At 35.5% G+C, this 57671-nt stretch carries 59 protein-coding genes and 2 pseudogenes (2 of these 61 running past the window's edge); 7 read left to right on the forward strand and 54 right to left on the reverse strand.

Annotated features, from left to right (window positions below; genetic code table 11):
• The 19 genes from NFR27_RS03250 to NFR27_RS03340 all read right to left on the reverse strand — a co-directional run.
• A protein-coding gene (locus NFR27_RS03250; protein WP_251454100.1) for a PIN/TRAM domain-containing protein crosses the window boundary here: on the reverse strand, nt 1-1087 show its 5' portion. The gene continues 71 nt to the left of window position 1, outside the view; 1087 of the gene's 1158 nt are visible here — the first part of the coding sequence; its start codon is at nt 1085-1087; its stop codon lies off the left edge, out of view.
• A 161-nt stretch (nt 1088-1248) separates the two neighbouring features.
• Complete coding sequence (gene radA / locus NFR27_RS03255; protein ID WP_251454102.1) at nt 1249-2625, reverse strand: DNA repair protein RadA; 1377 nt, start codon at nt 2623-2625, stop codon at nt 1249-1251.
• Nucleotides 2626-2853: 228 nt separating this feature from the next.
• Complete coding sequence (locus NFR27_RS03260) at nt 2854-5313, reverse strand: ATP-dependent Clp protease ATP-binding subunit (RefSeq protein ID WP_251454104.1); 2460 nt, start codon at nt 5311-5313, stop codon at nt 2854-2856.
• A 95-nt stretch (nt 5314-5408) separates the two neighbouring features.
• A complete protein-coding gene (locus NFR27_RS03265) occupies nt 5409-6479 on the reverse strand; it encodes a protein arginine kinase (protein ID WP_251454106.1) in 1071 nt (356 codons plus the stop codon).
• 11 nt (nt 6480-6490) lie between these two features.
• Nucleotides 6491-7033 carry a UvrB/UvrC motif-containing protein gene (locus tag NFR27_RS03270; protein WP_251440048.1) on the reverse strand — a complete coding sequence of 181 codons (543 nt, stop codon included), beginning with the start codon at nt 7031-7033 and terminating at the stop codon, nt 6491-6493.
• A gap of 5 nt (nt 7034-7038) precedes the next feature.
• The gene (locus NFR27_RS03275; protein ID WP_251440044.1) at nt 7039-7515 is read right to left on the reverse strand and encodes a CtsR family transcriptional regulator; all 477 of its coding nucleotides are present in this window, start codon (nt 7513-7515) and stop codon (nt 7039-7041) included.
• A gap of 347 nt (nt 7516-7862) precedes the next feature.
• Entirely contained in the window at nt 7863-8351 is a 489-nt protein-coding gene (locus NFR27_RS03280; protein WP_251440042.1) for a ferritin, read from the reverse strand.
• A gap of 375 nt (nt 8352-8726) precedes the next feature.
• On the reverse strand, nt 8727-9503 hold the full coding sequence (locus tag NFR27_RS03285; RefSeq protein WP_251454107.1) for an ABC transporter ATP-binding protein: 777 nt from the start codon (nt 9501-9503) through the stop codon (nt 8727-8729).
• Nucleotides 9497-10336: an ABC transporter ATP-binding protein gene (locus tag NFR27_RS03290; RefSeq protein ID WP_251440038.1), complete on the reverse strand. Its 840-nt coding sequence runs from the start codon at nt 10334-10336 to the stop codon at nt 9497-9499. The genes NFR27_RS03285 and NFR27_RS03290 overlap by 7 nt, the downstream gene beginning before the upstream one ends.
• Nucleotides 10333-11157, reverse strand: coding sequence for a nickel/cobalt ABC transporter permease (gene opp1C, locus NFR27_RS03295; RefSeq protein ID WP_251454111.1), 825 nt, complete (start codon nt 11155-11157; stop codon nt 10333-10335). The genes NFR27_RS03290 and opp1C overlap by 4 nt, the downstream gene beginning before the upstream one ends.
• Nucleotides 11154-12098: a nickel/cobalt ABC transporter permease gene (opp1B, locus tag NFR27_RS03300; RefSeq protein WP_251440034.1), complete on the reverse strand. Its 945-nt coding sequence runs from the start codon at nt 12096-12098 to the stop codon at nt 11154-11156. Before opp1B ends, opp1C begins: the two co-directional genes overlap by 4 nt.
• A gap of 105 nt (nt 12099-12203) precedes the next feature.
• Nucleotides 12204-13793, reverse strand: a complete 1590-nt coding sequence (nikA, locus tag NFR27_RS03305) for a nickel ABC transporter substrate-binding protein (RefSeq protein WP_251454115.1) — start codon at nt 13791-13793, stop codon at nt 12204-12206.
• A gap of 358 nt (nt 13794-14151) precedes the next feature.
• Nucleotides 14152-14475: a DMT family transporter gene (locus NFR27_RS03310; protein ID WP_251440027.1), complete on the reverse strand. Its 324-nt coding sequence runs from the start codon at nt 14473-14475 to the stop codon at nt 14152-14154.
• Nucleotides 14476-14543: 68 nt separating this feature from the next.
• On the reverse strand, nt 14544-15014 hold the full coding sequence (locus tag NFR27_RS03315) for a MarR family winged helix-turn-helix transcriptional regulator (protein ID WP_251440025.1): 471 nt from the start codon (nt 15012-15014) through the stop codon (nt 14544-14546).
• Nucleotides 15015-15261: 247 nt separating this feature from the next.
• Nucleotides 15262-15669, reverse strand: coding sequence for an arsenate reductase ArsC (locus NFR27_RS03320; protein WP_251440022.1), 408 nt, complete (start codon nt 15667-15669; stop codon nt 15262-15264).
• A 22-nt stretch (nt 15670-15691) separates the two neighbouring features.
• A complete protein-coding gene (locus NFR27_RS03325; protein ID WP_251440020.1) occupies nt 15692-16222 on the reverse strand; it encodes a cysteine hydrolase family protein in 531 nt (176 codons plus the stop codon).
• A 253-nt stretch (nt 16223-16475) separates the two neighbouring features.
• Entirely contained in the window at nt 16476-17510 is a 1035-nt protein-coding gene (gene arsB / locus NFR27_RS03330) for an ACR3 family arsenite efflux transporter (protein WP_251440017.1), read from the reverse strand.
• A gap of 94 nt (nt 17511-17604) precedes the next feature.
• Complete coding sequence (locus NFR27_RS03335; RefSeq protein WP_251440014.1) at nt 17605-17898, reverse strand: ArsR/SmtB family transcription factor; 294 nt, start codon at nt 17896-17898, stop codon at nt 17605-17607.
• Between the two features lie 158 nt (nt 17899-18056).
• Nucleotides 18057-18236, reverse strand: coding sequence for a hypothetical protein (locus NFR27_RS03340; RefSeq protein WP_251454118.1), 180 nt, complete (start codon nt 18234-18236; stop codon nt 18057-18059).
• Between the two features lie 467 nt (nt 18237-18703).
• On the opposite strand from NFR27_RS03340, the gene NFR27_RS03345 reads away from it, so the two are divergent.
• Entirely contained in the window at nt 18704-19270 is a 567-nt protein-coding gene (locus NFR27_RS03345; RefSeq protein WP_251440010.1) for a hypothetical protein, read from the forward strand.
• A 145-nt stretch (nt 19271-19415) separates the two neighbouring features.
• Here NFR27_RS03345 and NFR27_RS03350 read toward each other — a convergent pair whose 3' ends face one another.
• From NFR27_RS03350 to NFR27_RS03375, 6 genes are all read right to left on the reverse strand, one after another.
• The gene (locus NFR27_RS03350; RefSeq protein ID WP_251440009.1) at nt 19416-20102 is read right to left on the reverse strand and encodes a DsbA family oxidoreductase; all 687 of its coding nucleotides are present in this window, start codon (nt 20100-20102) and stop codon (nt 19416-19418) included.
• Between the two features lie 121 nt (nt 20103-20223).
• Nucleotides 20224-20820, reverse strand: a complete 597-nt coding sequence (locus tag NFR27_RS03355) for a TonB-dependent receptor (RefSeq protein ID WP_251440008.1) — start codon at nt 20818-20820, stop codon at nt 20224-20226.
• Nucleotides 20821-20995: 175 nt separating this feature from the next.
• Nucleotides 20996-23113 carry a heavy metal translocating P-type ATPase gene (locus tag NFR27_RS03360; RefSeq protein ID WP_251440007.1) on the reverse strand — a complete coding sequence of 706 codons (2118 nt, stop codon included), beginning with the start codon at nt 23111-23113 and terminating at the stop codon, nt 20996-20998.
• 249 nt (nt 23114-23362) lie between these two features.
• The gene (locus tag NFR27_RS03365; RefSeq protein WP_115309838.1) at nt 23363-23638 is read right to left on the reverse strand and encodes a metal-sensing transcriptional repressor; all 276 of its coding nucleotides are present in this window, start codon (nt 23636-23638) and stop codon (nt 23363-23365) included.
• Between the two features lie 611 nt (nt 23639-24249).
• Nucleotides 24250-25107 (reverse strand): MerR family transcriptional regulator, encoded by an 858-nt coding sequence (locus NFR27_RS03370; RefSeq protein WP_251454121.1) that lies wholly within the window; start codon nt 25105-25107, stop codon nt 24250-24252.
• 178 nt (nt 25108-25285) lie between these two features.
• Nucleotides 25286-25540, reverse strand: a complete 255-nt coding sequence (locus NFR27_RS03375; RefSeq protein ID WP_251454124.1) for a TonB-dependent receptor — start codon at nt 25538-25540, stop codon at nt 25286-25288.
• Nucleotides 25541-25770: 230 nt separating this feature from the next.
• On the opposite strand from NFR27_RS03375, the gene NFR27_RS03380 reads away from it, so the two are divergent.
• From NFR27_RS03380 to NFR27_RS03390, 3 genes are read left to right on the forward strand one after another with little or no spacing between them, the layout of a single operon-like run.
• Nucleotides 25771-27270, forward strand: a complete 1500-nt coding sequence (locus tag NFR27_RS03380; protein ID WP_251454127.1) for a Y-family DNA polymerase — start codon at nt 25771-25773, stop codon at nt 27268-27270.
• A gap of 53 nt (nt 27271-27323) precedes the next feature.
• Nucleotides 27324-27689 (forward strand): hypothetical protein, encoded by a 366-nt coding sequence (locus NFR27_RS03385; protein WP_251454130.1) that lies wholly within the window; start codon nt 27324-27326, stop codon nt 27687-27689.
• Nucleotides 27679-27978, forward strand: coding sequence for a DUF5960 family protein (locus NFR27_RS03390; protein WP_251454133.1), 300 nt, complete (start codon nt 27679-27681; stop codon nt 27976-27978). The genes NFR27_RS03385 and NFR27_RS03390 overlap by 11 nt, the downstream gene beginning before the upstream one ends.
• Before the next feature lie 38 nt (nt 27979-28016).
• Here the strand turns inward: NFR27_RS03390 and NFR27_RS03395 are convergent, their stop codons facing one another.
• From NFR27_RS03395 to NFR27_RS03465, 15 genes and pseudogenes are all read right to left on the reverse strand, one after another.
• Nucleotides 28017-28640 carry a phosphatase PAP2 family protein gene (locus NFR27_RS03395; protein WP_251454136.1) on the reverse strand — a complete coding sequence of 208 codons (624 nt, stop codon included), beginning with the start codon at nt 28638-28640 and terminating at the stop codon, nt 28017-28019.
• Nucleotides 28641-28764: 124 nt separating this feature from the next.
• A complete protein-coding gene (locus NFR27_RS03400; protein ID WP_251454139.1) occupies nt 28765-29460 on the reverse strand; it encodes a response regulator transcription factor in 696 nt (231 codons plus the stop codon).
• Nucleotides 29461-29539: 79 nt separating this feature from the next.
• Nucleotides 29540-30997, reverse strand: coding sequence for a sensor histidine kinase (locus tag NFR27_RS03405; RefSeq protein WP_251454142.1), 1458 nt, complete (start codon nt 30995-30997; stop codon nt 29540-29542).
• A 2-nt stretch (nt 30998-30999) separates the two neighbouring features.
• Nucleotides 31000-32349, reverse strand: a complete 1350-nt coding sequence (locus NFR27_RS03410; RefSeq protein ID WP_251439964.1) for a cation:proton antiporter domain-containing protein — start codon at nt 32347-32349, stop codon at nt 31000-31002.
• Nucleotides 32350-32367: 18 nt separating this feature from the next.
• Nucleotides 32368-32982 carry a thiamine diphosphokinase gene (locus tag NFR27_RS03415; protein WP_251439963.1) on the reverse strand — a complete coding sequence of 205 codons (615 nt, stop codon included), beginning with the start codon at nt 32980-32982 and terminating at the stop codon, nt 32368-32370.
• 170 nt (nt 32983-33152) lie between these two features.
• A complete protein-coding gene (locus NFR27_RS03420; RefSeq protein ID WP_251439961.1) occupies nt 33153-33572 on the reverse strand; it encodes a DoxX family protein in 420 nt (139 codons plus the stop codon).
• A 280-nt stretch (nt 33573-33852) separates the two neighbouring features.
• The gene (locus NFR27_RS03425) at nt 33853-34296 is read right to left on the reverse strand and encodes an Rrf2 family transcriptional regulator (RefSeq protein WP_251439959.1); all 444 of its coding nucleotides are present in this window, start codon (nt 34294-34296) and stop codon (nt 33853-33855) included.
• 322 nt (nt 34297-34618) lie between these two features.
• Nucleotides 34619-35248, reverse strand: coding sequence for an NAD(P)-dependent oxidoreductase (locus NFR27_RS03430; RefSeq protein WP_251439957.1), 630 nt, complete (start codon nt 35246-35248; stop codon nt 34619-34621).
• Between the two features lie 276 nt (nt 35249-35524).
• A complete protein-coding gene (locus tag NFR27_RS03435; protein WP_251439955.1) occupies nt 35525-36202 on the reverse strand; it encodes a TerC family protein in 678 nt (225 codons plus the stop codon).
• 70 nt (nt 36203-36272) lie between these two features.
• Complete coding sequence (locus tag NFR27_RS03440; protein ID WP_251439953.1) at nt 36273-36803, reverse strand: nitroreductase; 531 nt, start codon at nt 36801-36803, stop codon at nt 36273-36275.
• 209 nt (nt 36804-37012) lie between these two features.
• A complete protein-coding gene (locus NFR27_RS03445) occupies nt 37013-37852 on the reverse strand; it encodes a pirin family protein (protein ID WP_251439951.1) in 840 nt (279 codons plus the stop codon).
• Between the two features lie 248 nt (nt 37853-38100).
• Nucleotides 38101-38676: pseudogene (locus tag NFR27_RS03450) on the reverse strand (PhzF family phenazine biosynthesis protein); the annotation flags it as partial.
• Nucleotides 38677-38790: 114 nt separating this feature from the next.
• Nucleotides 38791-39831: an LLM class flavin-dependent oxidoreductase gene (locus NFR27_RS03455; RefSeq protein WP_251439948.1), complete on the reverse strand. Its 1041-nt coding sequence runs from the start codon at nt 39829-39831 to the stop codon at nt 38791-38793.
• A 400-nt stretch (nt 39832-40231) separates the two neighbouring features.
• A complete protein-coding gene (locus NFR27_RS03460; RefSeq protein WP_251439946.1) occupies nt 40232-41569 on the reverse strand; it encodes an FAD-dependent oxidoreductase in 1338 nt (445 codons plus the stop codon).
• Nucleotides 41570-41708: 139 nt separating this feature from the next.
• On the reverse strand, nt 41709-42404 hold the full coding sequence (locus NFR27_RS03465; protein WP_251439943.1) for an alpha/beta hydrolase-fold protein: 696 nt from the start codon (nt 42402-42404) through the stop codon (nt 41709-41711).
• 334 nt (nt 42405-42738) lie between these two features.
• Here NFR27_RS03465 and NFR27_RS03470 point away from each other — a divergent pair, with 334 nt between their 5' ends.
• A complete protein-coding gene (locus NFR27_RS03470) occupies nt 42739-43395 on the forward strand; it encodes a hypothetical protein (RefSeq protein ID WP_251439940.1) in 657 nt (218 codons plus the stop codon).
• A gap of 199 nt (nt 43396-43594) precedes the next feature.
• Nucleotides 43595-44386: an HpcH/HpaI aldolase family protein gene (locus NFR27_RS03475; protein WP_251439937.1), complete on the forward strand. Its 792-nt coding sequence runs from the start codon at nt 43595-43597 to the stop codon at nt 44384-44386.
• 497 nt (nt 44387-44883) lie between these two features.
• Here the strand turns inward: NFR27_RS03475 and NFR27_RS03480 are convergent, their stop codons facing one another.
• The 11 genes and pseudogenes from NFR27_RS03480 to NFR27_RS03530 form a co-directional block, all read right to left on the reverse strand.
• Nucleotides 44884-45717, reverse strand: a complete 834-nt coding sequence (locus NFR27_RS03480; RefSeq protein ID WP_251439933.1) for a hypothetical protein — start codon at nt 45715-45717, stop codon at nt 44884-44886.
• A 177-nt stretch (nt 45718-45894) separates the two neighbouring features.
• Nucleotides 45895-47265 carry a 23S rRNA (uracil(1939)-C(5))-methyltransferase RlmD gene (gene rlmD / locus NFR27_RS03485; protein ID WP_251439930.1) on the reverse strand — a complete coding sequence of 457 codons (1371 nt, stop codon included), beginning with the start codon at nt 47263-47265 and terminating at the stop codon, nt 45895-45897.
• Between the two features lie 251 nt (nt 47266-47516).
• Entirely contained in the window at nt 47517-48281 is a 765-nt protein-coding gene (locus tag NFR27_RS03490) for an antibiotic biosynthesis monooxygenase (protein ID WP_251439928.1), read from the reverse strand.
• A gap of 110 nt (nt 48282-48391) precedes the next feature.
• Nucleotides 48392-48904 (reverse strand): NAD(P)H-dependent oxidoreductase, encoded by a 513-nt coding sequence (locus NFR27_RS03495; protein ID WP_251439925.1) that lies wholly within the window; start codon nt 48902-48904, stop codon nt 48392-48394.
• A gap of 64 nt (nt 48905-48968) precedes the next feature.
• Nucleotides 48969-49268: a YciI family protein gene (locus NFR27_RS03500; protein ID WP_251439923.1), complete on the reverse strand. Its 300-nt coding sequence runs from the start codon at nt 49266-49268 to the stop codon at nt 48969-48971.
• 29 nt (nt 49269-49297) lie between these two features.
• Nucleotides 49298-49903 (reverse strand): cyclophilin-like fold protein, encoded by a 606-nt coding sequence (locus tag NFR27_RS03505; protein WP_251439921.1) that lies wholly within the window; start codon nt 49901-49903, stop codon nt 49298-49300.
• A gap of 57 nt (nt 49904-49960) precedes the next feature.
• Nucleotides 49961-50110: pseudogene (locus NFR27_RS10135) on the reverse strand (DapH/DapD/GlmU-related protein); the annotation flags it as partial.
• Between the two features lie 566 nt (nt 50111-50676).
• Nucleotides 50677-51564: a LysR family transcriptional regulator gene (locus NFR27_RS03515; protein ID WP_251454146.1), complete on the reverse strand. Its 888-nt coding sequence runs from the start codon at nt 51562-51564 to the stop codon at nt 50677-50679.
• Nucleotides 51565-51613: 49 nt separating this feature from the next.
• Entirely contained in the window at nt 51614-52291 is a 678-nt protein-coding gene (locus NFR27_RS03520; RefSeq protein ID WP_251454149.1) for a flavodoxin, read from the reverse strand.
• 337 nt (nt 52292-52628) lie between these two features.
• Entirely contained in the window at nt 52629-53201 is a 573-nt protein-coding gene (locus NFR27_RS03525) for a nitroreductase family protein (protein ID WP_251454152.1), read from the reverse strand.
• Nucleotides 53202-53459: 258 nt separating this feature from the next.
• Nucleotides 53460-54137 carry a TerC family protein gene (locus NFR27_RS03530; RefSeq protein WP_251439910.1) on the reverse strand — a complete coding sequence of 226 codons (678 nt, stop codon included), beginning with the start codon at nt 54135-54137 and terminating at the stop codon, nt 53460-53462.
• 268 nt (nt 54138-54405) lie between these two features.
• On the opposite strand from NFR27_RS03530, the gene NFR27_RS03535 reads away from it, so the two are divergent.
• Nucleotides 54406-55755 (forward strand): MATE family efflux transporter, encoded by a 1350-nt coding sequence (locus NFR27_RS03535; protein ID WP_251454155.1) that lies wholly within the window; start codon nt 54406-54408, stop codon nt 55753-55755.
• Nucleotides 55756-55783: 28 nt separating this feature from the next.
• Here NFR27_RS03535 and NFR27_RS03540 read toward each other — a convergent pair whose 3' ends face one another.
• From NFR27_RS03540 to NFR27_RS03550, 3 genes are all read right to left on the reverse strand, one after another.
• Nucleotides 55784-56449: an MmcQ/YjbR family DNA-binding protein gene (locus NFR27_RS03540; RefSeq protein ID WP_251454158.1), complete on the reverse strand. Its 666-nt coding sequence runs from the start codon at nt 56447-56449 to the stop codon at nt 55784-55786.
• A 164-nt stretch (nt 56450-56613) separates the two neighbouring features.
• Entirely contained in the window at nt 56614-57384 is a 771-nt protein-coding gene (gene surE / locus NFR27_RS03545) for a 5'/3'-nucleotidase SurE (RefSeq protein WP_251454161.1), read from the reverse strand.
• A gap of 213 nt (nt 57385-57597) precedes the next feature.
• Nucleotides 57598-57671, reverse strand: partial view of a glycosyltransferase family 2 protein gene (locus NFR27_RS03550; RefSeq protein ID WP_251454164.1) — the end only. It continues 1192 nt past the right edge of the window; only the last 74 of its 1266 coding nucleotides appear in the window; the start codon falls outside the window, past its right edge; its stop codon occupies nt 57598-57600.

Below are 57671 nucleotides of genomic sequence, written 5' to 3' on the forward strand. Positions count from 1 at the left end.
TTACATCAATAGAGGTATCTACATATTGAGCACCATTTTCAATAACAATCATAGTACCATCATCTAAATAGGCTACCCCTTGATTATCTTCTTTCCCTTCTTTAATTACCTGCACGCGAATCCATTCACCAGGAATCATAGCTGGTTTTAACGCATTAGCTAAATCATTAAGATTTAAAATTTCAATGCCTTGTAGACTAGCTACTTTATTTAAATTAAAATCATTTGTCACGATTTTCCATTTTTTATCTAATGCTAAGCGCATGAGCTTAGAATCAACTTCAGCAATATCTTCAAAATCATCATCAATCACTTTAATATCAATGAGATCTTTCTGCTGTAACCCTTGTAAAATATCAAGGCCACGTCGACCTCGGTTTCGTTTTAATACATCGGCAGAATCAGAAATATGCTGTAATTCCTCAAGAACAAACAAAGGAACAACTAGAGGTCCTTCTAAAAAACCAGTAGCACATAATTCAGCAATACGACCATCAATAATAACCGACGTATCAAGTAACTTAGCCACCGAAATAGATTCAAAATCAGAAACAGTAACACTTGCAGTAGTTTCAACGTCTTTAGGAACTGCTTCTTTTTTCTTTTCTTTTACTATAGACCGATTTTGAAGCCAATTAGCATATAACTCAGGCCCCTTGCGAGATGCCAAACGCATGCCAATATAACCAAAAATAGCACTTAAAATAATGGGAATATACGATCCAATCAAAGGAACGCGATAAAATGCCAAGCCAATAAGATTTGCTATTATGAGTCCAAAGAGTAATCCGGCTGTGCCGGCCATTAATTCTTGATTAGGTACCCGCGATAAAAGACGTTCCATATTTTTAGCTAAGCGTAATCCTTGACTAATCAGCGGCATAGCTATAAAAAAGCCAATAACAGCACCGATTAAACCACCAAACGCTAATGCTAATATTTTAATAATGGAAATGCCAAAGAACCCCATTGTCCAAAACTTCACATCAATAATCGGTTCCCATACTGGCATAAAACTATCTGTCAACATATATCCCATGATACCCACCAATAAGGCTATGACATAACGTAGAATTTTATATATCATCAATTTCACCTCCTTTCTTATCGTACTCTTCTATTGTACATTAAAATGATAAATAAATCATAAACTTCTGCACTTTTTTTCAATAAATTTAAAACAAATTTAATATCATTGTCTATAAAAGGAAAAAACACACCATATTTTATTGATTATGTAGCCAAAATTTAGCCAAAAACAAGCTTCATCGCTTCTTGCACCGTAGTAACACCATGGATAGTAATACCCTTGCGCGTTGTCTTTACTTGTTTACTATTACCTGCAGGCACTACAAATCGAGTAAAGCCCATCTTAGCGGCTTCAGCAATACGCTGTTCAATGCGAGGAATGCTTCGAATATTACCAGTTAACCCTACCTCACCAAGTATTACCATATCAGCAGGGACTGGCCGATTTTTTAAATTAGACACAATAGCAACGGCCACAGATAAATCACAGGCCGGTTCATTAACTTTTAAGCCACCAATAACATTTACATAAACATCTTTATTACCTAAAGTTAATCCACAACGTTTTTCTAACACAGCTAGCAAAATAATCAAGCGATTCAAATCATAGCCAATTGAGGTGCGCCTTGGCATCCCAAAAGCAGTAGTGGACACTAAACTCTGTACCTCTACTAAAATAGGACGAATCCCTTCTAAATAGGCCATAACAGCTGAACCGGTCTCTTCCTCAGTCCGCTCGGCCAATAAAGTGGCTGAAGGATTGACTAATTCAGCTAACCCTTCTTCTTCCATTACAAAAAGACCTGATTCTGAAGTTGAGCCAAAGCGATTCTTAATTCCCCGCAAAATACGGAATTGATAAGACCGTTCCCCTTCAAAATAGAGCACCACATCCACCATATGCTCTAGCATACGCGGCCCTGCAATATTACCATCCTTAGTTACATGACCAATGATAATAACTGGCACACTTTGCTCTTTGGCAAAGCGAAGAAGTCGCGCAGTACATTCTCTTACTTGCCCCACACTACCAGGTGTCGAATCTAAGGCATCAGTAAACATAGTTTGAATAGAATCAATTACTAATAAAGCTGGTTTATGCTGCGCAGCTTCTTGTAAAATAGCATCTAAATTTGTATCAGCCATAACCGCTAATTGATTGCCTTCAATGCCTAACCGTTCGGCCCTCAGTTTTAACTGCATCTGTGATTCTTCACCAGATGCATAGAGTACTTTACCGAAGCGATCAGCAACACGGCCTGAAACTTGTAATAAAATGGTAGATTTACCAATACCAGGGTCACCCCCTAATAACATTAATGCACCAGGTACAATGCCACCACCTAGTACACGATCAATTTCATCATATCCTGTAGACATGCGTGGTGAATCTTCTGTTTTAATATCAGATAAAGCCACTGGTTTAGTAGCTGAACGATCTACCGGTGCATAAGCAGCCGCACCTTTAGTTGTAGTAGATCGAACAACTTCTTCAACAAGCGTATTCCATTCCCCACATTGTGGACATTTTCCTAGCCATCTAGGCGATTCAGCCCCACAATTATTACAAAAGTAAACTGTTTTAACTTTAGCCATTATATAATCCCTTTAATAATCAAATTATTGAACTTTATTTTATATTTCCTATGGTATCAATATTGCTACATAATATAAATACCATGCCTAGATAAAAAAATCACGAACACCATCTAAATAGTATTCGTGATTTTATATGCAATATCCTTCAAACAGAAGATAAATTTTATACTTTCATGATTTTAAATAGTTCCCAGTAACCTATACAGCTCACCAAATAGAATAGAACTATACGACCATAGTAATATCTCCATCTACCACATTGGCCTTAATAACAGAACCTTCAGGAGCTTCACCTTTTAAGATTAAATCAGAGATTGGATCTTCAATCAAACGTTGAATAGCTCGTTTTAATGGACGTGCCCCATAGGTGAAATCAGATCCCTCTTTAACTAACAATTCAAGCGCTTCTGGTGTTACTTCTAAAGTCAATTCACGTTCAGCCAAGCGTTTCATAACATCCTGTAGTAAGATATTAACAATCTTATTTAAATCATCACTAGTTAATGGATGGAAAACTACCATTTCATCAATACGATTTAAGAATTCAGGACGGAAATGCTGTTTTACAGCATTTAACGTATTTTTCTTAGCTTCTGCAAATGTTTCTGCTTCATTCTTCTTAGCATCTTCTTTATTTTTAGCAGCCAAGAAGCCCATAGCCGCACTGTCTTCTTTTAAGAATTTAGACCCCAAGTTACTTGTCATAATGATAACCGTATTACGGAAATCTACAGTACGACCTTGATTATCTGTCAAACGACCATCATCTAGTACTTGAAGTAAAATATTGAAAAAGTCTGGATGTGCCTTTTCCACTTCATCAAAGAGGATTACACTATATGGTTTACGACGTACTGCATCGGTTAATTGGCCACCTTCATCATACCCAACATATCCTGGAGGCGCTCCCACTAAACGAGATACAGTATGCTTTTCCATGTATTCTGACATATCAAGGCGAATCATGGCATTTTCATCACCAAAGAGGTTCGCTGCTAACGAACGAGCCAATTCAGTTTTACCAACCCCTGTAGGCCCTAAGAATAGGAAGGAGCCAATTGGACGTTTTGGATCTTTTAAACCAGCACGAGCACGACGAACAGCTTTAGCTACTGCAACTACTGCTTCATCTTGACCAACTACACGTTCATGAAGTTCATCTTCTAAACGAAGCAAACGAGCGGATTCTTCTTCTGCAATTTTTGCTACAGGCACGCCACTCCATTCTGCGACAACAGCGGCAATATCGTCTTCTGTAACAACAAGTTTTTCTTCATCTTCTTTGCTACGTTGAGCTTGTTTTGCTTCGATTTCTTCCGTTAAACTCTTTTCTTCATCACGAAGTTTCGCTGCGTCTTCAAAGTTTTGACTTGTTACAGCCGCTTCTTTTTCTTTGCGCACATCAGCTAATCGTTTTTCCAAGTCTTTAACATCAGGTGGCGCGGTAAACACTTTCATTCGCACTTTAGAAGCCGCTTCATCCATAACGTCAATTGCTTTATCTGGTAAGAATCGATCAGAAATATAACGATTAGATAATTCAACCGCTGCTTTTAAAGCAGCATCAGTAATTTTTGCTTTGTGGAAAGCTTCATAGCGGTCACGCAAACCTTTTAAGATTTCAAGGGCATCTTCTTCATTTGGCTCACCTACAAGAACTGGCTGGAAACGACGTTCTAAGGCTGCATCTTTTTCAATATGCTTTTTATATTCATCTAAGGTAGTAGCCCCAATAACTTGGAAAGTACCACGTGCTAAAGCTGGTTTTAAAATATTAGCTGCATCCATAGCCCCTTCCGAAGCGCCTGCCCCTACTAAGGTATGAATTTCATCAATAAATATAATCATATCATCATGTTTTTGAACTTCATCAATGGCTTTTTTTAGACGTTCTTCAAATTCACCACGATATTTTGCACCTGCTAACATAGCCGTTAAGCTTAAAGAAATAATTCGTTTATCTCTCAAGATTTCTGGCACATTCTGATTAACAATACGTTGAGCTAACCCTTCAGCAATAGCTGTTTTACCAACCCCTGGTTCACCAATTAGAACTGGATTATTCTTAGTACGACGACTCAAAATTTGGATAACACGATTAATTTCTGTATCACGGCCAATAACGGGATCAATTTTACCTTGCTTAGCTAGTTCGTTTAAATCGGTAGCGAAATCTTTCAAATCACCTAAATTACTATTGCCAGCACTAGCACCATTAACAGCACCTCCGTTAGGCCCTTCACCACCAGATTGTTCTGATCCATAAATACTATTAATAGCTTTCACTACATCAGAACTACGAATACCAAATTTCTGTAATACCGCAACGGCTACACCACCACCATCTTGTAAAATACCGAGTAAAAGGTGTTCAGCCCCTACATAATTGTGTTGCATGCGATTAGCAATTTCTACCGCTAATTGCAATACTCTTTTAGTTCGTGGCGTTACATACAATTCACTACCACTGCCATTACCGCGGCCTACCGCAGCGAGTACAGCTTCTTCAGTAGCTTTGCCTTCCAAACCTAAAGCATGTAATGCTTTAGCAGCTACACTATTAGATTCTTCCAATAAACCTAAAAGCAAATGTTCAGTGCCCACATAGTCATGGCCAAACTCCTTCGCTTTTTCTTGCGCAATACCAAGAGCACGTTGTGCTCCATCTGTATAACGTTCAAACATATAATCACCTCATATCTATACGACAAATCGTAACTGTTATATTTTTAAATTTGAATTATAAACTTACATTGTAAAAATTTATGGCAGTAAATTAACTAACGGGCTAAGCGATCACGAACTACTTTAGCTCGATAACTGTCTCGTTCAGCTGCTGTCATATTTTCTTTACCTGCATATTTACTTAAAAAATTAGGTCTTGTAGTAACAACTAACTCATTAAATACGTCGGCTGAATGTTGTGGTAAAACACCTAAATCCATACCTAGTTGGACATCACTAAGAAGACCTAAGGCTTCTTCACCAGAAAGACGACGAGCATATTGCAAGGTACCAAAAGCACGCCATACTCGATCTTCAAAGGCTTCAAAATCACCATTTTTAATGGCTTCACGAGCCTTCACTTCTTCTTGTACCAATTTTTCAAGTATTTTTTGCAATTGACTAATTGTATCTTCTTCACTAATTCCCATCGTCACTTGATTAGAAATTTGATAAATATTACCAAGAGCTTGAGATCCTTCGCCATATAAACCACGCACGGAATAGCCTAATTGAGTGATACTACGAATTAAACGATTAATGCGTCCCGTCATGGCTAACGCTGGCAAATGAAGCATTACCGATGCCCGCATGCCTGTACCTACATTAGTAGGACAAGCTGTCAAATAGCCATACCGTTCATTAAATGCATAATCGCATTTACTTTCAATAGCATCGTCAATTGTTAGCGCATGATTTAAAGCTTCCTGTAAGCGAAGACCGGGCTCCATAGTTTGAATTCGAATATGATCTTCTTCATTTACCATAATAGCCACTGAAGCATCATTAGCTACTACTAAGCTACGGTATGGTAATTTCTGTCCCATCTGTGGACTCATCAAATGCTTTTCCACAAGAATTTCGCGCTCAATATCCGATAATTTATCTAAACTAATGTTGGAATACTCACGCCCATCAGCGGCTTTTAAAGTGCCTAGCACACCGCGCATTAGACTTTCAACTTCTTTTAAAGAAGCCTCGTGGTTCCGATTAGTAAATTGTAAGCCTTTAAAGTTTCGAGCTAGTCGAATACGGCTGGATAATACAATATGCGAATGTATGTCACCAATAGGATCCGTACTACGTAGCCAACTACTTAACGGTTCGTCTAAAATTTTGTCTAACATAGTGACACCTCCTATTTACTTTCTTTATTTAAGGATTCTTCTAACACTTTAATTTCATCACGTAGGCGAACAGCCTCTTCAAATTGTTCAGCCTTAATTGCTTTATCCAATTCTTGACGCAAACGCTTAATTTGGTGTTTTGTCTTGAAAACGCCGGTACCACGACTTGGCACCCGACCTTCATAAGACAAAGACCCTTGTAAACGTTTTACTAAAGGAGCTATTTGTGCTTCAAAGGTTTCATAACAATGGTCACAACCAAATTTACCAGTTTGATTAAATTCACTAAACGTCATACCACATTGACTACAACGGGCCTCCTGGCGAGTATTTAATAAACTATCTGGATACAAAGTATTAGTAAAGAAGTCGTTGGTAAAAAAATCATTATCTAATAAAGAAGGGCCAAAATTCATAAACCCTTGGCTCCCAAACCCATCACTTGGCTGTTTAGCTGCACAGACATTACATAAATGCCGTTCTGTTTTTTTACCATTAACAACTCGTGTCATATGCACAGTTGCATCATTTTGTTTACAATTATCACATAACATAAACCTTATCCCTCCTTCACCATGGCTACCACTTGTTCAAATAAGCGACGAACTTTAAGTTCCCGTGTCTTACGCTCTGGTTCCTCCATTAATAAGGCAAAGGCTTCATGTAACAAGGCCGCCTCTCGTTTATGCAGTAATTTTTGTTGCATCAACTCAAATAAAGAGTTGTCTATAATTCCCATAGTTAATGGTTTATCATTTGATTCTGTAGTATCTTGTTTATGCTTTGGCGCTTCTAATAAGGCTTTTACTGGAATACGCGTAATGCTAATAAAACCACCAAGACCACGACGAGACTCTACAATAAAGCCACGGTCATTTGAGAACCGCGTACTTAATACATAACTAATTTGTGAGGGCGCACAATTAAGCTCATCAGCTAATTCATTGCGGCGTAATACAATGCCCTCTTCTTTAGCTTGCTCTTCTAACAACTTAGCTAAAATAAATTTTTCAATACGATCTGCTAAAATACCCATAAATCATCTCTCCAAACTTTTTATATATTATCGTGTTGTCTTTCATATACTACCTTCATTCTTTATTGTACTTCGGTTCAATTTGACTTTCTAATCTTTTGACCTTTTGTTCTTTCAACCTTGACTATATAATAATTGACTTTTTGACTTTTGTCAACAGAAAAAGTCAAACTTTTTATAATTTTTTGACTTTTTATTTTTTTGACTTTTCAATATATTAAAAAGACGCTCTAAAGAGCGTCTTTTTGCAGCTATCATAAGCTATGTGTAATTTTTTATCGGTTAGTGTTTCCACTTGGAAACGTAGTTTACTATTGACACTAAACTAAGCCAGTTTAGCTAAGTAATTATTGTTGACGAGTACCTAAACGGGCATCCACAAACAATTGGCTAGCACGGCTGTCACCAGCAAATGTAAATTCATCTACCAAGTCACGAGCACTTGCTTCTTCTTCTACTTGTTCTGTAATGAACCAGTTTAAGAAGTTAACAGTTGCATAGTCTTTTTCTTCAGTTGCTAATGCATATAAGTCATTAATTTTACCAGTGATTACTTGTTCATGTTTGTATACCATTTCAGCTACTTTCAATGGATCTGTTACTTCAACTGCTTGCGCTTTAATATCGCCTAATGTAGTTGTTTCATTACGAGACTCTAAGAAATCAATAATTTTGAATGCATGATCCATTTCTTCTTGATACTGCAAACGTAACCAAGCGGATAAACCTTTAAAACGAGCATCAGCCATTGCCAAAGACAATGCTAAATACAAGTATGCAGAGTTAAATTCAAAAATAACCTGTTCATTTAATGCTTTTGCGATATTCTTATTCATAAAATGTCACCTAAAACCTTTCCTATATAATAAATTTTAATTTGGAAACTTAATTAAATAAAGCTATAAACAATACTACTAACTTTAATTGATTCTTTATAAGTACTTATTATCGCTTACAATTTAATTATACCACATCGATAATTATAAATCTAGTCTCAATTTTCAATTTTAAAACTAATTGATAATTTGAGACTGTTTATCATTTAAAAATATTACTTTTTTTATTTCACCTTCTATCTTTTCCTTATGTTTACTATATTCTCCTCACATTAAAATAAAATGAAACACTAAGGAAGAAAATAGAGCAGCTCTTAATAAGTTACTCTATTTTCGATATATATTCTCATTTAAATTCATAAAATATGTTCAGTATCACTCTACTTTAATATCTAAAATTGAATGCAATAGTTTTTGAGCATACTCACTTTGTACCCTACTAATATCATCTACTGATACAACTTCTTCTACGCGCCCCTTATAAAGAAATAATACACGATCACACATATAGGTTACTGACGGCAAATCATGAGTAATAAATATATAGGTAAAATTATATATTGACTTAACGTTCATCAGCAAATCCATAATTTGCACTTGTGTGTGCGCATCTAAAGAGCTAATAGCTTCATCAAATAAAATAATTTCCGGCTTTACCGCAATAGCCCTTGCTATGCACACCCTCTGTAATTGCCCACCTGACAACTGATGGGGATATCGATCAATAAAATCAGCCGATAAACCTACCAATTCTAATAATTCAATAATTTCTTTTTCAAAATCCAACTTAATTTGCGTACGCCGTTGTAATACAATTAAAGACTCTTTAATAATGTCACGAATCGTAAAGCGACTATTCACTGATGTGGTGTAATCTTGAAAGACTACCGACAAAAAGCCTGGGGAAACTTTATCTTTACCATAGAGAGTGGTGCCACCTAATGTAATATTACCTTCATAAGGCTCTAAAAGCCCACAAATAGCCTTGCCAATCGTACTCTTACCACTACCAGATTCACCAATAATACCTAAACATTCACCTTTTTTAACAGAAAAAGTAACGCCATGTAATATCGTTTGGTATTCTTTTTTAAAAATCAATTTACTGTGAGGTTTCGGAAATCGCACCACCACATTATCTACTACTAACATGAAGCCCCTCCTTCAGCGACTACTGGCTTATGTAATAACTGACTATAACGATTAGCAACTGCCAGTTTTTGTTCAATTAACATCTTTGTATACGCATCTTTAGGATTTGCCATAATGTCCTTGAACGTTCCATAATCTGCTACTTGTCCCTGATTAAGTACCATAATTTCATCGGCTAAATGAGAGATTACACTAATGTCATGAGTAATAAAAATCATAGCTACTTCCTTAGAGTCTTTAATTCGTTTAAATTCCTTAATGATTTCATACTGTGTAATACTATCAATGGCAGTCGTAGGTTCGTCACAAATTAGTATATCCGGTTTCATTGCCATAGCCACACCAATCATAATACGCTGTAGCATGCCACCACTCAATTGGTGAGGAAATTTATTAAGTGTATCTTCTGGCTCACGAATGTGCATTTTTTGTAGAATTTCTACTGCCTTAGCCTGCCATTCGCCTCTTGGAAACAAATCATGTGCTTCAAAAGTCTCAAAAATTTGATTACCAATTTTATACAAAGGGTCAAAGCATGTCATAGGGTTTTGCATAATCATGCCGATATCAAGTCCCCGTAAGGATCTTAATTCCAAGGTGGACATAGTTAGCAAGTTTTTCTTTTTATAAAGAGCTTCACCAGTAATTTTAAAATCACGACTTAAAATTCCCAAAATAGCTTTAGCAGTCATACTTTTACCGCTGCCCGACTCACCTAATATGCCAAGACAAGCTCCTGCTTTTAGAGAAAAGGAAACATTCTCCAAAATTTGCTTGGACCGCTCTCGATTTTGGTGGACAACAGATAAATTATTCACTGTTAAAATAGTCATTCCTGCACCTCCTTTGGATCGAGAGCATCGCGTATCGCATCACCTAATAAATTAAAAGCAGAAACTAATACTACGATAGCAACACCAGGCACCAACATTTGAATCGGGTTAACTGTTAATACATTTTTTGCCTCATTAAGCATAGCCCCCCACTCTGGTAATGGGGCCTGAATACCTAAACCTAAGAACGATAATGTAGAAATATTAATAATTGTCCAACCTACATCTAAACTAGCTAGTACAGCCATTTCAGAACTAATACTTGGCAATAGATGACGAACCATTATAAAACGCTCACTACTACCAATGCAGCGAGAATACAAGATAAAATTTTTATCTCTATATTTCATAACATTAGTCCGAATCATACGCGCATACCAAGCCCATTTAATTAGAACATTGGCAATAATAATATTTTGTACATCCACACCTAAGAGGGCAATAACGGCAAATATCATAATCTGGCTTGGAAAAGAAAGCATCATATCAACAATACGCATAATAATTTCATCAATAATGCCTCTAAAATAGCCAGATAATAGCCCCATAATAGCGCCTAACCCAATCGAAGCTAGCATAGTAAGTAAAGATAAAAATAGGGTTGGTCGAATGCCATAGATTAACCGTGAAAAAATATCCCGCCCCAAATGGTCGGTTCCAAACCAGTGCTCAGCACTATAAGGATCAAATTTCATGAGAATATTGTTTTCATAAGGATCATAAGGAGCAATCCAAGGCGCAAAGATGCCTGCTAAAGCTATTAATAAAATAAAAGAGCTCAAACCCACTACCATATTATTTTTTAACAATAAACGAATCATTGGGCACGCTCCTCTCTAAGACGAGGATCAACAATGTATTGAATAATGTCAAACAATAAGTTAAAAACAACAAATAAGAAACCCACGAACAATACATAGGTCTGAATGATTGGATAATCACGATTAAAAATAGAGCTAATACAAAGTTGCCCCAGGCCAGGCCAAGCAAATACATTTTCTACTACAATAGTACCAGCAATCAACTGAGGGATACTCATACCGATGGCAATAATGCAAGTATGTAGCGAGTTTTTGAGAATATGTTTTGTCAAAATTGTTCGCTGCCGAATACCTCGCACTGTAGCATATGTTACATAGTCTTCTTTCATATTCTCGAGCATATTATTTCGAATTAAACGAATATATGTAGAAATATATGTTAAAGATACTGTAAAAGCTGGCAAAATTAAGTGCTGCCAAGATTCACTGCCACTGGTAGGCAATAAGTCTAACTTGATACTAATTACCCAAATAAGCAATAAACCTATCCAATACGCAGGCATAGAAGTTGTTAAAAACACTAAACCACGCATGATTTTATCAAACCAACCGCCTTTATATACAGCACAGAAAAAGCCGATAGGTAAACTTAACCCTACAACAAAAAGTAGCGAAGTAAAGGCGAGTACTAAAGTGGCTGGCAAGCAGCGTTGAAACTCTCCCAATACTGTACGCGCTGGATTAATATAACTAACCCCAAAATCTAATTGCAAACATGCAATCAACCAATTAAAATACCGAATCAAATACGGCTGGTCAAGACCAAGTTCAGCACGCACTTGTGCAATGGCTTCAGGCGTTACCACTGGGGTCTGACGAATACGTAAGGCTACTTCAGCCGGATCTGATGGAATTAAATTAATAAATACGAAACATACAAATGAAATGGCCAACATCAAGGGAATAGCCGTCAATGTACGTTTTATAATATACGCCCTCATGGCAATGCCTCCCTAAATCAGAATGAGGCTATTGTAGTCACTCCTACAACAGCCTCAATAACTACCACTAGCTATGTAACTATAACTAGCTTGTTGCAAAACATCCTATTTCAAGGTTACATCTTTAAATGGCACTTCATATAAAGTTGGGGTAAAATGTAATCCTTCTACACGATTATTATAGATTGCTTTATTATTTTCATAGGTCAATGGAATATATACAGCATCTTCGTGTAAGCGCGTTAATACAAACTTATATAAATCTTGACGCTCATCTTCATTAGTAGACGTCAAAATCTTAGTAATCGCATCATCTATTTCTACTTTATCAGCCAATCCTTGTTGCGCTGCATAATCTCCATATACAGGTTTGCGCATCCCCGACAAGGAAGATTGTGGATCATACGGTAAACCCCAAGAAATATTAAATACCATATCAAAATTACCTGACTTCATATTATCTCGATAAGACTGTTCTTCTTCCCCTTTAATATGAAGTATAATACCAATTTTTTTGTATTCTGCTTGTAAAAATTCAGAAATAGCTTTTTCTGTTACACTATCACTGTTATATAACAAGTTCAGTTCTAATGGCTTACCATCTTTTGTTAAAATTCCATCCGCTCCTAATACATAACCAGCAGACGTTAACATAGATTTAGCTGTATCAACATTATATTCATATGGTTTTAACCCTACATCTGCATACGGCACAGTTGGAGCATATAAGGTATCGGCAGGCTTTTCAATGCCATAGAATACACCTTCTGAAATAGCCTCTTTATTCGTTGCATACTGTAAAGCTTGACGAACTAGTTTATCACTTAAATGTGCTTTTGTTGTATTTAAAACAATTTCACGCGTAGACATAGGGTCAGATAAAGCTACACTAAAGCCTTTTTGGTCTTTGAATTTCCGAATTCCATCAGCATCGACCATGTTTTTACCAAAGATTAAGTCCACTTCCCCTTTTTCAAGCGCTAAAATACGTGTTTGATTGTCTGGGATTACCTTAACTAAAATGGTCTTAACTTTTGGCTTTTCACCCCAATATAATTCATTGGCTTCAAAAATTGCATATTTATCAGTAACAACTTCTTTTAATTTATAAGGGCCACTACCAATATATTTATTAACACCATCTTTAGTGCTACCATTTTTCATAGCTTTTGGTGAAATCATAGCAAATGGTCGTGTTACACCAAGTTCTGTTAATAATGGGTAATATGGTTTGGTAAGGTGAATTACAAAAGTCAAATCATCAGTTGCTTCATACTTATCTATAAGACTCATCGACTCTAGCCAAGTATGACGAGATTTATTTTCAAAAATAGCGTCGAAATTTGCCTTAATTGCATGTGCATCAAGAACTTCACCATCGCTGAATTTTACATTAGGTCGAATCTTAAAAGTATAGGTCTGACCATCTTCGCTAATCGTCCAGCTTTCTGCTAATGCGGGAGCATATCCCTTATCAGTAATCTCTACTAATGTATCATAGAGCATTTCTTGGGCATACATTTCACCAGCATATAAATGGGGATTTAAGTCACGCACATCACGGAAATTAACAAATGTGAGCTGGTCACTCTTCGCACCTTGGGAGGCTTGATCACCCGTCGTTCCTGCATAGCCTAAAATGCCAAAAGCACTCGCTGTTAATAAAGCGGCACATACAAGTCGTTTTAATCTCATAGTACAACTCCTCAACTTTTTCCTTCAAAATACACTACTGTCACAAATCACGACAACTTATTTTGATAATAATTCACATTTACATCCATTGTCAATAACAGTTTGTACTATAAATTAACTATACGCAATAACTTATTTTTAATTTTAATTTTTTCGATATCAATACCACAAACCCTATAAATATAGTGTAATTATATTTATTTTATTAAGAAATATAATTAATATAATACTTTCTTCTACTTTTATAAAATCGAAAATAATTATCAAAAACTACCATTTTCGATATACTCTCAATCAAAAAAGAGAGACAAATACTGTCTCTCTTAATCAAAATTTTCAATAATTAATTTTATTATTTTTAATGAGTCCCTTTTAAATTTAATAAAATAACCCCTATAACGATTAAGGCAATACCAATAACGGCAGTAAAAGATACGTCCTCTTTCCAAATATAAACTCCAATAATAGCGGTTATCGCAGTACCAACACCAGACCAAATAGCATAGGCAATACTTAAGGGAATTAAGTTAAGTGCTTTAGATAACATATAAAATGAAGAACTCATCCCTACTACAAAGGTAAGTGATGGTATTAATTTAGTAAATCCCACCGATAATTTAAGCATTGATGTAGAAAAAATCTCTAGTACGATAGCCGCACCTAAAAATAAATAACCAACCATAAAAACCTCCTATATAATATGTTATGAATAATTGTTAATTTTATATTTTATTTTTTATTTCTTATTTCTTATTTCCTATTTCCTATTTCTTGGTTCAACTCAACCTGTTCAAGACCTTCCTTAAAAGCTTGAACAAAATTATTCATCTCCTTTAATAATTCTGCAGTTTGTTGCTCACCTAGGCTCGTCAACGTATGTGCTTCAATAGCTTGTAACTCTTTCATAATAGGTCTAAATATAACTTGCCCCTCTCTAGTCAGAGCCATACACTTTTCCCGATTATCATTATTTATGTGCATATAATAAATAAGACCTTCTCGTTCTAACCCTTTACAAATGGTAGATACTGTTTGTTTAGGAATAGCCCAATCGCTACAAACTTGGCTCTGCGTACCATAAGGGTGATAAAAAAGTGTAGCAATAACGGCTAATTTATTATAGCTAAGACCCTTTGTTTTTGCCCAAGCGGCATATAATTCTACTGTCTTTCCGAAAAAACGACCCATTGCCGTAATTTGGTCTTTCAATATACGATCCATAATTACAAATTCACTCCTTTTACACTATATTGAATGCTCAAAATACAATAAGGTATATATTACTTTTTAAGAGAATTTCTCTAATCCTAATTAGGACTAACTTCCCATTTGGAAGGTGCTATATTACGCCTCTTATAAACAACAAAATAGTCCTAATTCGTACTAAAATCATAAATACATTATAGTACGAATTAGGACTATTGTAAAGGCACGATTTAGGACCATTATAAATTAAGTATTACACAGTTTATACTCTGGTAGCCTCAATTTTAGCAATGAAATCTCGAACTTTTTGTTCAATCTCAGATATGACTAACTCAAATTCTTTATCACTTTTACCAGTTGGATCCGGCAATCCCCAATCTTCAATGCCATGTGTAAACGGTAATCTAGGACAAACTACATTGCACCCCATTGTAATAACATAGTCAACAGCAGGAATATCTTTTACTAATTTAGGGCATTGTGTTTTTTCCATATCAATATTGTACAATTTTTTAATAAGTCGAACTGCATCAGCATTAATATGGTCTTTAAGTTCAGTCCCTGCTGAATATACCTCTAAAATATGTGCCCCGTACTTTTTAGCCAATGCTTCGGCAATTTGGCTGCGACAAGAATTATGCACACATAAAAAAGCTACTTTTATTTTCATTGTAACCTTGTGACCTCTCAAATTAAATTACATGTATTTGACAACTTTTCATAGTTTCAAGTGCAGCTTCATGCTTCTCCGGAGTAACACCTGCACAACATGAACTATCCACAGTAATTGGCACTTCTGGTAAAAAGGCTTTCAATAACAACGCATTAGATACTACACAAATGTCTGTGCAAAGCCCAACTAACTCTATACTCTCAATAGGTTCTACCTCATTCAGATACTGTAAATCTTCAGCCAATTCTACCGAACCAAACTGGCCTTTGCAATATATTTTTTCAGAATCTACTTCCGTTGCTTGAAGCACCTGCTCCGCTAACTGCCAACCTTTAGTTCCCTCTTGGCAATGAGCAATTGGCAACGATTTGCCCTCTTGCGATGTTTCATAGCTTTCATCATGTGTATCCATAGTGAAATATATATCACCGCTGAAATTTGCTATCTTTTCAGCAACTTTCGACACAATACCTTGCGCTTCTTGAGTTCCTAACGAGCCGGAAATGAAATCATTTTGCATATCTACAACGATTAAAATTTGTTTTCCCATAAGATACTCCTTATCTCTATCTCCTTAGATAACACTATACATTCTACAATAGTTATAAAATCTAGGCCACTTACTAGTGCATCCTACTTACTAGTACCTCCCACTTACTAATACACACTACTCACTAGTAATGTCAAAAATACTTAGCTCTATTAGTATTTCATGACTTTCCACAATAAACATTTAAGGTAATTTAAGTATATCATAGTAAAGAAAATAAGTATTAGTATATTTAAATCTAAATTTTAATCAGTCACGCAAATTTACTAGATAAACGATTAGCGATTCTCACTAACAACAACATAATTGGCACTTCAACTAATACACCTACTACCGTTGCTAACGTAGCCCCAGAAGATAAGCCAAATAAAGCTATAGCAACCGCTACCGATAATTCAAAAAAGTTAGAGGCCCCAATCATCGAACAAGGAGCGGCCATAGAATAAGGTAGCTTTAAAAAATACGCTAAACTAAAAGTAATGCCAAAAATAAAAAATACTTGAACAATTAACGGAATCGCAATAAGTACAATATCAAGCGGCTGAGCTAAAATTTTATTTCCTTGAAAGGTAAAAATCATAATAAGAGTCAATAATAAGCCTACCATTGTATAAGGATCAAACTTAGGAATAAATTGTTCTGTTAGATAAGTTTCACCATGTTTTTTAACAATAATTTGTCGTGTAATAACACTAAATGCCAATGGCACGACTACAAATAACACAACAGACACCACTAACGTTTCCCATGGAATGTAAATATCCCCTCGATTTAAAAGAAAGCTAACTATTGGAACAAACGCTACTAAAATAATTAAATCATTACTTGCCACTTGTACTAAGGTGTAAGCACTATCTCCTTTAGTTAATTTACTCCATACAAAAACCATAGCAGTACATGGTGCTGCACCTAATAGAACAGCACCAATTAAATATTCTAATGCAAGAGCATTTGATAAAATATCCTGATAAATAATAAAGAAAAACACATAACCAATAGCATACATAGAAAAAGGCTTTACCAACCAATTAATAGTCCAAGTTAAAAATAGCCCTTTAGGATTATTACTAATATTACGCAAACTTGAAAAATCTACTTTTAATAGCATGGGATATATCATTATCCACAATAGAATAGTCACAGGTATTGATACATTATACAACTCAAGTTGCCCCAGCCATTGTGAAAATTGAGGAAATAATTGCCCCAAAGTAACACCAAAAAGCATACAAAGTAATACCCAAATTGTTAAATTCTTTTCAAAAAATGAAATACCTTCTACTTTCATAACAACCTCCTAAAAATTATAACTCTCCCATCAAATCAAAATATTTTGATTTAATGGTTATTTTTTAGTCACCCTATATTAGGGTGACTAAAATTTATAGTACATGAGTTGCATTTAACAACACATTAACTGCTCGCTGACACCCTTCAGAAGATATATGATAGAATGTCCACTTACCGTCTGGTCTACCAATTACTATCCCTGCATCACAAAGAACTTTCATATGATAAGATAAACCTGACTGTGTCAAATCAAGCTTTTCCAATAATACACAAGAACATTCTTCACCATGTTGCAAAAGTTCTAAAATAGCTAGGCGTTTTTCATCGGAAAAAGCCTTAAATATTTTAGCATTTGCCTTATGATTTAAATGACCTTTTTCTATCATATAAATTCATCCTCCTAACAAATCAAAATTTTTTGATTTGTTATTAGAATACACCTTCATTGACCCTTTGTCAATTATATATTTTACTAAATATATAAACTCCATTGCCTATATTTTCTCCAAAATATACTCCTACATAGATACTCATGCTTAAATAATTATGGTTTTATAATTTTATAGCGAGCCCAAATTGCCCCGCCGTCTTGTGGTAACACATTAATAAGCTCAAAACGTTGAGGTCTATCAGATTCCCCATTTTCAAATGCTGCAAACAAAGCAGGAGTTTTCAAAGAGCCATCAGCCGCTGCCGCTATAACAATACTGACTTCATCACACATTCCCGCCTGAATATACGTCCCCTGCTTTAGCTCCTTCTGGTGTTTCAAAAAATTTTCCCATAATCTTTCCATCTAATGATGTCAGCATATGACAAAAAATATAAGGCCGTTTCATAACTAATTCCTCCGCTGAAAAAATTAAACAAAATTATCAAATGATATGTCTTGAACAATTCCATGCATACATTAACTATAAATGTTAAAGCAAACTTCACAAGTGACTCTTAAAGATTACATAGTTATATCATTGTAATAGCCTTAAAATATTTGTTTATTTCACTTTTTAACATCTATTACTAAAAGGTATTGTCTTATATTGGAGATTTTTGTATACTAAACATGACTACAACATGAAATGGCATACAGTGCAATATTCTATAAACTGTACGTTCATAAGTCTAAGTAGTCAACCATTGTTTGGAGATATGTTTAGTGAAAAGCTGTATTTTAATTAGGAGAGTGATAGTATGAAACAGCTCATGCGTATTTTAACGGTATTATTTATCCCTTTATTTATGGCAACTTTGTATAATCCTGTAGATGCTAGTTGGCTCAGTAAAACATTAGACAAACTGGATCGTGCCTTAGGCATACCAGCTGGTACAACTACAACATCGGATGGGACTATGAAAGCTTCACAACGTGGGGAGCGTTGGATTGAAGTATCTTCAAACAAATATTATACGACCTATGTAGATCGTCGTAGCTTAGAAGCTAGTGGGCAAGCACAAAATCGTAAAGTTAAAGCACATGTAATGCATGTATTTACACCTTTAGGTTCACAGTGGATTGGTAATTCTAGTAGAGGTAATGTAAAGCCAGATGTAATTACTACTTCTATCACTAAATATACAGTAGTATATTCCACTAAAATTTATGAAGGTTCTTCTGCAGAATATTATGATATTCATGGAAATCTCATTTATGATGGTTATTTATCAGATTTTGATTCTGGGTGGAATAAATATGTCCCAATGTCCGAACACGAACAAATCAAAGATACGCTCTTTGCTATGTTCGGCTGGAATTATTAATTATCCGCCCAATTAAATAATTTTCACACACAACAAAAGGACTGAACTAGTTAACTAGTTCAGTCCTTTTACTTATAGGATTCTGGATTAGACAGCTACAGTGTACTCAATTTTTCATATCTTTTATTTTCTCTTAATTAGCTTCTTAATGAGTTTCTTCTTTAGATTCTTTCGCTCTATGTTCTTTTTCTTTCGCCAACATTTCACGGAGTACTTTTTCAAATTCTTCAACGGGCAAAGCCCCTGGTAGTGCTACTTGGTCATTAACAACAAAGAATGGCACTGCCTGAATACCATAACGAGCGGCCAAAGCTTCTTCTTCACGTACTTCGCTAGTATATTCTTCAGAAGTTAAGACAGCACGCGCCTCCGTTTCAGGCAAACCAACTGCTTTAGCAGCAGCCACTAGCACCTCATGGTCAGCTAAGGGTTTACTTTCTGTAAAATAAGCAGCATATAAGCGTTCAGCTAATGCATCGGCCATTTCATAACTTTTGCTCTGTGCCCATTTTGTTAAACGATGTGCATCAAACGTATTTGTAGACTGTGCTTTATCATACTTAAAATCTAATCCAATAGCTTGTCCCATCAAATTAATACCATTTATTTTATCCTCAGCTACTTCACGAGTTAGTCCATATTTCTGAGCAAAACGGTCAACAGTTGTAGTTTCACAAACAGTAGGTGCCGCTGGATCTAATTCAAAGGCCTTCATAATAATAGTAAAAGATATATTTTCTTCTGCTTTAATTTTTTGAATCGCTGCCTCCAAATGGTTTCGTCCAATATAGCAAAATGGACAAGCATAATCTGACCAATATATAATTTCCATACAATTCCTTTCTACTCTTACAGATTTTAAACTATTAGCTATATTTTATCTTTTTATCATTTTAATTTACTTGTATCCCCAATTACATTAGTTTTTAAATCACTTAGTAAACTACTCAAAATCACCAAATTATAATCTTAGTTACTCTATTACCATCATGAACAAAACGAATCCCCTGCATATTATCTGATAAAGGATAAAAAACTCCATAAAACCACATGTTATGACCTTCATTTACGGCATCTGGTCTACCATACAGAGCATATACTTTTTCCAAGGAATCCCCCACCGCAACACCACGATTAGTTACAGCATCACGGTTAACAATTTCTATATAAAACATCTTCTCGCTTCGTTGAAACGTACTAAATGTAATGCCACCATACGTAAGTGAGTCAATCTGATTGCCATACCAAGTAGTAGCGGAAGGTGTTCCTAAACTTCGTTGAATATCTGAAAAATCAGCGCCCAAACTAACACCAGCTATAGTTAAATCACTCTTTGGCAATGGTTTACCATAAGCCCTGCCAGGTCTCGCATTGTCATAAGTCCCTGTCATATTAGCTAAAGCACTTTTCAATTTACTTTGATGTTGTGTTGCCTCATTACTTGAAGCCGCCTGAACCCCACTAAACTCCATAGGTACCCTATTCATTATATCTAATTGCAATGCACTTAATATCCCTAAACTAAGTAATACAGCAAATACTTTTTTCATATTAGCATGGCCTCCTCTCTTAACAAAAGGTGTGATAATACTATTTTCCAATGTATCCCCTTATATAGTATTTCGACATTAAGCTAGTTTCCCCTTTAACAAACTTATAACAACCTTTCTTATAAACAAAAAGCTCTTGAAAGAGCTTTACTTTCAAGAGCCTTTAATGTTTCAATTATGCACTACGCCATTTTAATAACAACGCTGAATTAATGATAACTAATACAGAACCAGCATTATGAACTAAAGCACCAGTTACAGGATTTAAAATGCCAGGAAAGGATAATCCAATAGCAACAAAATTTAAAATCATAGCAAAGGCTAAATTCCACTTAATCGTACTCATCATACGCTTTGCTAAGGCAATCAAGTGAGGCAATTCTTTCACTTCATCATCCACGAGGGCAATGTCAGCAGCATCAACAGCAATATCACTCCCTATGCCACCCATAGCAATCCCTACATTCGACTTTTTAAGTGCTGGCGCATCATTGATACCATCGCCAATCATAGCCACATTCTGCTTAACTTGTTGACGCTGATTAATATAGTTTAATTTATCTTCTGGCAAACAATTAGCTACAATTTCACGAATGCCTAACTGACTGCCAATCGCATAGGCTGCATTTTGATTATCACCAGTTAATAAAACAGTTTGCACTCCTAAGCGGTGAAGCCGATCTACCATCTGTGCACTGTCAGGCCGTACAGTATCTGCTAGAACAAGATAGCCTACTAATGTATTAGCAATGGCAATGTAAACGATTGTACTTCCTTTATCTAAGTAGAGTTGAGCTGTTTTAGCTACACCAGGACTAATAGCAATGCCCTGCTCCGCCATTAAACGGTCATTACCAGCTAAGATTAATTGCCCTCCAATGATGCCAGACACACCGCGTCCTGGTAGCATTTTAAAATCAGAACAAGGCAATAAATAGGCTGATTCTGCCTTCCTTGAATCAACGGCACTAGCGTCTACCTTCAGTGTTGCTGCTTGCTTCTCTTTATAGGCCTTAACAATTGCCTTTCCTAATGGATGTTCTGACATAGCTTCTAAACTAGCCGTTAATTGAAAAATAGCTTGTGCCGTATTAGTTCCATATGTACTAGTACTTTCCTGTGTAACATTAGTTCCATATGTAGCATTAGTTTCATATGCAGTATTAGTTTCATATGTAGTATTAGTTCCAGATACACCATTAGCTCCATATACGGTATTAATCTTATATTCGCCAAGCGCTTTAGTCGTTGCCACTGTATTACCAACTGTTTCAATAGCAACCACAGTAGGTGTGCCATAAGTTAAAGTTCCGGTTTTATCAAACGTAACTTTTGTTACTGTAGCTAATCGTTCAAGAGCATCCCCTTCACGCACTAAAAAACCGTGCTTAGTGGCATTGCCAATGGCTGCCATAATAGCTGTTGGCGTAGCTAATACAAGGGCGCAAGGACAAAATACAACTAAAATTGTTACAGCCCGTAAAATTTCACCAGTAACCCACCAGGTTCCCACAGCAGATAATAAAGCAATAAGAACTACCCAAGTGGCCCAACGATCAGCAAGTCCCACAATCTTTGCCTTCCCCGCATCAGCTGACTGTACTAGTCGAATCATACGTTGAATAGAGCTATCTTCGCCCACTTTTGTTGCTCGCATATGAAATGCCCCAAATTGATTAACGGTCCCACTCGCTACTGTATCACCAACAGTTTTATCTACAGGTAATGATTCGCCTGTTAAAACGGCCTGATTAATAGATGTTTCACCTGAAATAATTTCGCCATCCACAGGAATGGTTTCTCCAGGTAATACGCGAAGTATATCACCAACTTGCACTAACTCCGCATCCACTAAAGTCTCACCAGATGAAGTCATAAGGCGAGCTTCTTGCGGTGTTAAATTAACTAACTTTTCAATGCCAGCCCGCGCCTTTGCTACAGTAATATCTTCTAAAAGAGCACCAATTTGCATAATAAATGCGACTTCGGCCGCTGCAAAAATTTCACCCGTTACTATAGCAGCTATCAAAGCCAACGATACCAGTACATCTGCTTTAATATCAAATTCAGTCACTAGACCAATAATAGCTTCTAAAATGATAGGGACACCACATAAAATAATCGCTACCCAAGCTATATCAAAAGGAAATGGCTGAATATCAAATAAACTAGCTAATACAGCTAAACCTGATAGCACTAAAAATACTATATCTTTTTTAATTCCACCTAATTCTAATATATACTCGACACGACTAAATACAGTCACTTCTAATTTACGAATAGCAGCTTCCATCAGTTTGCCTCCTATAGACACCCATTGCAATTAATTATTATATGTTTACATGATTAATCATTCATATATTTAGGCTAATATACCCATAGAGGTATATCCTTATACCACCAATTATATACCTATGGGGGTATAGGTTGTCAAGATATGCAATAAAAAAAGACGAAGTATACTCCAACGTATCTTCGTCTACATATCTAAATGTTACTATATTAGTATATTACTTATATTATGGCATCACTTATAATTGTATTACTGCATATTAGCAAAACGTTCTACTGCTTTAGTAAATTTATCTAATGTTTTATCTACATCCCCATGCTCTAGACCATCACGCACACAGTGACGAATATGACCTTCCAAAATAACCTGCCCAACGCGATTAAGAGCTGATTTAGCAGCATTAATCTGCGATAAAATATCTTCACATGGCACGTCTTCGTCAACCATTCTATCAATAGCCTGTACCTGCCCAATAATTTTCTTTAGACGGCGATGTAAATTATCCGCATCCATACACTGTTTCATAGGTAGCCTCCATTTTTTATATTATATTTAATGATACCTTTCAAAGCCTAGAATGTCAATAAAAAGGGCATTCTTACCCCTTTTGAATAAAAAAGAATCATCGTTAACTAACTTTTTGCTATATGTAAACAATACTTTCATAGTTAAAACAAATTACTCTCACTATAAAAAATATCGCAGTATATGATTTTTATCATCTTACTGCGATACTCTCTTTAATTCATTATTCCATTGCTTTGTATAGCTCTCACTAAACTGCATTTTAAAAGCTACCTCGCTACTTTCACTCACTACATTCTGAAATTTATATCAAATTATAGTGCTTTGTACCAGTCTTCTAGTAATTGGTTGATTAAAATTAGAATTGCCATCATAATAAAAACTTCCTTTCTTAAAATCTATTTTTACTAGATTCTATAGATTATTTCTTAACTATGATGTTATTCTAAACTATAAAGTAGCTTTATAGTCAATAGCTTTTTTGCAAAATTCCTATGAAATTTATATGAACTTTCTAAAAAGACTTTTGTTTTTACAAGAACGCATATAAAGTATCACTAGATAGCATTACTACAGGCTTTGTAACTTATACTTCTTAGCCTCCAAAATACTCATTTTTTATCGTTAAGAGGCTTCACAGGAACTTGTAACATAGAAAATACTTCATCATGCAATTCTTCATCAAAGGTCGTATCTAAAAAGCAAGCGTCCACTACATCGCCACAAACTTCATACCCTTCACTTTTAATCCACTCGAGAAGTTTATTCAGTACCGCCACATCATTAGGTCGTCCTCGTTTATAGCGGCATACATAAGCTCCTTCTGGCAACGTAACTAATGTTGATTCGAAGCCCGTTGATTCTACAGGAATTCGAATATAACAACCTCCATCTTTTAAAGGATTGTCCGTAAGCAATGCTTCTTGTTTTAACAAAGTACCAAAACTATAAGCAGGTAAAAATTCATGACTATATAAATCGCGCCACAATTCCATCGCTGTCAAATGTATATTTTGCCGATCAACCTCGCCCGTTTCAGTAGCTTGAAATGGATGAAATATAATACTCCGTGGTTTATAATGCCGTAAAAAGGGCTTTTCTTGTGGCTGTGAAACAGCTAATACAGCTTCTTTATACATATAAAGGCGCTGTTGTAAAGCTAAGCGTTTGCGCCCCAATTCCTGTAATTCACGTTCAATTTTGCCCTCTTGCGCCACTAATAATTGTAACTCTACTTCAGGATTGCGCTGATTGAGATGTTGTTGAATCTCTTTTAAACTAACCCCTAAAGATTTTAAAAAACATATCTCTCGCAATAAAGGAATTTGAATACGACTATAATAGCGATAGCCATTATCAGCTACATATACTGGTGAAAACAAACCAATTGAGTCATAATATAGCAATGTAGGCCGCGTTAAACCGTGTAATTTGGCCATATCACTGATACTAATTAAATCCTCATGCATACATGGTCTCCTCTCATTGATTACAATCTATTGTAAATAACTCTTCCTTTAAATTATTTTGAAAAGCTATCTGTTATTATAGCCTGCCGTATTTTTATTTATAGAAATTACTCTTCTCCTTTAAAAGAGCTACTATTGTACTGATATTATAACATACTCATACTATAAAGACCCTAGATTAGAAAGATACTTCTACGCCTAATTGGTAATTGCGCCCTGGCATAGTCCACCAATCGCGAGAACCACCATAGGCCACATTAGACATTTCAGCATAATATTCGTCAAAAATATTATTTACACGACCAAAGATGGTAAAATCATCATTCACTCGGTAATTAGCACTAATATTAGTAATCCAATAGGTGCTCTTAGGGAAGAAATCCTCCTTATCATCACTTACAGAACGGCCAGGTCGGTCAATCACACCACGCACATCTAAATGAGCATCCCATTTTTCATCATTATAATCTAAAGCTTATCGCAAATTAAATATTATTAGTATAACATTTGATACTTTAGTCAATTTCTACTAATATTTCCTCCATTTATAGCTCTTACCCTTCATACAATTTTTGCTCTTTATTCGCCTTAAAATCAAACAAATATATTATTGACTAAAATATTTGTTCGATGTATCATTTTAGTAGATATAAAGGAGGGAGCATGATGGGATACATTAATTATGACTTAGAGCCACGGTCTGACATTGCTTTTATCGACATGAAATCCTTTTACGCTAGTGTCGAATGTATTGAACGCGGCCTTAATCCGTTAACAACTTCACTCTGTGTTATGAGTCGTGCTGATAACTCTAAAGGTCTTATCCTAGCCTCCTCACCCACCTTCAAATATGTTTTTGGCAAACAAAATGTAAGCCGCTCCTATGATTTACCATTCGATATTGAAACGCGCCGCTTTAATATGAAACGTGCTCTGCAAGAGGGCCTTCCCATTACATCTAAATATATTAATTATATTGAAAGCTGGGCGCAACGAACCCTAATTGTGCCACCTCGTATGGGATTATACATTGTAAAAAATATCGAAATTCAGCAAATTTTTCGTGAATACGCTGCTACAGAAGATATCTGCCCTTACTCTATTGACGAAGGCTTCATTGATTTAACTCGCTCTATTAACTATTTTATCCCCCAACATCATCTATCACGCCGTGAAAAATTAGATATTATCTCTGCCAAAATTCAACATGATGTATGGCGCCGTACTGGCATTTTTAGCACTGTTGGCATGTCTAATGCCAATCCTCTACTGGCTAAATTGGCCTTAGATAATGAAGCTAAAACAACACCTATGATGCGTGCCAATTGGTCTTATGAAGATATTCCTACTAGAGTCTGGAAGCTACCTAAACTAACAGATTTTTGGGGCATCGGTCGCCGCACAGCACGCCGTTTAGAAAACTTAAAAATCTATACCATTAAGAATTTAGCCCATGCAAATCCAGATATGCTAAAAAAAGAGTTTGGCATTATTGGTGTACAGCTATGGTTTCATGCTAACGGTGTTGATGAGAGTAATGTACGAGAACCTTATAAAGTACATTCAAAAGGAATCGGTAATTCACAAATTTTACCACGTAATTATACTAAACAAACTGACATTGAATTATTATTATCTGAAATGGCCGAACAAGTAGCTATCCGCTTACGCCGCAGTCACCAGCAAGCCCAATGCGTATCACTCTACATTGGCTTTGCTAAAGATGTACCATTTAGGATAAATTCCTCAACAAGAGCTTCCCATTTCCATACACCTAGCCATGAAACTAACAATACGACTACACGTGATTCCTTTCAAGCACAAATGAAGATAGATGCTACCCAATTAACAAAAGACCTAACTAAATATGTACTCACCCTTTTTCGCAAACATTATAAAGGAGAGGCGGTACGGCAAATTGGTGTACGCTATAGCCAACTAGTGCCAGAAACCTTACAGAGCATGTCCCTCTTTGATACTCCTGAAACCATGCAAAAAGCCTATAATTTGGAGCATACCATTGATGATATTCGCTGCCAGCATGGCTTTCTTTCCGTCCAAAGGGCTTCAGCCCTCTTAGAAGCTTCCCGAGCTATTACACGCAGTAAACTCATAGGTGGTCATGCTGCTGGTGGCGCTGGTGGCTTGGATGGTCTCTTATGACTAATCGATCATATTTACCCTTCTTATCAGCACGAACCTACAAAGACCGTAAAATGGCTAAATGGATGGGATTCTTTTTATCAGATCATCAAACCGCCCTCTTACAATCTCATTTTTCATTAGAATTAGGGAATGCTATGAGTCAAGAAGAACGCTTAATCTGGCTAAGTCGCCTTTATGCACAACAATGTAAAGCTACATTTTATATTCAGGAATATTTCAAGAGTGGCTCCACTATACGACAATTACAAGGTTACATTCAAAATATAAGTTTAGAAGAAGTCATTATAAAAATAGTGCCCTCAGATTCAGATTTAAATATAACAAAAGATATAAATCTAACCTCAACATATGTCACTGTTTCATTAGACCAAATTATGCGTATTACCACCGAGGAGATGAATACCGATGAAAACTAGGGAGTTTCAACGCAATCAACTACAATTCGCCTATTTTACTCCTAACTATTTGCAATTTGAAAAGGACTTTTACGAATATTCGGCCTTAGATACACCACTAACGTTTTTAACGGATGATATTTTACAAAGCATGGCTCATTCTCAGCAGAACTTTTTTAAATTGAACAAAGAAAATGCTAAAGACAATCAAGATCATTACTTTTATTTTAAAATTCAAACAGTAGAACCTAAACGCTTAATCAGACAGTATGTATATGAAGGCCACTCTGTCTCCAAATACAAGCCTTAATTCTGCCATAGTATAATAAAAAACCAGTAAGCTATAGCTTACTGGTTCTTATTTATAGAGAATGAGTCTAGCCGTTCCACACCTAAGGGCTGTTGCAACCAATTAGGTAAATGGTGACTGTATGTCTTAAATAGCCAGCAACAAGTATAAACACTTAGGCCACCTATTAAAACACCAAGTAGTGTACCAACTAATACGTCCGTAGGATAATGTACATATAAATATATGCGGGAAAATCCCATAATAATAGCACTACCAAGGATTATATATCGACCAGGAATTCTCTCTAGCATTAATATGGTAGCCATGGCAAAAGACGACCAGGTATGCCCCGATGGAAACGAATATCCCTGTGGGGCTGTAATTAATAATTGCACAGCTGAGTCCCACTCAAAGGGTCGCAAACGCCCTACTAAAGGCTTAATTCCTAAATTACAAATTAAAAAGCCTATGCCTAACGCTAATACAATAGCCACCCCGGTTTTACGATATGCAGAGTTCCAAAGTAAGTAGGCCCCTATAATCAGCCAAATAAAGCCACTGTCACCTAATGTAGTAATACTAATCATTAATGAATCTAACCACGCTGTGTGCCAGTGTAACCAAATATAATTTAAAATAGCAAAATCAAATTGCTGAATATCATTGAACACGCTATGCATTATATACCTCCTTGTAGGCTATTCTGCCAATCATAATAGCCAGTATACCGGAGGATGTTAAACTCCATTTACATCAAATATAAACAATTGTTAAACATTTAATCTTAATGCCAGCCTAATTGCTCTATAATTTAAACCGATACCCTGCGCCCCATACAGTTTCAATATATCGGGGATTACTTGGATCATCTTCAATCTTTTCACGCAACCGATTAATATGAACAGGAATTGTCGCTACATCACCAATAGCATCAAAGCCCCAAATCCGCTCATATAAAGTTTCTTTATCAAAAACTAAATCACCATTTCGTACTAAAAATAATAAAAGTTCATATTCTTTATTTTTTAAAGTAATTTCTTCATTGCGGACAAATACACGATGTGAGCCAGGTTGGATTCTTAAGTGACCGACTTGAATTTCAGCTAAAGTTTCTTTTCGGGGACTCTGCTTTAACCGATCATATTGTGCTAAATTAGCCTTTACCCGCGCTACTAAAATACTTGGTGAAAAAGGTTTTTCAATATAATCATCAGCACCAAGTCCTAACCCACGGATTTTATCAATGTCTTCTTGTTTAGCTGTTACTAATAAAATAGGAATATCTAATGTTTCACGAAGTTGCTTGCAAATAGTAAAGCCGTCCAACGTAGGTAGCATCACATCCAATAATATTAAATCAAATTTACCTGTCAAAGCCTGCTTTAATCCGACTTCCCCATCATGAGCTAAAACTACCTCAAACTGACTAAGTTCTAAATAGTCTCGTTCAATTTCTGCAATGGCTTGATCATCTTCAATGATTAAAATCTGTTTAGCCACAATATATCCTCCTTCTTCACTTTTTAATGCACGTCTTCACTTTTACTGCTCTTTTCACTTTTACTGCTCTTTTTCACTTTTAATGTGCTTTTTCATATATAGGGAATTTCATAGTAATTTGTAAACCATGGGGAACCACTGCCTCAGCGCTAATGGTTCCCTTCATTTGTTGAACCATTTTCTTAACAATAGCCAAACCTAAACCACTACCTGCATGGGGATTACTACGAGCTGCATCATCGCGATAAAACACTTCAAACAAGCGCTCCATATTAGCTGCTGTCGTACCAGGTCCATCATCAGCTAAAGAAATCGTAACAAAATTATCTCGACTTTCACAACGCATGTATAGGTGTCCCCTATTCTTTGTTTTATATTTTACACTATTATCTGCAATATTTAATAAAATATGGCGAATTTGAAATGGATCTGCCCATACTGTAAAGTTATCGCCAACTAACTCATACTGTAACTGCAAACCTTTATTTTCATAGGCTACACTTTCATTGCGTACAAAATTTGCAATCTCTTGCCCCATATCTACTTCTTCTGGGTAATTAGGATAATCATCCATTTCCATTTTAGAAAACGTAAATAAATTGCTAATCATTCGCTCCATTTCATCAGCCTTAGTTTGAATCATGCGGATATATTTAGCTTCTAATTCAGGTGTTGTAGCAATGCCATCTTGAATACCTTCTGCGTATGCTTTAATCGACGTTAAGGGGGAACGCAAATCATGAGATATACCAGCCAACAACTCTTTTCGATTCTCTTCTTGCTTTTGAATAAGCTCAACTGATTCTTTAAGACGACGAGCCATTTCATTAAAATCTTCACAAATAGGCGCAAATTCATCACGCCCCTCATAAGAAAGTTTTACTTCTAAATTTCCATCACGAATTTGGCGAACGCCTTTCGCTAATAAATCAAGTGCACTGCGAATCCGTTGAAATACAAACCGAGTTAAGAAGCGATTTGCAAAAATAACGCCAACAATGACAACGGCAAAAATAAAAATCAAAGTCCATTTAACCGTATCTTTAGCGGGCCATACATGAGGCTGTATTTCAGAGCCAAAAATATACACTCTATAAGTACCATACAAGGTCTGTATATCTCGCAAGGCTACAGCATGTGTCCCCACCGAAATAATGCCTCTATCTTCTAACTGCTCCGCTAATGTTTGTAAATAATTCGTATAAGTGTTAGGCTCCTCGCCCCAAACCCATAACTTCTCTTGTGGATCTTCAATACATACAGTATAGCCTGTTAGTAGGCGCAACGAACTACCTACCTCAGATAGTCTAGGATCTCGACCTTGCGCGGATGTTTCATTTAACTTACCTTCGATTTGTGTCAGTAAAAACGAACTTGTTTTTTCAAAGTCATCTAAATCGCGCACTCCAATATTATTTTCTTGTACAAGAGGAACCCAAAGAGCCGTAATCGTAAAAAAGCTAATAACAAAAGCAATTAACACAGGAATACCAATCATCAAGAAGTTAGATATAGTAAGTCGTTGTTTAATCGTCATTTCTATTGCTCCTGTCCATCATATGTAAGCCAGCGTGTATAAAAATAGTCCATACAAATAGCACCAATCGGTGATGTAATTACAATGGCCATTGCGGAAGCGGCTAATACTAAAGGCCCACTAGCTAAACCTAATGCTAAGGGAATTCCTCCAATCGCAGCTTGCACTGTAGCTTTTGGCGCATAAGAAATAGCACAATATGCTCGTTCTTTTCGATTCAACGGCGTCTTCCATAAGGAAATTACCACACCTATAGTGCGCCCTACTAAACCTAATCCAATAACTGCCATTAAAATGCCACTCATGCTAAGCATATATGTTGTATCAATAGCAGCGCCTACAAGTACAAATAAAATGATTTCTACAGGAATCCAAAGTTGGTTAACCATCCGGTTAAGTCCTTGCCCTAATTCATAAGGAACTTGTCCCTTAACCACACTAGCCATAACCATGACGGCCAATAGCCCCGAAATAGAAATAATAGACTTTAACCAATTCCCCAAAGCTACTAAAACAAATGCAGTGGCAACAATAAGGGTTAATAGTAAGGTAGCTTGCTGTGGCGTCATCATATAGGTCTTCATAGCCTTAGCTTGATTACCTTCTTTATTCTCTTTTGCAGAATTAATAGCTTCTTCTTTTAATAAGTTCTGACTCACTTTTAATACCTTTGCTTTGGCTATAGTAGGCGCACTAGGGCTCATAATTTTCGCAATATAAGCTAATAATACACCACTTAATACACCTAAAAGAATACCACCTAATAAAGCGATAGGAACTTGTGCCATAGCTTCTAATGCCCCTATGCCATCAGGCGTTTCCACATGGGCCTCTACCAAAGTTAACACGAGCGAAAAAACTACAACAACTACAATATCTTCTAATGACGAGGCCACCATAATAAGTTGAGGAATTTTTTTAGCAATCCCGTACCGCTGCTCAATTAAATGAATCATGCGAAATACAACAACAGCTGGTGAAACGGCACATACAGCCGTTGCAAGTAATAAAGCTTCTAGCCCATGTAATTCAAAAACAGTAAGCCCCAAATATGTTAATACAATAAGCTCTAACAGCACAGGCACAGTCGCCATCATAAGTAATGGACGACCTAAGTTCCAAATATCTCGCAAGTTAATAGCTAACCCCGCCTTAACTAGAATTAAAATAAGTGCCATTTGCCGTAAATCTGGCGAAATAGTTAGCATTGTACTATCTAACCAATTATAGCCTTGTGGCCCTAATATAAGACCGGCCACCATAAGCCCTATAATCGTAGGCAGTTGAATACGGCGGCACAGCCCTGCTAGGGCTGCCCCACCTAATAAAATAAAACCTAAAGAGGTTAACACACTAAGACCTCCTAATCTTTATATATTCACCATAGATACCATTAAAACCCCTTCGCCTACTTTAATATGAGCGGTACCTTTCCATTCATTACTCACACCAATAGGAAAAGTATTTTTTAACGTAGCCTCTTTCAACTCATAAGTAGTGCCTGTTACTGTCACATTTTTACACTCATCAGTCATAGCTAATACTGACAAAGAACAATCTTCTCTTGGCTCAATAATAAGTTCTCCATGATTAATAAAATAGCTATCTGTATCATGGTTTACCATACGCACAACCGCACCTCGGCTAGCCGCATACATAGCCGCTTGCACATTGCCCATTAAATGATCAAAACGTCCACCAAATGCACAATACAACGTTAAGTCTAAATACTCATTATCTAATGCATACCGAATGGCTGCCATCGTATCAGTATCATCTTTCATAGTAGGCAAATCAAGAATCGGTATCCCCGCTGTCACAGCCCCATGATATGAGTCAAAATCACCGACTATCAAATTAGGTTCTAAATTATATTCTTTTAAATAGGCATAGCCTCTATCACAAGCAATAATAAAATCAGCTGTATCAATCCCGTCTAAGGTAGAAAATAAACCACCTAATACAATGGCACAATGTTTTTTCATAGCTGCTCTCCTAAGTATATACTAATATATGACCTACTATACACTAAACAGAGAGAGAATGAAATAGATATTACAAAAGAACTTTTAATATTTGTTAAATTTTTCTTAAATTAAAAACAGGCCCTACTAATAGAGCCTGCTTTTCGAGGAATTTTTTATTTATTTTGTTTTTATTTTTTATGCGCTAATTTATAGTCCATACTAAAGCGACCAGGTCCAGCAATTAACAGCATAATAGCACCAAACATCATTTGTGATGGATAGTCCCAAGCCAAGAAACCCTTACCTAGTTCTAATACCGTAGCTACAAATAAAGTACCAATAATCATTAAGGAGCCTAGACGAGTTGCCAATCCTAAAACAAGCAACAGGCCACCTAATAATTCGGCTGTGGCAGCCATAAAACCTAATACAAGATATCCACCAGTAATGCCAAATATTCCTAGCATACTGCCTACACCATATAAGGCTTGCTCACCGCCAGCAAACTTAAAATAGCCATGAGCCATCATAGATAAACCAAATACAATACGATAAAATAATAAGCCACTATCCTGATAACGGAATAAATTTTTCAATAATACATTCATGCTTTACAACTCTCTTTCAAACTTTATTTAACACACAAAATAACAATCTATCGTTGTTTGAGCTCTACAACTAGTAACATCTTTAATTACAAGTAAATTATATAGCAATTAAGTTGTAATGTCAACACATACATCTTAGATTTGTTATTCATTTTCAATATTTTTATTATAAAAAAGGCGCATGATAATTCATGCGCCTTGTCATTTACTACTTTATTCAATTAGTAGCATTTACTATACACACCACTATTGCAGCATATATCAGCTACGCTAAAGAATACTATTGAGCATCCTTTTCAATTTGAGCCTCTGCATCTTCAATTACAGACGCCAAAGTAATACTCTGTAGCTCATTCTCCAATGCATTTTGAATTTGTACCAAGCGATGATCTAACACATCATGAATATGATTCCCTACCGGACAATCCTTAGCTGGATTTTCATGAAAACTAAATAATTGACCATTATCCAAGGACTCTACAGCATTAAAAATATCTAATAAAGTAATCTCTGATGGACATTTAGCAATCTTAATCCCCGAACTCCCTTGACGAGAATCCACAAGGCCATGAGCCTTAAGCATAAGGACAATATTGCGGATAATAACAGGATTTACATTAATACTACCAGCCAAAAATTTGCTGGTCACTTTATAATTTTTTTCAGCAATAGCAATGCAAGTAAAAATATGAACCGCTATAGTAAAACGACTTGATATTTGCATATCATGCCCTCCTCAATTCATGTTACATAATGTGAAGGTACTTCACCTATTTATACTATGGTAAGCTAATCCCGCTTCTTAGATTAGTTCAATACAACCTTGTAATATTAAATATTACATTTTAAGTATAACACGAATTAATATAATTTACTATAGCTGTTCCTATTTGCCTCCTAATTTAAAGAATATAAGCTGAAATATATACTCCAAATAATCTAAAATATATACACTATAAGGTAAAGCTAATAAAACTATAAAGCGAATAAAACTATATGCTAAACTATACACTAAAATATATACTTAATGATCTAAAGCCTATATTTTATTTGCCAACTACACTAATCCGTTGCTGTACATGATGCCCTTTTTCAATTTCATCGACCAAAGCCATGGCGTAATCAGCATAACTAACTACACTTTCACCTCGTTCATTAAGAGTAAACTCTTCACCACTTAATATATATTCACCAGTACGCTTGCCGTCCGCTTCAAATTCTGCAGCAGGACTAACGAATGTCCACTTTACATCATGTCTTTTACGAAGTGCTACTAATTCATCAGCCTGTGCTTTAGCTAATGGATAATATTCCTTAGGAAATTCTGGCGTATCTAATAGCTGCATTGTATGTTCTTTATTTACATACAAGCTACCAGCCCCACCAACAACTAATAAACGAGTGTCCGTATTAGCTACAGCATCTGCTAGATGCATTAATGACTGTGTATGCAGATCTAAAGTATCTGGTGAAAACGTACCAAATGCATCAACAACAGCATCAAATCCAGCTAAATCAGCCGCCGTAATATCAAAAATATCTTTTTGTACAAACTGCTTAGCATCAGATTTATTTTCACTCCGTGCGAAACCAGTTACCTCAAATCCACGACGAAGAGCCTCTGCGACTACCAAACGCCCTACTTTACCATTAGAACTTACTACTGCAATTTTCATAATATAACCTCCTACGATATACATCAAAAATTCGTTTATTGCAAGATTACTTATGAGCCCTTACTAACTAGCTACATCATGTATCGTAATCTCGCACCAGCATGTAACTTTATACATTACATGTTAATTGTAGCTAACCTAAGTTGTAATGTCAATATTTACATTTTGTATATAGCTAAATAAATGTTGTTGTATTTTCACACTAAAAACGACTCCTACGATAATACATCGCTAGGAGTCGCTCATACTTTTAAGTATCTACAACTTGATATACACTTATTTTTCTGTAGTTTTAGATTTTCTCATACGTTTTACCATAAGAGCCGCTATTACGACTAATACAACGCCAGCAATTTCAATTACGCGCTCATAGCCCATAATATAAGGTTTCAAGAATGGCTCTGCAGTTACCATTTCACTAGCTACCCACGCTAATAAACTACCACCAATCCAAAGAATAATTGGGTATTTATTAATGATACGTGCTAGTAAACGAGATCCATAAATCAAAAGTGGAACCGTAATTAACATCCCTACAATGACTAATTCAAGATGACCTTTAGCCGCACCAACTACCCCAATTACATTATCTATACTCATCATAGCATCGGCAATAATAATCGTAGTGATAGCCCCTCGCAAAGAATCCTTACTTTCAATATTAGCATCATCATCATCGCCAATGAGTAAATGAAAGGCAATCCATAACAAGACTAAGCCGCCAATAAAGTGAAGGCCGGGTATAAATTCTAAGGCTTCTACTAAAATGGTAGCAAAAATTAATCGCATAGCAATGGCCCCAAAAGTGCCCCACATAATTGCTTTTTCTCGTAACTTAGGCTCTAACTTACTAACAGCCATCCCAATAACAACGGCATTATCACCGGCTAGCAAAATATCCACTACAATAATTTTGCCAATCATAATCCATGTACTTACTTCTAAAAACTCCATATATACCACCATTCTATGTATAAACTGCGTTGTTCTTAACGTGTTACTTTATATGCAATGTGTCATAATCTCATTCTACATAATATACCCAAGAATCCTTACGAGGACTTGCTTTTGGCTCTTTACCATTCACATAACCAATGACACAATGACCGATACCTACATATTCACCAGTAATACCTAAAGATTTTAATAAAGCCTGCCCTTCAAAGGATTCAAATTCTTCCTTAGCGCGATGAATCCAGCAACTCCCTAAGCCTAGAGCATGAGCTGCCAACATTAAATTACCCATGACCAAGGAACCATCATAAACATGTGTAGGTCTTTCTTTAGCCGCTAATACAATTAAAACAACAGGTGCACCATAAAAAGGATCCATGTCAGTACCCATAAGCTGTGCATTTCGCTTAGCTAGTTGGTCCCGCAATTCTTTATTTGTTACGGCCACAATGATAGGTGACTGCTTCCCCATACCAGAAGCGGCATAAGTACCAGCTTTTACTATTTTCTCAATCAATTCTTTTGGCACTGCATCTGGTTTAAAATTACGAATACTCCGCCTTGTTTCAATTAGTTGCAACATATCATCTGCTAACGCCATTTATACTCATCTCCTCAAGGTCTTTTAATGGCCTATTACGTCTCCAAGGTTAAAATAATGCTTATTATTTTACAATGAACCATTCTATTTATTAACAAAAGTCTCTTTTCATTCTATCACAATTTCTCTATAGAAAGTAATACATTATGTCTAATTTTATGAAAACTAAAAATAGCCCCTGCTTACTGCAAGGGCTTAATAAATTTACCTCAATATTCAACTTTATCTTTTATAAATGTGCCATTACGTAATTCTGCAAACGCTTGTTGCACTTCATCTTGTGTATTCATTACAATTGGTCCCGCCCAAGCTGCTGGTTCATGCAATGCTTTAGAACTAATATATAAGACTTGGCCAGCCTTATCGCCCATTTTCAAAGTTACTTCTGTACCTGCGGTCAATTTAACAGCTGTTTTTTCTTCTATAAACTCACCATTTACATATATATTACCTAATAAAGTAAAGAGCATAACGGAATCTTCTTCTTCGGACTCAATGGTAATATTAGCCTCTGCTGCCATATGCACATCATAATAATCTAATGGTAAATGTTCACCTTTATAACCTTGATGATCTTTATATTTACCTGCCAATAAACGAATTTTACCACCTTCAAAAGGTATTTCTTCAATATCAGCCCGCTTTATAGAATGATAACTTGGTTTACTCATCTTTTCAGCTTGTGGCAAATTTAACCATAACTGAACCCCTAATAAACGATCTGATGCTGGCACCATTTCTTCATGTAAAATACCAGAGCCAGAATTCATCCATTGTACTTCACCATCAGAAATACCTTCTTCATTACCTAAGCTATCCCGATGAACCATTCTACCTTGTGAAACATAACTAATCGTCTCAATCCCACGATGTGGATGCATTGGAAAACCAGCTGTATATTCTTCTGGATTTATACTATCAAAAGAATCTAGCATCAAAATAGGATCAAACTCTTCAATTGTATTATTGCCCAAAACACGTACTAAACTCACGCCAGCACCATCTTGTGTTCTAAAACCTTTTACTTTAGTTTTTATTTTACGTTCCATATTTACGTACCTCTCTTTAAATAGTATTCTTTTTTGCTAACCTTGCTACTATAACAAATAATCTGATACTTATTTTTTATATTTTAGTGCAAATTTATTTCAACCTCGCACAATTATATCTAATTAGATATAATTGATGTAGTTATATTATAGTATATCTTTTACTCCATGTAAATAGAGACTTGTAACGATTACTAAGTAACCATTACAAGCCTCTTATCGCCTAACTATTCTTATATCCTTATATTTTATAGCCAATCTCCACTTGCTACAATATGACAAGTGCCACCCACCTCAATTACCCATTCATCAGTAGACTTATATTGAGCATGCACTTGCAAGACAGAAACACGTCCCATATCCTCCCCTTGATACACTGTATAAGTAATATCTGAAGCGTTGAAATAATTATGATGTAATAAATAGCCTGCTAAATCTCCATTAGCGCTCCCTGTCGCAGGATCCTCTACAAAGTCTTCCATTAAACAGCGAGCCGATAATTGCGTCGCACCTTCTTGCACAAAGAAAAGATGATTACAATTACAAGCAGGATGTTTATCAACATAGGTCTTAAATGCCTCTTTATTTACTTTCACTGCCCGCAAAGCTTCTCTTGAAGTCAGTGGTATAATCACAGCTTCTAAGCCTGTGCTCACCCATTGTACAGGAAATTCATTAGCTATATCAGCGTCTATAATTCCAAAAATAGAGGCAATTTCACGTTTATCAATACATTCACCAAAAGTAGGTGCCTTCTGGCTCATAGTCAATGTATCGCCCTTAATTGCTACTGGAATTTGACCGACTTTTAAATTTAAAATAACGTCCTCTGATCGCCCTCCTTTGCTTAATTATAGCAAAAACAACTATAAAGACATACTAATTCATAAAAAACTGTAGCAACCTCTCCCAAAAGAGGTTTGCTACAGCTTTTTATTTTATCTATTTTTTACTACATCAGCTAATAATTGATAGGAGTGAATTTGCGCCTTTGTATCATAAATTAGGCTATTAGCCATAATTTCTTCAAACTCTACGCGCTGTTGTAACTCTTTCAGCTGTTCGTTAGCCGTCTTAGGACTACCAATTAAAGAAACTGAAGCCATTTGTCTTACAATCGCTTGTTCTCTAAATGCTAAATCTTCCGCTCTAAAAGAAATCGGTCCAAAATGAGGTGCTGTTCTAGCCGCTACATAATTATCCCAGATTTCATCTTCTGAATTAACTGGCGGTTGCAACCCTTTGCGACTATTAGTTACAACGCCTAAAAAACTCTGTGTCTGCGTTGTTGCTAACCGAATAGCTTCTTCATCGCTATCCGCTAAAATCGCATTAAGGCCTAAAATAACATACGGTTTATCTAATACATCAGATGGTTTAAAACGTTCTCTATAAATAGCAATTGCATCTTCCATCATAGTTGGTGCAAAGTGAGCTGCAAAGGAATATGGCAGACCTAATTCAGCCGCCAAATACGCACTATCTGTACTAGAACCTAAAATATAAAATGGTACATCAATACCAGCAGCAGGATACGCATGTACTGGATTGGTATCATTAAAATAGCCTTTTAACTCGTCTAACTCACTAGCAAAATCTGTATATAAATTTTGAGTGCGACGCAAAGCTCGTGCTGTTACTTGATCAGTACCAGGCGCTCTACCAAGACCTAAGTCTACACGATTCGGATATAAAGTTTCTAAGGTACCATATTGCTCTGCCACAATATAAGGACTATGGTTTGGAAGCATTACCCCTCCAGAGCCTACCCGAATAGACTTTGTATTTGCTAGTGTATGTTGAATTAACAATTGTGTAGCGCTACTGCCTATGTTCTTCATATTATGATGTTCTGCAATCCAATACCGTTCATAGCCAAAACTTTCAACTTGTTTTGCCAATTCGGTCATATCTTGAAACGCTTCACTATGTGTTTGTCCTTCTCTCAAAGGAACTAAATTTAAAACAGATACTTTCATAGCTGCCTCCTGTTTAAGTTATATGTAAGCTCCCATATATACCTTTTCATACCCTAACTAATCCTATTTTATATCAAATCTATAATTCGAGATTTTTCTATATTAATATAATACTCGCAATCTAATAATATGTCAATTGAAGAAGTTATAAAAAATACCTAATAAAAAAACAGCAATGGCTGTTTAATCAGCACATTACTGTTTTTTATTACAAACTAACATTATTCATCCAACTCATCTTTATTTCGTCCAATTACACTATGTTTTTGGATGAAACACTATATAGTTGGACGAATACATGCAAAACTGAGTAACACATACAAAGGAAAACAACGTAAGCAAAATCTAATATGTAACTAAATCTATTATGCAATTAAATCAACTAAATCACTGAAATAGATTAAGCAAATAAATCATTCAAACTTTCTGACATAGTTGGATGCGTATAGATAAAGTCACGTAATACTTGATAATCTAAATTCTGATCCATAGCCAATTTAATAAAATTAATGATTTCATAGGATTCCGCACAAAATAGCTGAGCCCCCAAAATTTTATTATTGCTGTCTATTAAAGCTTTCAAAACACCGTCTGTTTTACGAATTACTTTTGCTTTTGGAATAGCATTCGCTGCTAAAGTAACTACTCGATACTCAAGATTATTTGCTTTTGCTTCTTGTTCATTAAGACCTACCCGTGAAAATGGTGGATCAATGAATACGGAATAGGCAAACGCACCACGATTATTAATTGTCCGTTCTTTATCACCTTGCATATCTTCTAAAATAATCCGACTATCATCCAATGAAATATAAGTAAATTGTAACTTACCACATACATCACCAGCCGCCCAGATATTGGGAACATTCGTCCGCAAATGTTCATCTGTTTCAATAGCGCCACGTTTTGATAGTCTAATACCTGCTTTTTCAGCAGCCAACTCATCGGTATTAGGACGGCGACCAGTGGCTATTAAAATGGCTGACGCTTCTAAAGAATGTTGTGTTTCATCAACTTTATAATATAAAGTGCCCTCCTTAATTTCTGTTGCCTCAGCGCCTGTTATAATATTTACTCCCTTAGCTTCTAATACAGAGCGAATATTAACTGCTATATCTTCATCCTCCCGCGGCAAGAAAGTATCTCTATCTTGTACTACTGTTACTTTACTACCAAAATTTGCATATAGTGCAGCAAACTCAAGCCCTATATAGCCACCACCTAAAATTGTCAACGTTTCAGGTAAATCATCTAACTCCATAAGCGTTTCAGACGTATACACCTCAGTACTAGCTGCTAACCCTTTAATAGCTGGGATAACTGGCGTCGATCCCGTATTAATAATAAATTGCTTACCTTCTAAGGTGATGTCCCCAGTAGCAGTTTTAACACTAATATGTGTAGCATCAACAAAAGAGGCTACCCCATCAATAATATCAGCACCAGCTTGTGCCACTTTATCATAATTTGCTTTACGCAACGCTGTCGTCAACATTCGTTTTTCTGCAATAACTTGTTTATAATAAGCAGCTTTAGCTGAAAAGTCTGCCTTAGGTGCTAACTCTGCATCTGTTACTAATCGTTTCGACGGCAAACAGCCTACATTGATACAAGTACCACCATACATAAACACATTTTTTTCAATCAACGCTACCGACTTCCCCTGTTTAGCTAATTTACCTGCTAACGTTTTACCTGCTTTACCAAAACCAATTACAATTACATCATACGTTTTCATACTAAGCCTCCTCTACACATTTTTCCATGCCCCTCAAGAACCGTCACGGAAAGTTTTCTAAATATCCATTAGCAATAAAACTTTTCTCATAGTTTACGCTTTATATCTAATATATAGTAACTAGAGCCATCGTACTTTTTCATGATTTGTACTTTAATGATTCTATACACCAGCAAAAACCCTTAGCACACCGCGTATCAGACTCTTGAAAATGATTTCCTTTATTACAAACTAAGGTGCATTCAATACCTTGGCTTTCTAATAATTGAGCCTGCTTTCTTATACAATCTCCTACAGTAGCCATCACTTTATTCTTTGTTCGTTCTTCTTTATCACCCAAACTAAGATAGATAGTATTAACTAAGGGTACATTATTACTTACAAAATCAAGCCATTTAGGAAACCAAACTGATGGAGACATGGCTGCAATAGCAGAAAATCGTGTACTCTTATAAGCACTCCATAAAACAAAAAGCCCAGCTAAAGAATAACCTCCTAATATAGCAGGTATAGTTTCCTTCAATTGATATGCTTCTATTACATATGGTATTACTACATTTTCAATATAATCTAACGTATCAGTAGCTTGATTACCAAAATCAGCATTACCAAACACTGCAGGCGCATACCAAGGAGACAATTCTTCATTCCAATTCTCTATATGTATTGCCACTAGTAACAAATGAGAACCCACTTCATGTGTTAACATATCAACCTCTTTGTCCAGTACCTCTAAATCATGTTCATCAACAGGTTGAATTAAAAAAAACTCTGGATTTTCACCACTATATATAGTGCAAATTTTATTACCTATATTTAACGTCTTTTTATTCATCTCCTCACCTCTTATATCTCTCTATTATCTAACTAATGATAAACTATTAATTTTTATATACAATTTATTTTTTATAACTTTATTATATCAAAAAGAACAGCCTATAAAAGAAGAAAGACATAAAATAAGGAATTTTTTAAATATTTCGCTAAAAAATTATATTTTGTTTATAAAGCAGGAAATAATATATCACCTATTTATACATAATATTAAATTTAATATTTCATTATTTTTTACAATAATTTTACGACTAGAAAATAATTATTACTATATAATTAAAGTATACTATATACACTTATTTAATACATGTCAGTTAGAAACAAGGAGACTAATTATGAATAAAAATAAATCAAGCCTACCTCGTTCACTCAAATATCTACTTCTTTTATCACCTATTATATTCATAGGTCTATTGTTTTTAACTGGTGAAATACGATTTATTCCAACGCTACAAATGGGATATGAAGTGCAAGGTTATTTTGGCCGTCCTGGTACAGTTTTTAAAAGTGCCGAAAATCTTGATCGAATTATCAATGAGCTCACACAAGAAAAAAAATTTAAAGGCCACTCATTTAATATTCTTGATGTATTTGCTACCGAAGATCGTATGGTAGTCACACTTCAAGACCCAATAACTCCAACTCATTTTGATCAATATGTATATAATACAACTAATCTTTTATTTTCTGAATGGGAATACGATAGACCTTATAAAATACCCCTTAAAGAAGATATAGCTGATGTATTCCCTTATGAAAAAATAAATGGAGTAAAATTCTATCAATTTTATAAACTAGTACAAAATCATATAGAAAAAGAAAATATTGAACTTGATTTAGATTTAAGTACAACCTATCATATACGAATAGATTATACCAATAGAGACAGCACCAAGAAAATAAACTACATTGCCTATGTCCATGGTATACGAGAAGATGTTTCTTTTGAAGCTGACGAAGAACTAACTAATGTTATTATTAATACGAATTAGTTCATAGATTATAAATGATTAATATATCTAATTAGCATATAATTAATACCTTTCATCCCAAAAGTAAAACAAACTAATAAATAAAAAACTGTTAAAAATAAAAAATAAACTTCATCATGTGGTAAATATATGTATAATATAAGTAAGTACCCATCTATTAACTTATAACTCATTTTATTGCTTTATAAGGAGGTTTATTATGGCTATGATTAAAGACTATTTGAAAAATGAATTTAAATCTAATATTCTAAAAGGAAATGTGCAATACGGCGTGGCACAAGAAATTCCCTCTGCAGAAGTAGCTGAGATTTTAGCAACCTCTAATTATGACTGGTTATTTGTTGACGGTGAACATGGAGCGCATGACATTAATTCTATTGTATCTATAGCTAGAGCAGTTGCCCCTTACAATGTGAGCCCTGTATTTCGTATCCCTGAAGCTGGCACTGGTATTATTAAGCAATTATTAGATTCTGGCATTCAAAATATTATTATTCCTAAAGTAGAAAGTGCAGAAAAAACAGAAGAAATTATGTACTGGGCCTCTTATGCCCCTCGTGGCAATCGTGGTATGGGCGCAGGCTCTGTACGCGCGGCTCGCTATGGTCGTATTCCAGACTATTTAGAACGCATTGCTGATGAAATTTGTATTTTACCACAAATTGAAAGCAAAAAAGGACTTGAAAATCTTGATGCTATCGCCTCTGTCCCTGATATTGGAGGTATCTTCTTAGGTCCTATCGATTTAGCGGTTGATATGGGCCATGGTTTAGATATATTTCATCCAGAAGTAGAAGAAGCTATGGATTATGCTATCAAACGAGTTCAAGAATATAACATTCCTGTCGGTACTATCGCTTTAAGCCCGGAACAAGCCAAACGCTTTATTGATTTAGGTGTAAGTTTCCTAGGTATTGGCGCAGATACTAAGTTCCTAGTAAGTGGCGCTGATACTACTTTAGAAACCTATAAAAAGAATATAGAAGGTTAGTAAAAACAAAACTCTAAAAGTATAGATAAAACTAAAATAACTGTTGAGATAACATCACTCAGATGAGATCTCAACAGTTATTTTTTAGGCTTCACTATTTTCGCAGAGTTTTAAAATACCTAGGACTATACTAGAACTTCCTAATAATATAATCCCTATAAGTACCAATACGTTTTCTATATTCTTTTCTGCTTTATATCGTTTTACATATAGGGGTATCATTAAAACTAGCCCGAACCCAAATAGTAAAAAAATAATTCCTTTTAGCATTATAGTACCTCAATATAAATAGCTTTCTATACGACTTTCTTTACTAATTCATCAAATGCATTGCCGACTCTTTCTATAATCTTTAGTTTTTCCTATTACCTCAGCTTTATCAAATCACCCAAAATAAGATTTAACAATATTTATTCTCCTGAATCAGTTTTACTAAAAATTCCTTCAATTATTAACTGATTTTCTTTTCATTCATTTTTCGTCCTATTAATATTTAATTACTTTTTAAAAGCAGGTAGCACCATTCCTAAATACTCCTGCCAATAATCATCATCACCTTCCATATCATGTATCCAATAATACATAAATAAAATCTCAAATTCTTGCTTTCTTCCTTTTGTAAAGGATTTTTTCGGCATTTTTCTATATAACGAATCTAGGTTAAAGAGATTACTTTTCTGCTTGTAATCGTAGTCATATTTCCTCCAAGTATCTTGACTCTTCTTCCGGTGAGTTAATGGCCAAAAATCCTCATTATCAAAAAAATTATTTATCCAACTATAAGCAAAGGCAAGAAGATTAACCTGATATTTTGCCCAAGTTTTATCTATCCAATCAGTTATTTCTTCTGTTATTGATGATATTCCAAAGTTAAACACTTGTTCACTTGTTACCCTATGGTAGTCTTTTATAAAAAGAAAAAGCATCTCCGTTTGCCCCTTAAGAAACGGCAACTTTTTAATAAGCTGCGAATAGCAATCATAGGAAACATTTCTAAATTCACTATCAGTATTATATAAAAAGAAAAACTCATTCTCCTTCATAATATTTCCAATGTATCTGTGCATTTGCTTCCCATATTCATTGTAAATCCCCACACCCCAATCTCGAACTTCAGGATCATACTCCCGTAGCTGATTCCGATACTTATCTAGCTTTTTATTATTGAGTATCGTTTTTTCTTCAGCTTCAGTAATATTCAAATAGTTATTAAAATACTCAAATACATAATCAACGCAATTTTTCATATTTTGTGTACGTGCATCAATGTCAAATTCATTAAGTTTATCTTCTTTTTTTCTTCGTGCAATATATTCCTCAATGCTTAGCATTTAAACCACCCCAATCTGTTCGCTCTTATGAAGCAAACAGCTCAACTTCATAACTCACCTATTCTCTCCATAATCATTGCTTTTCTTGCTTCATAAAACTTTTTGAAATTCTCACTTTCAAGGGATACAGTTCCTTTATTTCTATATAACATTAATTTTTTAAATGCATTGTAATTTTCAGCCCTTAATTTTGACAAGTTTTGAGACCACTTCCACATGACTTGTCATCGGGAACATATCCACAGGTTGTACTTCTTTTACTTCATAGCCCAATTCCCTTAGCACAACAATATCTCTAGCCATGGACGCGGGATTACAAGACACATAGACCATACGCGCTGGCTCCATTGTTGCCGCGGCTTTTAGTACTTCTTCTTTACAACCTGCACGAATGGGATCAAACACGACTACATCCGCTTTTACACCGCGTTTCACAAGGGCAGGCATCTCTTTAGCCGCATCAGCGGCAATAAATTCTGCATTAGTAATTCCATTGCGCTTTGCATTAGCTTTTGCATCTACAATGGCAGGTTCTACAATTTCAATACCAATCACATGTTTTGCCTGTTTAGCTAAAAATAATGAAATCGTCCCCGTTCCACAATACGCATCAATCACCGTTTCTTTGCCCGTTAACTGAGCAAATTCTAAGGCTTTCTTATATAGTATTGTTGTTTGTTCTGGGTTAACTTGAAAAAAAGAATGCGGAGATAAACGAAATTCCAATTCATCAATTGTATCTGTAATCGTTTCTTCGCCCCAAAGCAACGTACAGTCACGCCCCATAATTACATTGGTTTTCTTAGGATTGTGATTTAACACAATGCTGGTCACATTCGGTAAATGCTTACGAATTTCACTTACCCAATACTCCGATTGTGGCAATGTTTTGGCAGTGCTAACAATAATCACCATCCAGCCACTTTTACCAATACGACCAATAATATGGCGAATCATGCCTTCGCCTATTAATTCATTATAAGGCTGGCATTTCGTTTCTCGTAACAAGCGTTCACAAACAGCGGCAATCTGATTATTCCCATCATCTTGAATAGCACAGTCTGTACAAGGCACAATAGCATGTGATCCACGAGCATAAAAACCTAACGCGGCTTGCCCTTTTTCAACGCCTACAGGAATTTGCATTTTATTTCGATAGTGCCAAGGACTTTCAGGTCCCAACGCTGGTTCAACTAAATCAGGATTCGTCTTACCAATACGCTCCATAATATCCCGTACATTTTGCGTTTTCAAACGAAGTTGTTCTTCATACGATACATGCTGTAACTGGCAACCACCACAAGTGCCATATACAGGACAAATAGGTGCTACTCGATGAGCGGAAGGTTTCAAAATTTCTATAACTTCCCCTACGGCGTAATTCTTTTTAACCAACGTAATCTTTGCTCGCACTTCTTCCTCAGGCAGCGCAAAGGGAATAAAAACGGTAAACCCGTCATAGCGCCCTACCCCTTCACCACTCGTTCCTAGCCCTTGAATCGTAATCGTATAAATTTGGCCCTTTGCGACAGGCACAGTCTGTTTCATAGCATTTCGTCCTTTCTATCAATACCTACTGTTAAAATCACAACTAAACTATTTCTATCCTCATATATTTTCTACAACAATCATGACTGTATGTAGCTATACTCTTGTCTTTTATTATACCTTGAAATTCCCAAATCAGTAAAAAATAATTGCATAATTTTATATTTTTATTAATCACAAAAAGGGCTGTAAGCAAATGTAAAAAAAATCTACATTTACTTACAGCCCTTTGTCTACGCCTAAGTTATTTTTTATTGAATTGCTTCGTAATTAACCTGCCCCTTATGCATGATTAACTTCGCTTCTATAGGCGTAACAGATTTTTCAAGAACCATATCTTTGGTTTCAGATATATACCATTTAAAAGCCCAAGTATTTCTATGTTTAGCATAGGCCTCTTCATTCGCATAAACTTCAAAGAAATACCAAGTATTCCGATCACCTTTAACACGGCCAGCATACATGGCTAATACACCTGGCTCAGCGGCTATAGATTGTTTCATTTCATCTACAACAATGCGAGCAAAATCATCATTATAACCCGATTTAACAGTTACTTTAGCTAGATTAACTAACACAGTATCCTCATTTACCAACTGTAATGGATCTTCTTTTGTTAACAGAGCTACTGGCTCTAGAGAATAAAAGGCACGACTATTTAAATGACGACCTACTGCATCAACAAAGGCATTATACTGAGGTGACTTTTTATGGGCTTCATAAGCTTTATTATTTTCATAGACTTCGGCTACATACACAAGCTGATTATTGGTTTTATCATTACCTGCATTCATTACCCAAGTCCCTGGTTCATTAGCCAATGATTGTGTAAAGTTTTGATACCCTGTTTCATAAAAGGCTGGTTGTACTTCATCAGCTACTTCAAAAGTAAATAAATTATACACCGGTGTCACATCGGGCACCACTTCTTCCGCAGTTGCCGTCTTAGCGCTAATTGTAGCCCACATTAAACATGCCAAAGAAGCACTTACTAAAGTTAACCAACGTTTTTTCATAAGAATCTCCTTACTATATCCCTACACTACCAATCTTATTTTATGACAATACTACAACCTTTATTTTATATCAATACTACAATCTTTATGTTAGTCCCATACGCCAAAGCTTATTTTAAAGTCGCTACATAGGCTTCTGCTTGTGTTGCCAATGTAGCTTCTTCAATACCTAACGTACCATAGGTTACAAATGGTGCAACCCAAGTGGTACCAATTAATTGACTCGTAGCTTTAAATGGTAACACTAATTCATCAATCGTTACATTAAAACGACTCCCTTTACTGTAATCACTAGCTTGAGCGCCTGTAGAAATGGCTAACATCAATTCTTTACCATGTAAGGCCGTACCATTCGAACCATAGGCCCAACCATGTTCAAACACTTCATCTTCCCACTGTTTCAACAAAGGTGGACAAGAATACCAATACAATGGAAATTGTAATACTATGCGATCCGTAGCTTCTAAGATTTTTTGTTCCGCTTTTACGTCAATTTTCCCATCAGGATACACATCATACATATAGCGAACTTCTACCTGAGTCCCTTCAGCTGCCTTAGCCAAGGCTTTATTAACTACGGAATCATTCATATGAGGATGGAATACAAATACTGTTGTTTTCATAATTAGCTCCTTTATATTATCTATATTTTACCACATTATTTTCTAAATTTTTTATTTTATATACTCATTGACCACGATAAGACGTTATCTGATCAGCAATCAAATTAGCCTGAAACTTACGGACTGTATAAATAGCCTTATCTGGATAATAACTATCCTTAGCAATCAAAGCATCTATAGCATCACGAGATTCTGCTTGTGCCATAACAATACCAGCCGCTTCTTGATCTCGATATGGGCCGACTACTAAAAAATGACCAGCCTCAAATTGTTCTTTAAACCAAGATCGATGCCCGTCCAATAATGTATCAGCCTGTTCCTTTGGCATAGACTCCGTTTTAATTACTATATCAATTAAAAACATAAAAATCACTCCTTATAATAAACTAGTTCTCAATTTACTTTATCAATAACAATAGTACCTTTTAATTGGCTAATTGTTTCCACTGGCGAAATAATATGACCTAACTCATATAATCCTGGATGTGGCCGATACGTACCAAAAAACATAACCACATTCCCCCAAGGCTCAAAATATGCTAAAGTCCCTACTTGAACAGCAGCATGAGGCGTATTAGTAACTGGCAATGCATGAGGTGGATAAAAAATTTTTTCATTATCACTATAATCTTTAACTTCAAGCTGCAATGGTAATTGATTATATAACGCCTTTGCCGCTTCACTATCATTCAAAATAAATTCTACCACTGTATGATTATTATCTGTCACACGTATATATTTTTTACTGCTAAAAGATTCACTATTGATAACTTTATCATCAAACTGACTTACACCTTCACGTGACGCACTATTTTTATTGTGAGCATCTTCTATCAATCGTCCCTCTTCGCTAGCAATTAATTCCTGCTCACTACGTTCTTCATTTTGTAGATTGCCACAAGCCATAACATTCATTGAAAAAAGAAGCAATAAAATACTCAAAAATACAGATTTATTGCAGGTTCTTATATACATTTGAAATACATTAAACCAGTCCATAATAAACTCCTTTATTTTTTTATCCTCTATTCATATCGATGTTTCATTTGTTATAGACCTAATAATACGTGCTGGATTTCCTGCTACAATTACATTCGCAGGTATATCTTTTGTTACTACAGAACCAGCACCCACAATGGAATTGTCACCAATTGTAATGCCTGGTAATACGGTTACATTACCGCCAACCCAAACTCGTTTTCCTACATGAATCGGCTTAGATTGGGTACTTTCTCTACAAAATGGATTTTCCACATGATTTGTAGTTAATAAATGTACGCCTGGACCTATTAAAGCGTAATCATCTAAGAAAATTCCGCCACGATCCATAAAAACACAGTTAAAATTAATAAATACAGATTTACCTATATGTATATTTTGACCAAAATCAGTATAAAAGGGAGGATTCATTTTAAAAGTTTCATCAATCGTAGAATTAGTTAGTTCAGCAAATATCTTACGAATTTCATCAAGTTCATGATGACCCGTATTTAGTTTCGCTGTTAACACTTGCGCCTGCCTAATAATCTTATGAATAGCTGCGTATTCTTCCTCATGAGTTGAAATGACCTGACCTGCTAATTCTCGTTCAAATATACTTTTTACTACATCCTTTTTAGCCATATTACACCTTCTTTTTATGTATATAACTGACCTAATGCCTTAGGTCAGTTATATAATTTCTTATAAAAAATAAGACCTATTACATCTTTTACTGTAATAGGTCTTTAACTATTCGTCTAATGCTTATTATCTTTATGTTAAAATGCTCTTTAAGCATTTTTAGTAATATGTATATACTTTTCTTTCACAAGACTAATAAAGGCTTGTGCGGCTGGTGAAAAAACGGGATTCTTTTTCCAAACTAATACGGCCCCCGTCTCTAATGTGGGAGATAAAGGAATAAACTTCACACCTTTATAGGTAACAGCGAGTTCTAAACATAAAGCATAAGCAACTTTATGAGCTACCATATTCATCGCATTAAACAACAAATTATAATGTCCTACTATATGTATACTATCATAACTATCTCCAAGCCAAGCCTTTAATTCTTTAGAAACCGCTTCACGACTTGGCAATAATAAAGAAGCCAGCTCTATATCTTGATGCGTTATATAGTCTTTACTCGCTAATGAATCTGTCTCATGAACTAACATACCCCATTGAGATTTTTTATTAAGTCGCAAATATTCATACGATGCTACATCAACCGGCTCCATCAATAAACCAAGGTCTAAGACACCTCGCTGTAAGCGCTCTTTTATATCTTCTGCATGCGCACTATAAATTTGAAACGTCACCAGTGGATGCTTTTCTCTAAAAGTTTTGATACATTGTGAGATAAATGACATATTTTGTGATTCACCACAACCTATAGCGATTTCTCCACCTAAGTCACTCTCAACACTAAATAATTCAGCTTTAGTTTTATGAGCTAAATCCACCATTTCTTGTGCTCTATGTCGCAACAAATGACCTTCCGTAGTTAATTGGATACTATGCTTTACACGACGAAATAAAGTAACGCCTAATTCATCTTCTAACTGTTGTAACTGTCTTGATAAGGTAGGTTGCGTTATATGTAATAATTGGGCTGCCTTTGTAATATTCTCTTCACGAGCAACTACTAAAAAATAGTTTAATACACGTAATTCCATAGCCTCACCTCTTATTATCCATATAAACGCTATAAATACTTACCTTTAATTATAGCATACCAATTTTTTGAAGCCATTCTTTAACCGCAGCTTTAGCTTCATTAGAAGCAGAGTCTCGTCCTTTTATAGCTATACCTGGTAATACGTTTGCATTAGGATATTGTGCTTTTAGCTGTGCTTCGGTATTTCCTAATCCAGACCCCTCATGCGTCGTAAATGGCACTACTACTTTACCATTTAAATCCACTTGATCCATAAATGTGCGCACAACCATAGGATATTCACCCCACCATATAGGACCGCCTACAAATACAACATCATATTGACTCATATCAGGGATAGTACCCTTTAGTGCAGGACGGCTATTATTCCGTAACTCTGTCTTAGCTACCTCCAATAATTCATTATAATTTGACGTATATTCAGTAGCTGGCACAATCTCAAAAATATCACTACTTAAATTCTCTTGAATGTAATTAGCCACCCGATGGGTATTTCCTATTGGGAGTGTTTCACCTTCATATACACCTTTAGTTAACGAAAAGAACACGACTAAAGCTCGTTTACCATCCACCGGCTTTGGTAATGATTTTGAAGAGTCTACATTTGTACTGATTATTTTAAAATCACTGGACTCACGAGCTTGATTATAAAAATAATTATACGAAACCAATAAGATAGCCGCTAACATTATAATAACACTGACTAAAATTTTTTTATACTTCATTCTATTCACTCCAATCTACTACAATACACACCAATATATCTTTATCTCTATTGTAGTTTCATAGGCAATGAATAGCTAATGCTCTTTTCTTTGTTAGGTCTATGCTTAAAAAGCATATTTAGGCTGCAACAATCTATTTTAAACCTTTAGATATCATCCATTGCTCAACTAAGTCAGTTTATAGAATTATTTAGAAAACAGTACGGATTATCTCCACTAAAATATAGAACAACAATATAATAAAAAATAAAAGGGCCCTTAAGGGCCCTTTTATTTGGTGTAACGTCTCATAATATAATAACCATAACTCAATTCATGCTATGATGTTTCAAAACTATTATTTTTTAATCACAACGCGTTGACTAATATCTTCTTTATCCTTAGCATCAGGTTCTGACACAATACCACCAAATGGCATTTGTGCATCTAATACCCAAGTGCTAGGTAAATCAAATAGTTTTTGTACGGCTTCATTAATTACTGGATTATAATGTTGTAACGAAGCGCCTACGCCTAATTCACGTAAACCTTCCCAAATTGTAATCTGAAGCATACCAGCGGACTGCGCTGCCCAATGAGGGAATCGATCAGCATACATTGGAAATTGACCTTGCAAGTTTTCTACAGTTGGCTGATCCACAAAATATAAAATAGTGCCATAGCCAGCTTTGAAACTATCAATTTTTTCACGGGCTACTTTACCTTCAAATACATCATAAATCGTATCCCACAACGCATCATGCTGTGCTCCAAGCGCTACAACTACACGAGAACTTTTCATATTAAAAGAATCAGGTGTTAACTCGGTCGCCTTTTCTACGAAAGCTACTACCTCATCAACATTAACTGGTAATTCTTTATTAATGTTGTAATACGTACGACGTTTTTCAGCTACTTCTAATGTTTTCATCGGGAACCTCCTAAATAAAAGCAATGTAACAATATTTTAACGTTACTTAATCTCTGTTCTATCAATAAACTACTTGTATCTACAATTGACTACTTAGCCAACTTGTCTTATTCATATTTACAAGTTTATTATACCCCTTATTTCGATAAATTTCAATATATTGTTTTTTCTATTAGAGAAAATTTTATTTCAAATAATTTACACATATAAAACATATAAAAAGAGACTCATTACATGAGCCTCTTTATTTTTATCATTTTATTGATTATTCGCTTTATTAGCTGTTAATTTACGCTGCAATAATGCGGCACCTACTACTAATACTACACAGCCGATTTTAAATGGTACAGTAATTGGATCAATATAATCAAAAACATATTTATCAGCGTGAATCATTTCGCCGCCAATCCAACCTAAAATACCGCCACCGAAGAACAAAATAACAGGATATTTGTCAATTAATTTCACAAATAAAGTACTACCCCATATAATAATTGGAACAGTAATTAAAATCCCTGCTAATACTAAGCCCATATGGCCTTCTGCAGCACCAACTACGCCAATTACATTATCAATCCCCATGATACCATCAGCAATAACAATAGTAATAATAGCATCACGCAAATTACTTTTCGCTTCAATATTGTGTGACGATTCAGAAGCCGCCATGAGCTTATAACCAATCCACAATAATAAAATACCACCAACTAATCGTAACCCAGGAATATTATTAATGGCTTCAATAAATAAGAATGCCATAATTAATCGCAAAGCAATGGCCCCAAAGGTCCCCCAGAAAATCGCTTGTTTACGATGTTTATCTTGTAAATTCTTAGCAGCCATACCAATAACGATTGCATTATCGCCGGCCAACAAGATATCAATAACAATAATTTTAGCAATAGCCATTAAACCTGCAGCTGTAAACAGTTCCAAATTCAATACCCCCATCTTTCAATATAACTTTATCGCATTTTATCAATCTAGCAAAATTATTATATCGAAAAAAACTACGCTTGTCGATAGTTTAGCCTTAGTTAATCATAAATTTTATAAATTTCTACTAATTAGGTTCTACTTTTCATTCCTAAAGGGCTATGTTACAATAAAATTATAATCATTAATTATGTAAATTTTTCCTATAATACTGTTCTCCATACTCATTGGAGATTTTTTTATTGCAATAATCCACGAAGGAGGCGCTATGCACCCAACCTTTAAAATTTTCGAAAAAATTCAACTATTTATACGTTTAGCCTTACCAATTATTCTCACTCAATTTTCGCTAATCGCAGGCTCCTTTGTATCCATCTTATTAACGGGTCAATACAGTACAGTAGATTTAGCGGGCATTTCAGTAGGATATAATATTTGGATTGCTTCCTTTTTTGGTGTTATGGGAATTTTATTAGGCATATCACCCATTATTGCCCAACTTTTAGGGGCTAATAAAAAAGAAACAATTCCTACTATTATTAGCCACGGTCTGTATTTAGCAGTAGCCCTTGGACTTCTCCTTATTCTATTAGGTGCTATTGCACTGCAACCAATCTTGACTCTAATTAATTTAGAACCAGCTACACGTACCATTACCAATCAATATATGCTCGCTGTAGCCTTTGGTATGGTGCCCCTTATGTGTAGTAGTGTGCTACGTAATACAGTGGACTGTCATGGCTATACCCATTATTCCATGTACATTATGATGTCTAGTTTTCTATTAAATGTACTATTAAATTACGGCTTAATTCTCGGCCACTTTGGGCTCCCTGCACTGGGTGGTATAGGCGCAGGCATTGCTACAGCCATTTGCTCTTGGTATAACTTCTTTGCCTACTTCTTTATTCTCCTATATAATAAAGCCTTCAAAGCCTATGGAATTTTCCGCTGGTGGCCGACGTTTCAATTACCTTATGTTATGGAGCAGCTAAAATTAGGAATTCCCATCGGTATTGCTATTTTCTGCGAAATGAGCTTATTCAGTGTGGTAGGTTTAATTATGGCGTATTATGGAACTGAAATTATAGCCGCTCACCAAGCTGCTATCAGCTTTACCAATCTATTCTATTGTTTCCCTCTAAGTCTAAGTATTGCTTCTACCATTGCAGTGGGTTATGAAGTTGGTGCCACGCGCTATCGAGATGCGAAACAGTATGCCTATATTGCTCGCGGAATAGCACTTGTTATTGCTGGCCTCATCTGTATGTATAGTTTTACACATTTACTAGAAATTGCCAGCTTTTATACCAATGATCCACATATGATTCGATTAATTAGTAGTTTCTTGTCCTATGCCGTATTTTTTACTGTAATTGATGCCTTCGGTACGCCCCTTCAAGGCGTATTGCGAGGCTATAAAGATGTGCGCATCATTTCTTTAATTGCCCTTACCTGCTATTGGGGCCTTAGCCTACCAATTGCCGCCTTTTTCACCTTTGTTATGGATTATGGCCCTTATGGAATTTGGATGGGACTTCTCGGCGGTGTCGCTTGCTCAGCCGTAGCTTATACGTGTCGTGTCTGGTTTATTCAATATAAAAGATATGGTAATTAGCCCCATGCACAAAAGCCCTGTGAATCACTCACAGGGCTTTTATTTTTTCTACTAAAGTATAGCTATCATTTAATAAGCATTTAACAAACTCCACATCAGTAGCTTGGTCAAGAACAATGGTTATCCAGTGTTTCTTATTCATATGATAGGCCGGAAATATATGATGATTATCCACCAAGTTTTCAATGGTTTCAGGCTTTACCTTTACATTAAGTACATCAATATAGCCTGTTTTATCCTTCATTAAATACGCATATGGAATATTCATAAACAAACCATACCACTTTTTTGAATACTTAGTTTTTAAGGTACAATAAGACGCAAATTTATCCCACGGCTCTTCAGGAATTGTCCCATACTGTTCATACACATAAGCAAGAAGTTCTTTGCGTACATTAAAAGAATCAAAACTATTCGCTACAACATCGGTAAGTAAGGTCTTAATTTCGTCTCTCACTTGGCCAATAAAAGCCCCTTCACTACTTAACACATTAAATAATTCGTATTCTACCTGTTCTGGCATCTCATAAATGGTAACTTTCAAACTATCTTTAGCAATTTCAAAATCAGCCACCAATGAATCTTGACTCAAATGCCTACGGAGAACATAAACCTGACCTACTTTTTTAAAACCATAGGCTAAGGCTTTTGCTGTATTAAAAATATGCGTGTTAAATACTTCATTATAATACATAAAAACTAACCTTCTTTACTTATTGTTTAGCCATTTTTCAATTTTTCAATTTTTTCGCTTTTTCTATTTTTCGCTTTTTCTATTTTTTGGTTTTACTATTTTATGGTTTTACTCTTTTGCGGTCTTACTCATTTGCGGTTTCACTATTTTACTGATTTACAACTTTACTGATTTTTAACCTCGCCAAGAATATTGCGCATTTGAGCGGTTCCCGCTGCATCTTGTTGTTTCCAAGTTAATGCCACCACAGTAACCTTACCTTCTTTTACAGAGGCTACATCCGTTGGCGTGGCTTCTGGTTCAAATCCTAATTTACCGCCAATCCAATAATATTTACGACCCTTACGATCTTCGCGTGGATCGATAATATCATAATACTGTTGCAAGCCCTGATCTAGAATTTCACAATTAGCCCAACCTACTAGTCCTTCTTTAGCAAAATTCATATTTAAAAGGCCTCTATACTGCTGTTTTTCATATACTTCTTCAATAAACTCTCGAATAAATGGCATAATTTCCGCACTGCGCGTTGGACTATAGCGTTCAACAGATACTGCTAAGGCTGGTACATTGTAAAACATAGCCTCCATAGCCGCACTAACAGTGCCTGAATACAAGGCATCGGAGCCTAAATTAAAACCATTATTTACGCCAGATACAACTAAGTCAGGCATATCATTTTTTAAGAAATGGGAAAGCGCAAACTTCATACAATCAGTAGGTGTGCCAGTAACTGCGAAACGTCTAGGATTGTCAACATCTTCAGAAAATCGACGCAAACGAACTGGCATTTGAATTGTAATGGCATGTGATTTAGCACTCTGCTCTACTTCAGGTGCAATAACCGTTACACGGTGATGCTTAGCTAATTCTGCCCCCAAATCCAATATACCTTTAGCCCATACGCCGTCATCATTTGTTAATAAAATGTGCATAGTCGTTTATAGATCCTTTCTTTCACCATAAAACAGGCTATTCACTTCTTTTTATAATAGCCAGTATAACTACTTATAATATAGCTCTATTAAAGAGCCTATTATTAATTAATATTACATCTATTATTATATATTAAAAAAGTGCCTATTAATAGGCACTTTTTATAACTCGCTACGATTTATGCGCATTGCACATAAACTCTAATTTCAATTTTATTTTTTTATCTTATGATTCGCATCGCCCATGCGTGTCAATTTCACATCGCCTAAGGAAACCCCACGAGTAT

The sequence above is a fragment of the Veillonella intestinalis genome, assembly GCF_943192895.1.
Classification (GTDB): Bacteria; Bacillota; Negativicutes; order Veillonellales; family Veillonellaceae; genus Veillonella_A; species Veillonella_A intestinalis.

What these genes read in the sequence shown, in the direction of transcription:
- radA (WP_251454102.1), bottom strand. Translation starts at nt 2,625, where the DNA reads ATGGCTAAAGTTAAAACAGTTTACTTTTGTAATAATTGTGGGGCTGAA.
- NFR27_RS03260 (WP_251454104.1), bottom strand. Translation starts at nt 5,313, where the DNA reads ATGTTTGAACGTTATACAGATGGAGCACAACGTGCTCTTGGTATTGCG.
- NFR27_RS03265 (WP_251454106.1), bottom strand. Translation starts at nt 6,479, where the DNA reads ATGTTAGACAAAATTTTAGACGAACCGTTAAGTAGTTGGCTACGTAGT.
- NFR27_RS03270 (WP_251440048.1), bottom strand. Translation starts at nt 7,033, where the DNA reads ATGTTATGTGATAATTGTAAACAAAATGATGCAACTGTGCATATGACA.
- NFR27_RS03275 (WP_251440044.1), bottom strand. Translation starts at nt 7,515, where the DNA reads ATGGGTATTTTAGCAGATCGTATTGAAAAATTTATTTTAGCTAAGTTG.
- NFR27_RS03280 (WP_251440042.1), bottom strand. Translation starts at nt 8,351, where the DNA reads ATGAATAAGAATATCGCAAAAGCATTAAATGAACAGGTTATTTTTGAA.
- NFR27_RS03285 (WP_251454107.1), bottom strand. Translation starts at nt 9,503, where the DNA reads ATGTTAGTAGTAGATAATGTGGTGGTGCGATTTCCGAAACCTCACAGT.
- NFR27_RS03290 (WP_251440038.1), bottom strand. Translation starts at nt 10,336, where the DNA reads ATGACTATTTTAACAGTGAATAATTTATCTGTTGTCCACCAAAATCGA.
- opp1C (WP_251454111.1), bottom strand. Translation starts at nt 11,157, where the DNA reads ATGATTCGTTTATTGTTAAAAAATAATATGGTAGTGGGTTTGAGCTCT.
- opp1B (WP_251440034.1), bottom strand. Translation starts at nt 12,098, where the DNA reads ATGAGGGCGTATATTATAAAACGTACATTGACGGCTATTCCCTTGATG.
- nikA (WP_251454115.1), bottom strand. Translation starts at nt 13,793, where the DNA reads ATGAGATTAAAACGACTTGTATGTGCCGCTTTATTAACAGCGAGTGCT.
- NFR27_RS03310 (WP_251440027.1), bottom strand. Translation starts at nt 14,475, where the DNA reads ATGGTTGGTTATTTATTTTTAGGTGCGGCTATCGTACTAGAGATTTTT.
- NFR27_RS03315 (WP_251440025.1), bottom strand. Translation starts at nt 15,014, where the DNA reads ATGGATCGTATATTGAAAGACCAAATTACGGCAATGGGTCGTTTTTTC.
- NFR27_RS03320 (WP_251440022.1), bottom strand. Translation starts at nt 15,669, where the DNA reads ATGAAAATAAAAGTAGCTTTTTTATGTGTGCATAATTCTTGTCGCAGC.
- NFR27_RS03325 (WP_251440020.1), bottom strand. Translation starts at nt 16,222, where the DNA reads ATGGGAAAACAAATTTTAATCGTTGTAGATATGCAAAATGATTTCATT.
- arsB (WP_251440017.1), bottom strand. Translation starts at nt 17,510, where the DNA reads ATGAAAGTAGAAGGTATTTCATTTTTTGAAAAGAATTTAACAATTTGG.
- NFR27_RS03335 (WP_251440014.1), bottom strand. Translation starts at nt 17,898, where the DNA reads ATGATAGAAAAAGGTCATTTAAATCATAAGGCAAATGCTAAAATATTT.
- NFR27_RS03340 (WP_251454118.1), bottom strand. Translation starts at nt 18,236, where the DNA reads ATGTGTGATGAAGTCAGTATTGTTATAGCGGCAGCGGCTGATGGCTCT.
- NFR27_RS03345 (WP_251440010.1), top strand. Translation starts at nt 18,704, where the DNA reads ATGAAACAGCTCATGCGTATTTTAACGGTATTATTTATCCCTTTATTT.
- NFR27_RS03350 (WP_251440009.1), bottom strand. Translation starts at nt 20,102, where the DNA reads ATGGAAATTATATATTGGTCAGATTATGCTTGTCCATTTTGCTATATT.
- NFR27_RS03355 (WP_251440008.1), bottom strand. Translation starts at nt 20,820, where the DNA reads ATGAAAAAAGTATTTGCTGTATTACTTAGTTTAGGGATATTAAGTGCA.
- NFR27_RS03360 (WP_251440007.1), bottom strand. Translation starts at nt 23,113, where the DNA reads ATGGAAGCTGCTATTCGTAAATTAGAAGTGACTGTATTTAGTCGTGTC.
- NFR27_RS03365 (WP_115309838.1), bottom strand. Translation starts at nt 23,638, where the DNA reads ATGAAACAGTGTATGGATGCGGATAATTTACATCGCCGTCTAAAGAAA.
- NFR27_RS03370 (WP_251454121.1), bottom strand. Translation starts at nt 25,107, where the DNA reads ATGCATGAGGATTTAATTAGTATCAGTGATATGGCCAAATTACACGGT.
- NFR27_RS03380 (WP_251454127.1), top strand. Translation starts at nt 25,771, where the DNA reads ATGATGGGATACATTAATTATGACTTAGAGCCACGGTCTGACATTGCT.
- NFR27_RS03385 (WP_251454130.1), top strand. Translation starts at nt 27,324, where the DNA reads ATGGCTAAATGGATGGGATTCTTTTTATCAGATCATCAAACCGCCCTC.
- NFR27_RS03390 (WP_251454133.1), top strand. Translation starts at nt 27,679, where the DNA reads ATGAAAACTAGGGAGTTTCAACGCAATCAACTACAATTCGCCTATTTT.
- NFR27_RS03395 (WP_251454136.1), bottom strand. Translation starts at nt 28,640, where the DNA reads ATGCATAGCGTGTTCAATGATATTCAGCAATTTGATTTTGCTATTTTA.
- NFR27_RS03405 (WP_251454142.1), bottom strand. Translation starts at nt 30,997, where the DNA reads ATGACGATTAAACAACGACTTACTATATCTAACTTCTTGATGATTGGT.
- NFR27_RS03415 (WP_251439963.1), bottom strand. Translation starts at nt 32,982, where the DNA reads ATGAAAAAACATTGTGCCATTGTATTAGGTGGTTTATTTTCTACCTTA.
- NFR27_RS03420 (WP_251439961.1), bottom strand. Translation starts at nt 33,572, where the DNA reads ATGAATGTATTATTGAAAAATTTATTCCGTTATCAGGATAGTGGCTTA.
- NFR27_RS03425 (WP_251439959.1), bottom strand. Translation starts at nt 34,296, where the DNA reads ATGCAAATATCAAGTCGTTTTACTATAGCGGTTCATATTTTTACTTGC.
- NFR27_RS03430 (WP_251439957.1), bottom strand. Translation starts at nt 35,248, where the DNA reads ATGAAAATTGCAGTAGTAAGTTCTAATGGTAAAGTAGGGCGTTTGGTA.
- NFR27_RS03435 (WP_251439955.1), bottom strand. Translation starts at nt 36,202, where the DNA reads ATGGAGTTTTTAGAAGTAAGTACATGGATTATGATTGGCAAAATTATT.
- NFR27_RS03440 (WP_251439953.1), bottom strand. Translation starts at nt 36,803, where the DNA reads ATGGCGTTAGCAGATGATATGTTGCAACTAATTGAAACAAGGCGGAGT.
- NFR27_RS03445 (WP_251439951.1), bottom strand. Translation starts at nt 37,852, where the DNA reads ATGGAACGTAAAATAAAAACTAAAGTAAAAGGTTTTAGAACACAAGAT.
- NFR27_RS03455 (WP_251439948.1), bottom strand. Translation starts at nt 39,831, where the DNA reads ATGAAAGTATCTGTTTTAAATTTAGTTCCTTTGAGAGAAGGACAAACA.
- NFR27_RS03460 (WP_251439946.1), bottom strand. Translation starts at nt 41,569, where the DNA reads ATGAAAACGTATGATGTAATTGTAATTGGTTTTGGTAAAGCAGGTAAA.
- NFR27_RS03465 (WP_251439943.1), bottom strand. Translation starts at nt 42,404, where the DNA reads ATGAATAAAAAGACGTTAAATATAGGTAATAAAATTTGCACTATATAT.
- NFR27_RS03470 (WP_251439940.1), top strand. Translation starts at nt 42,739, where the DNA reads ATGAATAAAAATAAATCAAGCCTACCTCGTTCACTCAAATATCTACTT.
- NFR27_RS03475 (WP_251439937.1), top strand. Translation starts at nt 43,595, where the DNA reads ATGGCTATGATTAAAGACTATTTGAAAAATGAATTTAAATCTAATATT.
- NFR27_RS03480 (WP_251439933.1), bottom strand. Translation starts at nt 45,717, where the DNA reads ATGCTAAGCATTGAGGAATATATTGCACGAAGAAAAAAAGAAGATAAA.
- rlmD (WP_251439930.1), bottom strand. Translation starts at nt 47,265, where the DNA reads ATGAAACAGACTGTGCCTGTCGCAAAGGGCCAAATTTATACGATTACG.
- NFR27_RS03490 (WP_251439928.1), bottom strand. Translation starts at nt 48,281, where the DNA reads ATGAAAAAACGTTGGTTAACTTTAGTAAGTGCTTCTTTGGCATGTTTA.
- NFR27_RS03495 (WP_251439925.1), bottom strand. Translation starts at nt 48,904, where the DNA reads ATGAAAACAACAGTATTTGTATTCCATCCTCATATGAATGATTCCGTA.
- NFR27_RS03500 (WP_251439923.1), bottom strand. Translation starts at nt 49,268, where the DNA reads ATGTTTTTAATTGATATAGTAATTAAAACGGAGTCTATGCCAAAGGAA.
- NFR27_RS03505 (WP_251439921.1), bottom strand. Translation starts at nt 49,903, where the DNA reads ATGGACTGGTTTAATGTATTTCAAATGTATATAAGAACCTGCAATAAA.
- NFR27_RS03515 (WP_251454146.1), bottom strand. Translation starts at nt 51,564, where the DNA reads ATGGAATTACGTGTATTAAACTATTTTTTAGTAGTTGCTCGTGAAGAG.
- NFR27_RS03520 (WP_251454149.1), bottom strand. Translation starts at nt 52,291, where the DNA reads ATGAAGTATAAAAAAATTTTAGTCAGTGTTATTATAATGTTAGCGGCT.
- NFR27_RS03525 (WP_251454152.1), bottom strand. Translation starts at nt 53,201, where the DNA reads ATGAAAACATTAGAAGTAGCTGAAAAACGTCGTACGTATTACAACATT.
- NFR27_RS03535 (WP_251454155.1), top strand. Translation starts at nt 54,406, where the DNA reads ATGCACCCAACCTTTAAAATTTTCGAAAAAATTCAACTATTTATACGT.
- NFR27_RS03540 (WP_251454158.1), bottom strand. Translation starts at nt 56,449, where the DNA reads ATGTATTATAATGAAGTATTTAACACGCATATTTTTAATACAGCAAAA.
- surE (WP_251454161.1), bottom strand. Translation starts at nt 57,384, where the DNA reads ATGCACATTTTATTAACAAATGATGACGGCGTATGGGCTAAAGGTATA.